The organism is Nocardia altamirensis NBRC 108246, from assembly GCF_001612685.1.
Classification (GTDB): Bacteria; Actinomycetota; Actinomycetes; order Mycobacteriales; family Mycobacteriaceae; genus Nocardia; species Nocardia altamirensis.
Window position 1 is genome coordinate 1 of the sequence record NZ_BDAY01000054.1, and the last position, 57,671, is coordinate 57,671.

Consider the following 57,671-nt stretch of genomic DNA (forward strand, 5'->3'; position numbering starts at 1 on the left):
GCTGACCTCCGCAGTCAGTCACGGGTTCTCTCGTCCCAGCCGGCTCGCTTGGCTGTGCTCTCGTTTCGAGAGCTTTCAAGATTAAATTAGTCCAATTCTCGCTACCGTCCACTGGGATTCCGAGAGAGGCCGACTATCCACAGACCTTCCGTACGGTTCACAGAGGTTCACAGAGGTTCTGGGCTCTGTGAACCGTATAGATGCTCTGTGGATCCGCCGACGCGGTGTAGATGGTGGACGGGGGCGGGAGGGTGGGCTGGTGGGGTCGGAGGTGCGGCCTGGGAGGATGTTCGGGTGTCTGATCCCGCTACCTTTTCGTTCACTGTTGGTAACCGCCTGGAGGGGCGGCATGGGCGGGCGGGTGTGATCAGCACGCCGCACGGGTCGATCGCCACGCCTGCGTTCATTCCGGTGGGGACCAAGGCGACGGTGAAGGCGGTGTTGCCGGAGACGATGCGGGAGATCGGGGCGCAGGCGTTGCTGGCCAATGCCTATCACCTGTATCTGCAGCCTGGGTCCGACATCGTGGACGAGGCGGGCGGGCTCAGCAAGTTCATGAACTGGCCGGGGCCGACGTTCACCGACAGCGGCGGTTTTCAGGTGATGTCGCTGGGGGTCGGGTTCAAGAAGGTGCTTGCGATGGAGGCGGTCGACGTTCGCAGCGACGACGTGATCGCCAAGGGCAAGGAGCGGCTGGCCACCGTCGACGACGACGGCGTCACCTTCCGCTCACACCTCGACGGGTCCAAGCACCGGTTCACCCCCGAGGTGTCGATGGGCATCCAGCATCAGCTCGGCGCCGACATCATGTTCGCCTTCGACGAGCTCACCACCCTGCTCAACACTCGTGGCTACCAGGAGAAGTCGCTGCAGCGCACGCACGAGTGGGCGCAGCGCTGCCTCGACGAGCACGAGCGGCTCACCGCGGCCCGCACGCATCGCCCGTATCAGGCGCTGTTCGGGGTGATCCAGGGTGCGCAGTACGAAGACCTGCGCCGCAAGGCCTGTCGCGGGCTGGAATCGTTGCGTGGCAGCGAGGGAACGAGTTTCGACGGGTACGGCATCGGCGGTGCGCTGGAGAAGCACAACCTCGGCACCATCGTCGGCTGGTGCTGCGACGAGCTGCCTGAGGAAAAGCCGAGGCACATGCTCGGCATCAGCGAGCCGGAGGACATCTTCACCGCGGTGGAAAACGGCGCGGACACTTTCGATTGCGTGAACCCGTCGCGGGTCGCCCGCAACGCGGCGATCTATGTCGCGGAGGGCCGATTCAATATCAACACCAGTCGATTCCGGCGCGACTTCACCCCGATCGACGACACCTGCGACTGCTATACCTGCGCCAACTACACCAGGGCCTACCTGCATCACCTGTTCAAGGCCAAGGAGATCCTGGCCGCGACGCTGTGCACAATCCACAACGAGCGCTACACGATTCGGCTCGTCGATCGGATCAGGGCGAGCATCGAGGGCGGCTATTTCGACGAGCACAAGGCGGAGACACTCGGCCGCTGGAAGGGCCGCGTCGCGACGCCGTAGACCGGCGGCCGAGCTCCACTCGCGCGCCGCCGCCGGTCGTCGGTGTGTGTGGTCAGCTCTGTAGTGCGGGAACCTGGCTCGGCGCGTAGCTCGGCTCGTTCTTCTTGAGCCAGGCGATGACTCGGTAGGTGATCGGCAGCACGATGATCTCCGCGAGCGTCTTCCAGAGGAAGCCGACGACCACGTAGTTCACGAACTGGCCCCAGGAGTCGATGCCGATGGCGGTGGCCGCGATCGAACAGAAGATCAACGTGTCGCCGAACTCGCCGACCACGGTGGAGCCGATCAGCCGCGCCCACAGGTGTTTTTCCTTGGTGCGTTCCTTGATCAGCACCAGCGTCGCCGAGTTGAGCATCTCGCCGACGAAATAGCCTGCCAGGCCTGCGGCGACGAGCTGCGGCGTTGTGCCGATGACGGTGCGGAACGCTTCCTGGTTCTCGTAGAAGCTCGCGGCGGGCAACTCGATTGCGATTTTGAAGCACACCACCATGAGCAGCAGGATGCCGAATCCGTAGTAGATGGCCCTGCGCGCGAGTCGGAAGCCGTAGATCTCGCTCAGCACGTCGCCGATGATGTAGGCGAGGGGAAAGAGGAACCAGGCGCCGTCGGTGCTGATCGGCAGCAGCTCGATCGGTCCGAGCTTGACGGACTGATCGGTGAAGAACTGGACGCCCTTGGTGGCACAGATGTTAGAGATGATGAGCGTCGCGGTGAACAACGCCACGATCGGTGTGTAGTACCCCCGCGCCACCTGGGCGAATGCCGCATGCTTCGGCGCGGGGTGCCCAGGTTCCTGGGCTTCGGTTTCATTGAGCTGACTCACGCGCTTCATCCAACCAGGTTGTGGAATACCCTGTAGCAATGACGAATCCCGGCGATTCCGACGAATGGTGGAAGCAGTACGGCGGACAAGGCGTTTCGCCGGACTCCGGCGCGCAGGGTTCCGGCGCGCAGAGTTCTGTTCCGCAGTACCCGAATGCTGAACAGCCATCGGGATATCCGTCGGCACCGCAATATCCACAGCAGCCCGCCCAGCCGATGACACCGCCGCCGCAACCGCAGCAACAGCCCCAGTACCAGGGCTATCAACAGCCTGCCGCGCCCTACGGGCAGCCGCAGCCCTACGGATATCAGCCTGCCTACCAGCCGTATGGGATGCCGGGGCAGCAGGGCACCAACGGCATGGCGATCGGCGCGCTGATCGCGTCGCTGGCCGGCTTCGTCACCTGTGGCATCGGATCGATCGTCGGGATCATCCTCGGTGTCATCGGCTTGAATCAGGTCAAGCAGACTGGTCAGGAAGGCCGCGGCATGGCGCTGGCCGGCATCTGGATCGGTGCAGGCGCGATCGTGCTCGCCGTCCTGTGGTTCGCCGTCGTCCTCATCGCCGGAGTCTCCGGCGCATAGTCGCCGCCTGGTTCAGCACCTGAGCGCGGCCTCGACAAAAACGTCAGGGGCGCACCCGATAACGGGTGCGCCCCTGCTCGTGTCATCAGCCTGTCGGCGTCAGGCCTTGACGACCTGGGTGCCGCCGGCGAACTTGTCGTGCCAGCCCTGCTTGTTCGGGTCCTGGGAAATGGTGACCATGATGTAGATCGCCAGGCCGAGCGAGATCAGACCGCCAACGCACGGAATGATGTTCGCGGCAAGGAAGATGTTGCGCTTCAGCGAGGTGACCGGATCGATCTTGGCCGCGCCGCCGGGCGCGAGCACCTTCAGCCCGAGGATCTTCTTGCCGAGCGTGGTGCCCTGGGTGACTTCCATGCCGACGAAGTAGCCGAGCTCGACCAGCGTCCACACCGCGCTCAGACCGAGGGTCAGCGTGGTGTTGTTGCCGATCACGACGTACAGGATGAAGTACGGGATCATCAGGATCAGTGCGTCGATGACGCGCGCGCCGATGCGGGTGCCGAGGTCACCCGGCTGCCCGCCGTAGTTGTTGAAGCCACCCTGCTGCTGCGGGTACTGGCCGTACGGATCCTGCGGCTGCTGACCGTACTGGGGCTGCTGGCCGTACTGCGGCGGCTGCTGACCGTACTGCGGCTGCTGACCGTACTGGGGCGGTTGCTGGCCGTATTGCTGGCCGCCCTGGGGGAACTGTTGGCCGCCCTGCGGATACGGCTGCTGGCCGCCGCCTTGCGGGAATTGTTGGCCGCCCTGCGGGTACGGCTGCCCATACGGCTGCCCGCCCTGCGGATACTGGTTGGGGTCGTACCCACCGCTTGTCATAGTTGTTTGTCCTCGTCGAGTGATCAGTAGTTGGACGAATGCGTACGTTACGGACATCGACTGCGTTGCAACAACCCATTCCCGTCGAGTATCCACGGTTCGTGTGGCAGATGTGCCGGGTCGAAGCTGTCGAGCAGCCCTGCCGCCGTGGTCGCGGTGTAGCCGAGCGAGTCGGCGAGCAGGGCAACGATCTGCTCGGGTGTGCTGCCGAGCGCCAGCTGGTCGGCCATGGTCACCGCGCCGTCGCGCTTGGCGAGTCGCTGCCCTTCGGCATTGAGCACGAGCGGAACGTGGGCGTAGCGCGGCACCGGTAGGTCGAGCAAGGTCGCGAGATAGGCCTGGCGTGGCGTGGACGAGAGCAGATCGTCGCCGCGGACCACCTGATCGACGCCCTGTGCCGCGTCGTCGACCACCACGGCGAGGTTGTAGGCGGGGATGCCGTCGCCGCGTCGCAACACCACGTCGTCCACTTGGCCACGGTAATACCCGTGCAGGTAATCGAATATCACGAATTCGGTTGCCGTCGAACGCAAGCGCAGTGCGGCCTGGCGTCCTTGTGCCCGCAGTTCGGCGCGGTCCGATTCGGTCAGCGTGCGGCAGGTGCCGGGATAGGCGCCCATCGGGGCGTGTGGCGCCGTGGCCGCCTGCTGGATTTCCCTACGCGTGCAGAAACATTCGTAGGTGCGGTCGGCGGCGGTGAGCCGGTCGATCGCGGCCTGGTAGTGCGGAAGTCGCTCGGATTGCCGGACCACCGGGCCGTCCCAGTCGAGCCCGATTGCGGCCAGGTCTGCGAGCTGGCGCGCCTCGGCACCGGTCCGCGCTGGGTCGAGGTCGTCCATCCTGAGCAGGAAGCGCCGTCCGGTAGAGCGAGCGAACACCCAGGCGAGCAGGGCGGTGCGCAGGTTCCCCAGGTGCAGGTCTCCGGACGGGGTCGGCGCGTACCGGCCGGCGTCCAGTTCGGTACGGGCCCGGCTCGGGCGCGATGACAGGCGCACGTTGGCCATCGTAGGGGTCAGCCGCGCAGGCGCGGCGTCAGCTCGGCGGCGGGGATCGGTGTCTCGGCGTCGAGTGCGGCGAGCAGTGTTTCGGCGTGTGCGATCAAGCCGGTCCGGTCGATACCGTAGGGCATGTCCCCGTCCGCGTCGGGCTGGAACGTGCGCAGCCGGGTGACCGCGCGGGTGAGTAGGGTGCGCGCGCCGGTCGGATTGCCGCGTTGGATGTGTGTGACACCGACAGCGAGCTGAGCGAGCGCTTGCCACAGCATCCGCTCGGCGAACGGTCCGTTCTTCCACGCGGCCTCTAATACCTCGTGCGCGTTGAATGCTAATCCGTCGTCCAGCAGTTGCTGAGCGAAGGTGAGGGTTTGCTGTGGCGGCAGATCTAGATCATCGGGAATTCGGGCAACTCCGGCACTACCCGGCGGCAGCGGCCGCCCGAGTCGGTCACGCGGACGAGAGTTTCGGGCGCGACCTGCGTCGTCGCGATCGCGGTCAACCATGCTCCCATCATGCCCGGCCCCCGAGATGGCGTCGATGAGACAGTGTCCGATGAATGAAAAATTGACGGATCACGGAGCAATCACATCGGCTGAAATGTTTGCGGGACTGCCATAATGGGAATGGTTTCCGCATGCTGGCAATGTTCCCGCAACATTTCTTCTTCGCAAACTTGGCAGTTCGTATTTTCAAATAAGCTGGAGGCGGGCAAACTTTCGATAGACCTGCTAGTGTTTACCGCGCGGGGGCAACCTCGTGGGGTGTATTCACCCCGACGTACAGTGCGATAACGACGCACCGTGGAGTTGCGCGCTTCTACTAGGCGCACAGGGGATTCGGCGTTCCTGCCGGGTGCCGGTGCTAGTTAGGACGATGTCAGAAGAAATCTCGTTCTCGACGCAGCGAAGGAGCTAGTGCCGTGGAGGTTGATTTGACGGAGGCTGTGTGGCGTAAGAGCACATACAGCGGCCCTGATGGGAACTGTGTGGAAGTCGCCTTTCTAGTCGACGGCAATGTTGCGGTCCGTGACACCAAGGACAACGGATATGGTCCGGTGCTGGCCTTTGCGCCGGGTCAGTGGGACGCGTTCCTAACCGGAGTGGCGCAGGGGGAGTTCGGACGATCCTGACAGCATCAGATCGCCCGAACCAGTTAGCACGGGCCCCGGGTCGGTACGGACTCGGGGCCTTCGCAATATTCGGGCACCGGACGCGCGGGTCTGGCGTCCGAATGCGTACGTTTCACTTTTAGTAGGCGAACGAGCGGGTCCAGCTATCGGCCGGAACCGTTGTCATGGGAGCCATTTCCACTGCCGCTGTCCCGTTCCTGGTAATCGCGCAGCACTGTGAGCTGTTTGCGCTCTTCGGCATGGTCGTCGGCGAGATTGCGTTCGGACTCCTGCCACGGATCGGCGAAGAAGAAGCTGCCGGTTCCCGGCTTGCCTGCCAGGCCGAGCGTGCTCATCTTCTTCGGCACCGGAGCGCCCTGATACTCCAACGGGATCGGATGGCCGTGGTCGTCGACCGGGCCGAGCGGCTGATGCAGTTCGATGTACTCGCCGTGCGGCAGTCGCCGGATCACACCCGTCTCGACACCGTGTTCCAATACCGCCCGGTCGCTGCGCTGCAAGCCGAGGCAGATCCGGTAGGCGGCGAAGTAGGCGAACGGCGGGAGGATCAGGATGCCGATCCGCCCGATCCAGGTGGTCGCGTTGAGCGAGATGTCGAACTTGTAGGCAAGGATGTCGTTCACGCACGACAGGGTGAGCACCACATAGAACGCGATCGCCATCGCGCCGATCGCGGTGCGCACCGGCACGTCACGCGGCCGTTGCAGCAGGTTGTGTCTGGCGGTGTTGTCGCCGGTCAACCGTTTCTCGATCCACGGATACAAGAGCAGCACGGTGAAGACCAAGCCCATGATCAACGCGCCCCATACCGGTGCGGGCACCGTATAACGGCCGAGATACAGCTCCCACGGTGGGATGAGGCGCATCATGCCGTCGGTCCACATCATGTAGAAGTCCGGCTGCGAACCCGCCGACACCTGAGAGGGGTTGTACGGCCCCATGTTCCAGATCGGGTTGATCTGGAAGATGCCGCCCATGATCGCGACGATGCCGAGGGTGAATGCGAAGAACGCGCCCTGATCCAGCGAGAACACCGGGACGATACGGGCGCCTATCACGTTCTTCTCGGTGCGGCCGGGCCCGGGGAACTGGGTGTGCTTCTGGTACCAGACGAGCGCGATGTGCGCGGCGATCAGCGCGAGCATGATGCCGGGGAACAACAGCACGTGCGCGATGAACAGGCGCGGGATGATGATGGTGCCCGGGTAGTCGCCGCCGAACATCAACCAGTGCATCCAGGTGCCGATGATCGGGATGCCGAGGGTGATGGACGAGAACGCCGCCCGCAGGCCGGTGCCGGAGAGCAGATCATCGGGCAGTGAGTAGCCGAAGTAGCCCTCGAACATCGCAAGGATGAGCAGCAGTACGCCGATCACCCAGTTCGCCTCGCGTGGTTTGCGGAACGCGCCGGTGAAGAAGACCCGGAACAGGTGCACGATGATCGACGCCGCGAAAAGCAGTGCGGCCCAATGGTGTACCTGTCGCACGAAGAGGCCGCCGCGCACTTCGAAGGTGATGTTCAGCGACGTCTCGTAGGCGCGCGACATGGTCACGCCACGCAACGGTTGGTAGGAGCCGTTGTAGACGACCTCGGACATCGATGGATCGAAGTACAAGGTCAGGTACACGCCGGAGAGCAGCAGGATGATGAAGCTGTAGAGCGCGATCTCGCCGAGCAGGAACGACCAGTGGGTCGGGAACACCTTGTTGATCGACCGCTTGAGGAATCTCGCGGCCTGATATCGCTCGTCGGCGGAATTCGCCTGCGCGCTGACCTTGCGACCGAGTTGTGTTGCCATGGCCGACACTCCGCCCCTGGAGAGTGGTATGCGTTCTACTACAGACGGTAGCAGGAGCCGGGCGCGGAATCGATAGTTTTTCGCGTATGCCCTTGCGGATCAAGATCATTCAGGCGCTCACGAGGCTGTATATATAGAGCCTCCCGCGGGATGGCCGAGCAGTCGGCGGCCCGAGGAGTGATCCGGGGCCTCGGCGTCGCGGCGGGGTTCGATACTGTCGGTGCGTGAGGCGGATGGCGCCGCAGGACGCGACGATGTACTGGCTGTCGAGGCGGACACGCAACGACCTGTTCCTCGTGTACTGCTTCGCCGACAACGGCCGCCCGACCGAGGAACTGCGCGCGTTCGTCGCCGAACGCGGCGCCCGGATCGCGGATCTGCGGGTCAGGGCACAGGACGTGCCTGGCGATCTCGACTATCCGTCCTGGGTGCCGTGCGATTTCGCGGCCGATCAGTTCGTCGAACACGTATTGCCGGAACCGGATTGGGCGCATGTGCAGTCGGCACTCGGTGAACTGGTCGCCACGGTGCTGGATGCCTCGGCCCGAGCTTGGCGATTGACTGTCTTCCGCGGCATCAGCGACGTGCCGGGGCGATCGGTGGAACCTCAGCTCGAAATGGATGCGGCACCCACGCTCGTTGCTGTTGTCCAGATGTCGCATGCGCTGGCCGATGGGCGCCGTGCCGCTGAGATCGCGCGGGCGTTGTTCTCCGCTGATGAACCGGAGCCCGACGCAGGCTCGGGCGCCTCGCCGATCGAACGAATTCCCGGGGTGCGCACATTATCTGCACTGGTGCGGCCGGTGGTGCGGCGGCTGGCGGAGGTGTCGCCGGTCGACGCGACAGAGCTGCGGCGAGTGGTGCCGACGGTTCCGGTGGCTGCCGTGCTCGCAGTGCCGCAGCTGCCGATTCGATTGGCCAGGACCGCTGTTCGCGGCTACCAAGCCTTCCGGGCCCAGCAACAGCTCACCGAGCTGACCGCCGCCGGACAACTGCCGCCGCCAGGGCCCGGATTCCGGCCGAGCCGAGTGAATGGTGCTGAGACCGCGCAAACTTCGGCCCATCAGGTGCGGATGATCGTGTGCGACTCGGCAGCTCTGCGCGCACCCGGCCACACCCTCACCGTCGTCGTGCTGACTGCGGTATCGGTTGCCCTCACCCGCTACCTGGAACACTGCGGCGATCAAGTGGACCGGCTCGGTGCCCAGGTCCCCATGGCTCTACCGGATGCCGCAATACCCGACGCCCGCAACAACTACCGCAGCCTCAGCGTCGACCTGTGCATCGACGAGCCCGACCTCCGCCGCCGCGCCGACAAGATCGCCGCAACCTTGGCCGACCGCAAACGCCGAGCCAGGCACCCCCTGCTGGCGGCGCAGGATCGAGTTACCGCGGTCGTCCCCGCGCCGCTGCTCCACCGTGACGTCGCTGGCTACCCCCTCGACGCGGTTCCGGACTCCATCGCAGGTCACACCGTCGTCTCCAGCGTCGATCGCGGCCAGGCGGACCTCACCTTCGGCGGCGGTCGAGTCCGCTTCACCGGCGGCTTCCCCGCTATCGGCTCGGTGATGCGCCTGACGCATGGGATCCACGGTCTAGGCGACACCGTGACCCTCTCCCTGCACGCCGACAGCGGGACACTCCCTGATATCGACATCTATACCGACTTGCTCCGCGCCGCTGTGCACGAGGTAGCACAGGTACTGAAGTAGTACCGGGACAACGGATTACGCGCGTATTTCCCGCGACAGCAGGCCGCGAGGTTGGAAGACTGTCGCTATGAAAGAAGTTCATCGGGACGTGCTCGCGGTCGAGGGCGCGAAGACCCTTCTGTGGGTCGGGGGACGACTGTTCGACATTGCCAAAGGCTGGCAGTCGATTCCATTGGACGGGTCGGAGGGCTCGTCGATCTTCACCGGGTACGGCGATCAATTCGACGCTGCGGTGGTGGCACCGCAGGGTGACGTGGTCGCGCTACTGGCGAGCACCGGAACCAAAGGCCTGCTGCTGGCCTCGGATGCGCGATTTCTCCGCGAGATCAACCGGAGCTATTACCACGCGGACGCGTATCGATATCCGTTGGCCCTGTTCACATTGCCGGACGGCCGCACAGGGTTGGTGCACTGTCCGGAGGAGTACAACCGCTTGGAGGTCGAGGACGCGGTGACCGGCGAGCGCCGCACCGTCGGCGCGGACCGCACCCCGACGGACTTCTTCCATTCTCGGCTCGCGGTCTCGCCGAGCGGCCGGTATCTGCTCAGCGCAGGCTGGGTCTGGCACCCGTGGGGATGTATCGCCGTCTACGACCTGCACCAGGCGTTGGCGGATCCCACCGTCCTCGATTCCGACGGCAACGATCTGAACAGGCTCGTGCAACCCGAGGTCGCCGGTGCCTGCTTCGTCGATGACGACGTGGTGCTCAGCACCGCCGAGGACGACCCTGATCCGGAATCGGAGCTCGACCCCGATGAGCTGGCGCCGCTCATGCTGGCGCGCTGGTCGACGAGTACGAAGTCGTTCATCTGGCGCACCCAACTCGAGCTCGCCGCAGGCGATCTCGTGCCGATCGCGGGCCACGTTCTGGCACTCAACAGTCATCCTCGCCTCTTCGACGCGACGACAGGGGAACTCGTGGCGGAATGGCCGGACATCTCCACCGATTCCGCGGAGAGCTCGATCGTGTGGAGCCGGTCGTTCGCCGGACCGGCACGTGTCGCGGTCGATCAGACCACGCCACGGTTCGCCGTGACGGACGGCGAACGGATCACGGTCATCCACCTCGAATGATCGCCGGATTCTTCAGCCGATCGGCTTGTGCCACACCAGGGAATAGCGCCAGTAGACCAGGCGGCGCACCCGTGCACCAGGGAGCAGCGCGCGCACCTGTTGACGAACCTGGCGGGTGGTCAGCGGTGGGTCGAGGACCACTGGCATGTCGGCGTCGTTCGATTCGCGGGCGTGCCAGTCGCCGCGGCCTGCCGCGCGAAGAACCGCGAAGACCGCGCCGAGGGCTCGGTGGCCGAGGGCTGCCAGGAGTTCGATCGGCAGTTCGCGCGGGAGGTCTGTGCGGGGGAGGGCGACGGCGGCGAGGACGCCGCCGGGGCGCAATGCCTTGGCAAGGACCGGCAGGACCTCGTCCAAAGGTAGATGGTGCAGCGTGCTGATCGAGACGATCGCGTCGTAGGTTTCGTCGGGCAGCGGCTGGTCCAGGATGTCGCCGAGGAGGTAGGTGACGTTGCTCGGGGACCGCTGCTCGGCCGCGTCGATCATGACGGGGGAGCGGTCGATGGCGTCGACGTGGTCCGCGTGGTCGGCCAGTTCGGCCGCGAACGCACCTGTGCCGCAGCCGACGTCGAGGACCCGTGCGCACGGGTTCGGCAGGTGGCGCAGCAGAAACCGGTGGTAGAAGGTGTTGTGTTGCCAATCGATGCCAGCCATCGATCCCACTCTGCCACAGGGATTTCGGCGGCGACGCTACCCGAGGTCGAGTGTGGCGGTGACAGTGTCGCCGCTGACGGTCGAGGCCGCGGTGTCGAGCAGTTGGCGTGCCGCCGGATTGTCGAGCGTGGTGACAGCGACCATGCGGCGCGCGCCGACCTGTTCTGCGAGCGCGCGTAGTTGTGCGGCGACGGCGCGGCCGACACCGCGCCCACGATGGGAGCGTCCGATCCAGACGCCCGCTTCGACACCATCTTCGACTGGTTGCAGCCGCGCGGCTCCAACGACCCGGCCGCCTACTGCGATCACATAGGTGTATTCCACCGGCTGGTCCGCCCGCAGTGACCGCCCGCGGTGGAATTCGAGAAATGCCCGCCTGCGTTCGGCGTTCCAGCCTGGCTCTCCGTCCACCGGCGGCATGACCTCCAGCGGATCGGCGTCGCGAACCGCGGCGTCGAGCAGCAACGGGAGGTTGTCCTCCGTCAACAACTCGAGCGTGACCCCGTTCTCCTGCATGAGACCGAGCCTGCTCGACCGCCTGCCCGCCGGTCAACGGAATTCCTGCCGCAGCGATGTCCCCGGTGCCGGGACATTCCCTGGCTACGATGAGCGGGTAGGCGGCCGGTCCATGTCGGGGCCGGTGACAACCCAACAGTTCGGCTCGGGTCGGCAGGTCGTGTCGAAGGCGGGGATCTAGTGATACGTGCCGCTGAGAGGACGGGATGCTGCGCGCTGGTGAGGTTTTCGCCGGGTACGTGATCGAGCGCAGGCTGGGTCGCGGCGGCATGGGGTCGGTGTATCTGGCGCGGCACCCGCGGCTACCACGGCGGATCGCGTTGAAGTTGCTCAGCACGAACCTGCACGCCGACAAGGAGATGCAGGCGCGCTTCGAGCGCGAAGCGGAACTGGTCGCGCGGCTGGACCACCCGAACATCGTGGCGGTGTACGACCGGGGCGTCGACGAAGACGTGCGCTGGATTTCGATGCAGTACGTCGACGGTGTCGACGCAGGCGCGCTCGACCCGCAGTCGCTCGCGCCGGAACGGGCGGTGGAGATCATCGCCGAGACGGCGAAGGCGCTGGACTACGCGCACGCCGTCGGGGTGCTGCACCGCGATGTGAAGCCGGCGAACATCTTGCTCGCGCACGCGACGGCGGGGCAGGGGGAGCGGGTCCTGTTGACGGACTTCGGGATCGCGCGCCTGCGCGACGAGTCCAGGCAGCTGACCAGGACCGGCACCTTCACCGCGACACTGGCGTACGCGGCGCCGGAGCAACTGTCGGCGACGACGGTCGATCATCGAACCGATCAATATGCGTTGGCGTGCAGCCTGTTCTGGCTGTTGACGGGGACGGCGCCGTTCGAGGCGGACAGTCCGGCAGCCACGATCGCCGGGCATCTGCAGCAGCCGCCGCCTTCGGTCCGTGATCGCAGGACCGGTCTGCCCGCCGCGTTGGACGCGGTGTTGGCGAAGGCGCTGGCCAAGCGGCTTGATGAGCGGTTCGAGTCCTGTACCGAATTCGCCACCGCGGCGCGGGAAGCGTTGGCGGCCACCGCTGATTCCGTGGCGGTAACCCGCAGTTTGTCGGAAGACTCTGTGGCGCATCCTGTTTCCGCACCGACGGTGCCACAGTCGTGGGCGCCGCCGCGCACGCCGTCGGCAGGCACGGGCGAGCCCGCGACAGCGACGCTGGTGGCGCGACGTCCGACCGCGCGGTATCTCGGCGTCGGGGTGGCGGCACTGGTCGTCGTCGCGCTGGTGGCGGGAGTCGTCTGGGTCATCGGGCGGTCAGGCCCGGATAAGCCACCGACCGACGCATCACGAACCATCGTCTGGTCCGGCGCCATCGCGCCGGGAACGGCGAGTGCGCCAAGGGCCTTGGCGCCGCTGGCCCAGCTCGACGCCCAGGGCAGAGAACTCACCAGCTCGACTACCGCCGCGACCCCGACAGGCGACGGCAAAGCGACGTGCAAACCCGTAACCATTGCGACGACAGCTGGTCCGGAAGCCGGGGTCGGCGGCGGCGCGCAACTGGCCGTCGACGAATTCACCAAGGCGAACCCGGGCTGCCCTGTTGCGCTGAAGAAGTTCGACATCGATCCGTCGACGGCCGCGAACGTCGCCACCCAGATCGCGAACGACCCATCGATCGTCGCGCTGATCGGGCCGGTGTTCTCTCCTGAAATCCAGGCTGTCGGAACGGTTCTCGACGGCGCAGGGCTGCCCTTCCTCACGCCGTCGGCGACCGATCCCACCCTGTCCGGCAATGGTTGGCGCACCTTCTTCCGCGGTTTGGCTGCCGATGACGTGCAGGGCACCGCATTGGGGAAGTACCTGGCCAGCACCTCCCGCAACGTCTGCGTACTGCGGGACCGGAGCGGCTACGGCAAGAGCGTCGCCGGAAACGTCGTCGCTGCACTGGGTTTCGTGACCGATCCGCGCTGTGCGGCGTTGGATATCGCGAAGGGCGATCGCGACTTCGCCACCGTGGTCGCCACTGTCACAGCCGCCGACCCGGACACGGTGTTCTTTTCCGGTTTCTACGAAGAGGGCGCCGCGCTGCTCGAGCAGCTGAGACGCGCCGGAGTCCGCGCGCGTTTCGTCTCCGCGGAAACCACGCTCACTCCGGACTTCATTGCCCAGGCCGGCAATGCGTCCTCCGGCGCGATCGTGGCCTGCTCGTGCGGACCTGTCGTCAGTCAGTTCGCCAACGACTATCGAACGCGCACCGGACAAGCCCCCGGCCCCGGTGCGGTGGAAGCCTACGACCTCACCACGATCATCCTGAAGGGCATTGCCGCAGGCCGGACCACGCGCGCGGGCCTGGCCGAATACCTACGCGGCTACGACGACCCCGGCCTGGCCCGGACCTATCGGTGGACGGCCACCGGCGATCTCGTGAACCCGCAAACCTGGCTTTACCAGGTCAATTAGCAGCCGTCGGCGGCTAGCGATGAGTTTGGATCTCCTGGGGCGTCTACCTCGGTAAGGGCATGTGGCACCGCTCAGAGTGCTGCCCGAGGAAGGATCGCCATGATCGACTTGAAGCCTGCCTGCGACACGATGATCGGCCTGTTGATCGGCACTGCCAACGACCAGCTGACCAACCCGACGCCCTGCAGTGAGTACAGCGTCGCGTTGCTCATCGATCATGTCGATGCGGTGGCGCGAGGGTTCGTCGCGCTCGCACGCAAGGAGCTGGACGCCACGCCCGAGCCCGTCAAAGGGCCCGACCAGCGCCGCACCATCGCCGAGTGGCTGTGCGAGCTCGGCACGGCGTGGGACGACCCGGCCGTCTGGCAGGGCAGTAGCGCGGCGCCCGGTGGTCCGGAACTGGCGAACGAGGTGTGGGGCAAGATCGCGCTCACCGAGCTGGTCGTGCACGGCTGGGATCTGGCGCAGGCGACCGGCCAATCCTTCGTGCTCCCCGAAGCGACGTTGCGGGCGTGCCTCGATCACGTCGCGGTGTTCGTGCCGAATGCGCCGGTTCCTGAGCTGTGGGGTCCGGCGGTCGAGGTGTCGGGGGAGAGCTTGATCGACCGGATCGTGGGGATCACCGGTCGTGATCCGCACTGGAGTGCTGCCACCACCCGGAGCTGATTCGTCGCTGCCTTCGGCGGTATTCCACAGCAGCCCAACCGGTTTGTCAGCTGTCGGCCATCGGGCAGTCCTCGGAGCGCTGACCTGCAACGTGTTGCCGCATCGAGAGAGATTCTGCCGCAACGCTGCTACCGTGATCGGGTCGCCGAAGCGGGGTGACACGTTGGTCCGGCCGGGGGGTTACGCAGTGCGTTCGTCGAAATCGGCTGGCCTGCATGATCTGTGACATATCACCGGTGAATCCGTGCCTCCCGCAGCATGTTCCGGTCCTCGACGTGCAGCTCTACCGTGGGGTCCCTTATGGTCGGATGGAACCTGATACACCTCCGACCTCTCGAGACGCACGTGACCGAGGCACGTGTCCCGCGCCGCCGACCTCTGGAGCCATGCCTTTGACCACCTCACAGTTCCCCGCGCCCGCGCCCGAAAGCCGCACGTCAGGGGTCTGCCCCGTGGCACACGGATCACCCGTCGACACCGACGGTCCCCGGGTACTCCTGCACACCGAGGAGTTCGCCGCCGACCCGCATCGCGCCTACGCCGACATGCGGCGCCGCTACGGCTCGCTGGTGCCGATCGAGTTGGCCCCTGGCGTGCCTGCCACCCTGGTGGTCGGCTACCAAGCCGCGCTGCGTATTCTCAATGATCCCGAACACTTTCCGGCCGATCCCCGGACCTGGCAGCAGAGTGTGCCCGAGGACTCGCCCATCAAGCCGATGATGGAGTGGTACCCGAACGCGCTGCGCAACAGCGGCGCCGCGCACGTGCGGTATCGACAGGCCTACACCGCCGCCATCGATGGAATCGACCTGCACGCACTGCATTCCACGGTCGAGCAGATCGCGATCCCGCTGATCAACACCTTCTGCGCGACCGGATCGGCAGACCTGGTCACCCAGTACGCGTTTCCGCTCGTCTTCGAGGTGCTCAACCAAATGGTCGGCTGCTCAGCCGAACTGGGGCAGCGGGTGGCGACCGGCATGGCCGCGCTGTTCGACACGGTCAACGCGGCCGAGGGCATGCGGATGCTGAGCGAGGCGCTGCTGGAGTTGATCGCGCTGCGGCGCGCGGAACCCGGCGACGACGTGACATCGCGTCTGGCGCACCACCCGGCGAACCTCGACGACGTGGAGATGCTCTCGCAGCTGATCAGCTTCTACGGCGCAGGCATCGAACCGCAGCAGAACCTGATCATCAACACTCTGCTGCTGATGGTCACCGACGATCGCTTCGGCGGCGATGTGCTCGGCGGCAGCCTGTCGACCAGGGATGCACTCGACGAAGTGCTGTTCAACGACCCGCCCATGGCGAACTTCTGCACGTCCTATCCGCGCCAGCCGATTCTGATCGACAACAACTGGCTGCCCGCGCACCAGCCGGTGCTCATCAGCTTGGCCGGCTGCAACAACGATCCGGAGATCCGCGGCGGTGACCGCACCGGCAACCGCTCGCATCTGGCGTGGAGCGCTGGCCCGCACGCCTGCCCGGCCAAGTCCGTCGCGTATCTGATCGTGCAGGACGCCATCGATCAGCTGCTCGACGCGCTGCCCGAGATGCAGCTCGCCATGCCCGCCGACGAATTGACCTGGCGGCCAGGGCCGTTCCACCGTGCCATCGCGTCGCTGCCGGTCGTTTTCCCCAAATCTCCGCCGTTGAACTTGCTGTAAGGAGCGTCTGATGGAGCATGAACCGCTAGTCCTCGACCTGACCGGTGCCGATATCCAGGGCGAGAACGCACGGATCCGGGCGCGCGGACCCGTTGCCCTTGTCGCGCTGCCCGGCGGCGTTCCTGCCTGGTCGGTGACCGACGCCACGGTGCTCAAGGGCCTCCTCGCCGACCCGCGCGTCTCGAAAGACGCTCGGCAGCATTGGTCTTCGTTCATCAACGGCGAGATCACCGAGGCGTGGCCGTTGCATCCGTGGGTAGCGGTGGACAACATGTTCACCGCCTACGGCGCGGATCATCGGCGGCTGCGCAAGCTGGTGTCGCCTGCGTTCACCCACCGTCGGACGACCGAGTTGCGGCCGCGCATCGAGGCGATCACCGACGGCCTGCTGACCGCGTTGGCCGCCACCCCACCCGGTGAATCGGTAGACCTGCGTGCCCGATTCGCGTATCCGGTGCCGATCCAGGTGATCACCGAGATGATGGGCGTGCCAGATCATCTCGGTCCAGGTCTGCACAAGTGCGTGGACGGGTTCTTCGACACCTCGTTCACGCCGGAACAGGCCCAGGCCAATTACCTCGAAATGTATCGACTGGTCAGCGAACTCGTCGCCTATCGGAGGGCGTCTCCCGGCGACGACGTCACGAGCGTCTTGATCGCCACCCGCGACGAGGACGGCTCGCAGTTGTCCGAGAAGGAACTCGTCGACACCCTGATGCTCGTCATCAACGCCGGGCACGAGACCACCGTCAACCTGCTCGATCAGGCGATCTTCGCGCTGCTGACGCACGAGGAGCAGCGCGCCGATGTCGTCGAGGGCCGGGTGCCGTGGTCCGATCTGGTGGAGGAGACGCTGCGGGTGGAGGCGCCGGTCGCGCACCTGCCGCTGCGCTACGCCGTCGAGGATATCGAGCTCGACGGCTGGCGAATCCCCAAGGGCGAAGCCATTCTCGCCTCGTACGCGGCCGCGGGTCGCGACCCGAAGGTGCACGGCGCCACCGCCGACGACTTCGATGTGCGCCGCACCAACAAGGACCACCTGTCCTTCGGCCACGGCGCCCATCACTGCATCGGTGCACCACTGGCCCGGCTGGAGGCGGCGATCGCACTGCCCGCGATCTTCGAGCGCTTCCCGAAGATGCAATTCGCCGTCGACCCAGCGGAATTGGCGCCGGTGGGTAGCTTCGTCTCCAACGGTCACCGCCAGCTCCCGGTGTACCTGGATCCTTCGGAGTAGTTAATCGAGTGACCCGAATGTCTCACCGCGCCAAGACGGTGCGGTGAGACATCCGGTTTCGGTGTGTGCGACTGCTAGGTGCTCTGGTTCAAGCGCGGCAGCTTGACGGCCTTGATCGCGTTGTCCACCTGGACACAATCGGCGGCCGTTGTGCCAGCGACTCCGTTGCGGACGTTGGTGTTGCACGCTGTCACCAGGGCGCTGGCCAACGATCCGTAGGTGGAGTTGGCCGTCAGCACCGTCTGGGTGGTCCAGTACAGCGCCGCGGTCTTCGGCAGGCCGATTGCGGTGACGGCCTGGCCGTTGAGGCTGCCGCCGTCCACCATCAATTGCGCGGCCTTGTTGCCGACCCCACTGTTGGTGTGCACCAGAACCGACTGGTTACTGCCGGTGTACCAGTTCGGTCCCTTGTAGGTGTCGGGCTGCCGGTGCGCCTTCGGGTTCTGCATATCGCGGATCACGCCGACCGAGCTGCAGGCACCGATCTTCCACCGGTTGGCGGGGATGTTGCACGGATTCGAGGTGTTGGTGAGGAACACCAGCTCGCCGAAGATGTCCGACATCGACTCGTTGATCGCGCCGGGCTCATTGCGATAGACCAACCCGCTGGTGTGCTGGGTGACGCCGTGGCTGAGCTCGTGGCCGGTGATGTCCTCGGTGGCCAGGCCGCTGCCGAAGGCCATGTGATCGCCGGTCCAGAACGCGTTGGCGTAGGGGCACTCGTCGGTCGTGCAGAGGCGGACGGTGCCGCGCAGTGCTTTTCCGTTGCCGTCCCTGGTGTCGGAGCCGATCAGATCGGTCAGGTTCCGCAGCTGGGTGTACTTCGCGTAGAACCCTTCGGTCGTCCCGAAGTAGTCGAAGATGTTGTCGACGTCGGCAACACCGACCGGGCCTTGGCCTTCTTTCCTGGTGGCGGGGAAGCCGCTGATGCTGCCGCACACGGTCGGGTCGTCGGGACTCTCGATGTCGACGCGCGCGCTCTTGGCATCGCAGACAACACGATTGAGGTGCTTGCTGTCGTCCCAGCTGTCGAGCACCTTGCCGGTGTTGGTGGCATCGACGAACACGACCCAGCGACCCGGTTTGTTCTTGTCGCCGTCGCCGTGCACATCGACCTTGAACGCAGGGACCGCCACGCTCTTGGCCTCGGGGACGGAGGCCAGCTGCGCGTCGTACCAGTACGGCGTGACCCCGGCGATGGTGAATTTGTCGGCCGGGAGTTTGGCCTGACCCGCAAGCTTCGCGATGGCCGTCTTGCCAACGGCCTCCGGCGGTTTCGTCGACGTGTACTTGCCCCGTGACTGCTGCGAGAGCGATCCGGTCGCGGCGAGCAGCGATCCGTCCGCGGTCAGTGACTGCGCGACCGTGGCGGCGAAGACCGGGACGGAGTCGATTTCCTGGCGCAGGCGCACCGTTGTTCCGTTGCCGACCGCGAAAGTGCTGTCGACGACCAGGTCACCGACTTTGTTGTTGTTGAACGACTTTGCGACGCCGGCCGCGTGTGCCTGGGCAGCCTTCGGTGCTTCGGCGGGTGTGCCTGCGGGCGCGGGAATCGGCGCCTTGGGGACCACCTGTCGCACGGTGCCTTGGGGATCTTTTGTCACCTCTTTCGGCACGGCGGACAGATCGGATCCCGGCGCCGCAGGCGGCTGCGCGAAAGCGCCGGGACTTGCCGCGAAAACCATTGTGCTGATCGCGAAGACCGCGAGGGCGGAGCCGTATGCTTTCTGTCTTTTTCTTGGATACATGTATTCGATTGGAAGTATGTGAGGTCGGCGAGCGAGGCGTATTGGCCTACGCGGTATCAGATGTTCTTGTTTCGTTAACTAACGATGTTGTGCGGCAATAACTTTCGCCAACTGCCTGGCCTTTTGGGAGAAGATCTCAGGCCGGCGGCCCGTCTATCGAGACAGCGTCGAAAGCCGAGCTCAGGAAGGGAAAACGTACGGGATCAGTAGTCCCGTCCTACCTTTCGCGCCTGTCCATTAATGCCGCGCCGCGCTGCATATACGGCAATTGTTTACATAATCCAGGAAAACCCTTGATATGCAGGCGATTCCGACTGTTAACCTTCCGTTTAACTTCTGTTAATCTTATTTCCGTACCGCGAAAGACGCCGATGGGATGATTGCTGCACCGCGCGGTCCGCACCAAGTTACCTTGCTCTGCTGTTGATTTCAGATTCGATCGGATGAAATTTCTTGGCACCCTCGGGTGTTGTTTCGAAATCTTCAACCAAAAGAGGTTGTCTATCATGCAATTACAGAGTTCATTCTGTGTCACGTCGAAATCGCGGCAGCGGCCGATCCGATTGTCCTCCTTCCTGATCGCGCTCGGCCTCGTCGTCGGCGGTACCTCGATCGCCGTCGCGGCGCCAGGCCAGAGTGCGCCGCCGCCGGATGCGGCGAATGGCGCGGCCGCCGCGGATCCTGGCTCGGACGGGCTCGGTGACCCCTACTACCCGAAGGACGGCAACGGGGGGTACGACGCGCTGCACTACGACGTCGCCCTCGACTACGACCCGCCGAGTCACCGCCTGACGGGCAAGACCACCATCGCGGCACGGGCCACCCAGAACCTGTCGTCGTTCAATCTCGACTACGCCGGTCCTGCGGTGAAAGCTGTTGCCGTCAACGGTCAAACAGCCCGCTTCCAGCGCACCGGCGAACACGAGCTCGTCATCACGCCCTCGGCCGCGCTGACGCAAGGGAAGGCGTTCGCCGTGACCGTCGACTACTCCGGCGTCGCGGCCGACACCAAGGGCAACGGCTGGACGTATTCACCGTCCGGTGGCGCCTTCGCCGCGGGTGAACCGCATTCGGCGACAACGTGGTTCCCGCTCAACGACACACCGCTGGACAAGGCGACCTTGTCCGTGCGTGCCACTGTGCCCAAGGCGTGGGGCGTCGCATCGAACGGGCGACCGGTCTCCGACACGCCCGCGCCCAACGGCAAGCACACCGTTGCCTGGGAGGCCAAGGACCCGATCATCGGCTACCTGGCGACGATCGCGATCGAGAAGTTCACCAAGCTGAGCCAGAAGCGTGCCGACGGAACACCTTTGGAGAGCTACTTCGCGCCGAACGCGACCCAGAAGCAGTCGCTCGAGAAGCAGGTCCCCAAGATCCTCGACTTCGCCGAGCAGCTGTACGGCAGGTACCCGTTCGAATCCGGTGGTGGCATCTACGTCGACACCGACCTCCAGTTCTCGCTGGAGACCCAGACGCGGCCGATCTACGCGCCGTGGGTCGACCTCAACACGGTCATCCACGAGAACGCCCATCAGTGGTGGGGTGATTCGGTATCGATCAAGCAGTGGAAGGACATTTGCTTGAACGAGTGCTTCGCCAGCTACACCGCCGACCTCGTGTGGCCGGAGCGGATCGGCAAGCAGGACCCCGACAAGATCTACCTCAAGGCGCTCAGTACCGCTGACCAGCGCGGCATTTGGGCAACACCGCTCTACGATCCCGGGGTAGGCAAGGAGTTCACCACGGTGTACTCGCGCGGCCCGCTGTTCCTGCACGCGTTGCGCCGCACCGTCGGCGACGCCGTATTCTTCGCCGCTGTCCGCGATTTCGCGCAGAGCCACAAGAACGGCAACGCGTCCATCCCCGAGTTCCGCCAGTTCGTCCAGTCGCGTACCAGCAAGAAGCTGGACGGGTTCTTCGACGCCTGGCTCAACGGAAAGAAGCGCCCCGCCGACGAATACCTGTACCCGGGTGGCATCGGTGACCCCAAGGACCGCGGCCTCGAGGCGCCCCAGTCCGAGGAATGGGCGAATTGGCCCTTCGGACAAGGGGGCCGTCGATAACCCTGCGCTACGCGGAGGCGACCGGATAGCGCAGTAAGGACCCGTTGGTCCAGCTTGCTTCACCGCAGGCTGGGCCAACGGGCTCGTTTGGGCCCGTGAAATGCTGCTGAAAGCCTGGTGAGACGGCCATCTCGGAGAGTTGTGTGCAGGCCGGGGACTCAGCCCCCGGCGTGCTCGAACCCGAGTGAGTAAGAGGAGCTCGACATGGCCGTCGCGGACGCCGAGGTGGATGTTGTGATCGTCGGTGGTGGGCCGGTCGGGCTCACCGCGCGGGCACTGCTGGAACGGTGGGGTGTGCGGGTGCTGCTGGTGGAGAAGCGGCGCGAGTTGTCGCCGTTCCCGCGGTCTCGGCTGGTGAATGTGCGGTCGATGGAGATCTTTCGCCAACTCGGGGTGGCGGACACGATCACGGCAGGCGCGTTCCCGCCGGAATATGGCCGTATTCGGTTCCGCGACACCTTCATTGCCAGCGACTTCGCCAGCGCGGGGATGGTCGGGATCAACGCGCCGATACCGGAGAGCCCGGTGATCGGCGTGGTCACCTCGCAGGATCGGCTGGAACCCGTGCTGCTCAATGCGGGGTCGGCGCCGGTGCGGTTCGGCGTCGAGCTCTGCGAGGTGCGTGAGGAGGGCGAGCAGGTCGTCGGCGTGCTCGTCGACCACGCGAGCGGTGCGCGGACCCGCGTTCGGGCCCGCTATCTGCTCGCGGCCGATGGCGCGAATTCCACTGTCCGGCAACAGCTCGGCATCGGCGCCACCGGGCCGGGGGCGCTGGGGAACACCACCACCGTCGTGTTCGACGCCGACCTGCGCCGCTGGTCCGCCGACCAGCCTGCCGGGGTCTACTTCACCGCCTACGGCACCGTGATTCCGCTCTACCCCGAGGGCGGGTGGGCCTGGTTCGGGCCAACGCCCGAGGATTCCGCACAGACCGATTGGCGCACCGTCGTTCAGCGTGCCCTCGGCGGCGACGTTCCCGTCGACGTGCTCCGGGTGCAGCATTGGGTGCTGAACGCGTTCGTCGCCGACCAATTCGTCAACGGCAGGATCGTGCTGGCGGGCGACGCGGCGCACGGTATGCCGATCGCCGGTGGTCTCGGCATGAACGCGGGCATCGGGGATGTGCACAACCTGTGCTGGAAACTGGCGGGCGTGTGCCAAGGATGGGCCGCGCCAAGCCTTTTGGCGAGTTACGCGACGGAACGGCACCCCGTCGCGCACCGAACGCTCGGCCAAGCGGTGGCCAATACCCAACTCATGATCCAGGTGCAGCACAAGCGCCGCGAGCAGCTACAAACCGGCTCGGCGCAGTCCCAGGTCGAACTGCCTTGGACCGAGGCGTATTTCGCCCAACTCGGTCTGGTGCTCGGCGTCGCGTACGACACCGACGACGTGGCTGCAATGCCCAGCGATTCAACGAAGGGCAGTCCAGCGTCGGCGGGGCCTGAATTGCCGGACACCGGAACGGATTACCGCCCCACCCCGCAGCCAGGCCACCGCATGCCACACCAGTGGCTCACCGCCGGACACTCCACTCTCGACGCTCTCGGCGAATGGTTCACCCTCCTCACCCCGGATCCGGCCTCGTGGCGGCAACCGAGCACCGCCTCCTGGCCGCTGCATGTCGAGACCCTGCCCCGCGAGTGCCTCGACTCCTACGATCTCGGCCCGCACGGAGCGCTGCTCGTCCGCCCCGACGGTCACATCGCCGCGCACTGGAAGGATCACGCGCCCGGCGCTGCCGCGCTCCACGATGCGCTGGTCGCCGCGACCCGGCGCGGGTAATCGGCATGTGGCGAAAGCGCGGGCGGCGGTTTAGCAGGTGGTCGCCGAAAATGCGCTTATGCCTCAGACTTGCCCGTCACAGCAATCTGCTGAATTAAGTACAAATTGCTGCTCATGACTCGCGCTGTTCGAATATCAATTACTGAGCAATTGTCCAGTAACATAATTGATCGGTACCGGATAAATCTGGCACAACGCCCAGTCAGGGCGCTGCTGCCGAAAATCTTGGAGTAACCGATGCGAATCATGCGCACGCGAACCTATTCGACGGCGTTACTCGCCGTCTGCACAGTTGCCGCCACCGTGGTCGCCCTGGCGGCCCCGTCGAACGCGGCTCCCAATGACCCGTTGTTCGGTAAGCAGTGGGGCCTCACTCAGATCAATGCCCCGCAGGCATGGTCGTCGAGCACCGGCGCAGGCGTCGTGATCGCGGTGGTCGACAGCGGCGTCGACCTGCATCACCCCGACCTGCAGGGCAAGCTCGTCCCCGGCGCCACCTTCGTCAATTGTCCCCAGGGCCAGCGCCCATGCGGCGACGGCGACTGGAAGGGCACCGACGGCATCGGCGACGCCGCCGACGTGCACGGGACGCACGTCGCGGGGATCGCGGCCGCGGCGACCAACAACGGGATCGGCATCGCCGGGGTCGCCCCCGACGCGAAGATCATGCCGGTGAAGGTGCTGGAGACAATCGGCTTCTACGAGGACATGGCCGACGGTGTCCGGTGGGCCACCGACCACGGCGCCGACGTCATCAACATGAGCTTCGCCGGTCTGCCTCATGAGCAGCTGCTCGCGCTGCTCGGGCTCGAAACGCGCCTCTCGGACGCGATCGGGTACGCGCTCGGCCATGGCGTCGCGGTGATCGCCGCAGCGGGCAACACTGCGACTCCGCTGTGCCGGGATCCGGCATTCACCCGCGACGTGATCTGCGTGGTCGCCACCGACCGGAACCAGCTGAAGACCTGGTACTCCGAACTCGGCCTCAAGCCCGACCTGAAGGTGGTCGCGGCTCCTGGCGGCGCCGGACTGATCAACTGCGACGACGACGTGTTGTCCTTGGTCCCGACGGGTGCGGGCTCCTGCGGCCAGCAGGATTACGGCACGCTCTCGGGCTCATCGATGTCGAGCCCGCACGTCGCCGGAGTCGCGGCACTACTGGCTGCTCAGGGGCGGAACCGGGCAAGCATCTACAACGCGATCCTTTCGACCGCTCGGACGCCACTGCTCGGCCGTGGGTTCTACACCCCGCTTTACGGCCGCGGCATTGTCGACGCCGCGGCTGCCGTCGCCTCCTAGCGGACGGTGAATTCGGCGGGGGCGCGGGCTGATGCGGTCGGTTGGTCGTGGTGCTGATGCTGATCCACCCACGACCGGTGGCGATGTTCGCCTTACCGGATGCTTCCGGATTGAGCGGGAGCGGGAAGCCTAGCCCGTCCCCTTGCGCCCGGCATGACCGAAACAAGTGTCTGCCGACCTAGTCCCATGGGTAGAAATGCATCCGCCGCGTGACCGCACCGACGAGAGTGCCTGCGGGGTCACGGAGTTCGGCGACACCTTCGCTTCGCGCATCGTGGCCCGCGAAGAACGGCGCGGCGTCGGGGCGGACGTCGATGGGATGCTGGCGCCATCGGTCCTCGCCGTCGCAGGTGACGCTCGTGGTGGTCGAGCCGGTCGCGGTTGGCCGACCGGTCGCGACCGCTGTGAGCCGGACGGTCAACGTCCAGCCTCGCTGCCCGCGTGGACATTGCACGTCGACATAGGAATGCGCAGTACCTTTGGCTACATAGCTGTCGTCGTGCAGCCAGACCGCACCGGTCTGATCCGCCGAAATCGGCGTCGCCGCCAGCAGTACGGCGATGAGTAGTGCTGCAGCAGAAGGCATCTGACCATCCTTCGGGAGAACGTCAGCGCCGAACGCGCCGTCCATCGAGAGCTGTGCTGCATCGATGCACGCGCGTCGTCAGCGCGATTGAATCACGAAAAACGTTGTGCATCTTGATATTACAGCCTGGAAGGGACATCTGGATCGGATCGCGCGAACGCCGGATTTCGGGGTGAACGGGCTATCGCGCTCGGGAACGTCTGGTCGGATAGGCGTCGGAAGTTGTGGATCGAGCTTGACCTCGAGCGAAGTTGAGCTTCTAGCGTCGTTGGTGACGAGAGGAGATCGACGGTGACAACACTGGTTACCGGTGCGACTGGGAACACCGGGCGACAGGTGGTGGCGGAGTTGGTGCGCAGGGGAGAGCGCGTACGAGCGCTGACCCGTGATCCCGCGGCGGCCGCCGCGTTGTTCGCGCCGGAAGTGGAGTTGGTGGCCGGCACGCACAGTGCTCCGGAGACGCTGGGGGCTGCGCTCGACGGTGTCGGCCGGTTGCACATCACCGCTACCGCCGGACTCGCCGAGGTCGGTGCGGAGCTGGTGCGGCAGGCGGTGGCCGCGGGCGTCGGGCGCATCACCATGGTGTGGAGCGGTGGGATCGGGCCGACCGAGCAGGCGGTGGCGGATTCCGGCGTGGAATGGACGCGGCTCGAGCCGCAGGAGTTCATGTCGAATACGTTGACCTGGACGGAATCCGTCCAGGCTGAGGGCGTGGTGCGGGAGCCGTACGACTTCCCCAGCGCGCTTGTGCACGAGCACGACATCGGCGCCGTTGCGGCCGTCGCGCTGCTCGATGACGGTCACGCGGGACGCGCGTACAACCTCACCGGCCCGGAATCGTTGACTACGAGCGAACGGCTCGCGATCCTGTCCCGTGCGGTCGGACGCGATATCGCCTTGGTTCCGATCTCGCACGAGCAGGCGGTCGAGCGCCTGATGGCCACCGGTGTGTCGCGCGCCGATGCCGACTACGTGATCGGCTGGTATGCCGCGCCCGATGCGGCGGCAACGACCGTGGTCGACACCGTCGAACGGATAACCGGCCGTCCGGCAAGGACTTTCGCGCAGTGGGTCGAGGAGCACGCCGAGCGATTCAGGTAGACCGGGAGTAGTCGCCTGAGGGCCGTCAGGCCATGCGGCCGACAGTGCTTTCGCGGATCTCGAGCGTGAACGGGATCTCGATGTCTTGTGCCGCAAAGGTTTCGGTGCCGCGGCGGTGCAGCAGGTCGACGGCGGTGCTGGCGATGGCGGCTTTGTCGGGGGTGATGGTGGTCAGCGACGGGACGCTGAACGCGCTCTCCTCGGTGTTGTCGAACCCGACGATGGCGACGTCCTCGGGAACCCGGACACCGTGCTCGGCACAGGTTCGGATCGCGCCGATGGCGAGCAGGTCGTTGAAACAGAAGACCGCGTCCGGTGGTTGCGGCAGCGCGAGGAGCTGCCGCATCGCCTGTGCGCCTTCGTGTCGGTGGTACTCCAACGCCGTCACGATCAGCTCGCCGCGTTCCGGGAGGCCGGCCGCGGCAAGCGCTTCCCGATAACCGGTGCGCCGCAAGGCCGCGGTACCGCGGCGCGGATTGTCACCGATCGCCGCGATGCGCCGCCTGCCGATCTCGAGCAGATGTCCGACCGCGGTGCGGGCCGCGCGCACGTTGTCGATCGCCACGTGATCGATGGCCACCTCGATGTCGTGCTCGCCGAGCATGACCAGTGGTACGCCGGGGGACAGCTCGGCGAAATCCGCTTGCTCGAGCGCCTGCGGGCTCACGATCGCCCCGTCGATCATGTATGGGCCCATTGACGCGAGAGCGGCGCGTTCCTGGTCCCGCGCGCCCTGTGTCTGCTCGATCAGGACGTCCCAGTCCAGGCGCTGCGCGGCGGTGATGACCAGGCCGGACAGCTCGGCGAAGTACGGGATGCTCAGCTCGGGCAGCATCAGCGCGATGAACCCGGTGCGGCCGCGCCGCAGATTGCGGGCGCCGCGATGCGGCCGATAACCGGTCGCTTCCAGCGCGGCGAGCACCCTGCGCCGATTCTCCGGTTTGACGAAGTCATAGCCGTTGACCACGTTCGACACGGTCTTGATGGAGACACCCGCCAGTGCTGCGACGTCCTTGAGTGTGGCGGCCACCGTCTTGCTCCTCTGGGCTATTGCGTTCGGGGGAACCAAATTCGAACGATTTTCCCAATCTACTTACAACGTTGTTCCAACGTTGTAAGTAAGTATCAAGCGCCTCGTGTGCGCCGGAGCAGAGATCGACTCGGCGTTGCTGCCCGTGCCGCGCAGGCGGCCTGTCGAAGGAGTTACCCATGCCTGTGAACCCATCCCTGTCCGGTGGCGTCGCGCTCACCGCCGTCTGCGTGCTCGTGCTCTGCGGGTGTTCGAAGTCGGAGACCGAAACCGCGAAGCCGAGCGGGGCGGGGCCTGCGGCATCGGCGGCCGCCGTGCAGCCGAGCGGCCAGTCCACCTGCTCGCTCGCGCAGACCGGGTATCCGAAGATCGACCTGAAGACGGCGAAAATCGGCTTCTCCCAATCGGAGAAGGAGGCCAATCCGTTCCGGATCACCGAAACCGGTTCGATCAAGGATCAGGCAGCCAAGCTCGGCATCCCGTCGGGCAACCTGCTGGTCACCAACGCACAGAGCGATCTCAACAAGCAGATCAGCGACATCAAGTCGCTGCTCGACCAGGGCGCACAGGCATTGATCGTTGCGCCGCTGAATTCCGATGGGCTGCAACCGGCTTTGGATGCGGCCAAGGCCAAGAAGGTTCCGGTCGTCACGGTCGACCGCAAGGTCACCTCGCTGCCGTGCACCGACTACCTGACCTTCATCGGATCCGATTTCGTGCAGCAGGGCGCTCGCGCGGCCGATCAGATGATCCGGGTGACCGGCGGCACCGGCAAGGTCGCGATCCTGCTCGGGTCGTCCGGCAACAACGTGACCACCGACCGCACAAAGGGTTTCAAGGACAAGCTGGCAGGCGCACCCGGGTTGAGCGTGGTCGCCGAGCAGACCGGCGACTTCGACCGGTCCAAGGGGCAGGCGGTGATGGAGCAACTGCTGCAGAGCCATCCGGACATCACCGCGGTCTACGCGGAGAACGACGAGATGGGCATCGGCGCGGTCAACGCGATCAAGGGCGCAGGCAAGCAGCCAGGCAAAGACATCAAGATCGTCTCGGTGGACGGCACCCGCAACGCGGTCAAACTCATCGTCGACGGGCAGTACAACGCGGTCATCGAATCCAACCCGCGCTTCGGCTCGTTGGCCTTCGGCACCTTGCAGCAGTTCCAGGACGGCCAGCCGATTCCCGCCACCGTGATCATCTCCGACGACGAATACGACGAGACCAATGCCGAGTCGAAAGTCGCCAATGCGTATTGATCGAGCCGGCGCAACGCCGAGCGGGATCACTCGATGACCGAGCCGGTCCTCGAAATCATCGACGCGCACAAGAGTTTCGGCGGTACCAGGGCGCTCGACGGAGTGTCGTTCACCCTGCGCTCCGGCGAGGTCCATGCGGTGGTCGGCGAGAACGGCGCCGGAAAGTCCACGCTCATCAAGGTTTTGACCGGCGTCTATCAGCTCGACGGCGGCGAGCTGCGGTATCGCGGCGCGCCGACCGTCTTTACGACACCGTTGCGCGCCCAACAGGCGGGGATCTCCACCATCTACCAAGAGGTCGATCTCATCCCGATGATGAGCATCGCGCACAACGTCTTCCTCGGTCGTGAGCCGCGAAATCGCTGGGGGCTCATCGACAAACGGGTGATGTGCCAGCGGGCCGCCGAACTGCTCGCCGGTTACGGGGTCGAGGCCGATGTGCGCAGGCCGCTGCGCAGCCTCGGCGTCGGCGCGCAGCAGATGGTGGCGCTGGCGCGGGCCGTCTCGATCGAGGCGCAGGTGGTGATCATGGACGAGCCGACCTCGTCGTTGGAGCCGCGCGAGGTCGAGACGCTGTTCGCGGTGATCGAGCGGCTGCACGAGCGCGGCATCGCGGTCATCTACGTCAGCCACCGGCTCGACGAGCTCTATCGAATCTGCGACCGCGTCAGCGTGTTACGCGACGGCAAGCTGGTGCACAGTGGTCCGCTCGCCGAACTCGGCAGGCTCCCGCTGATCGCCATGATGCTCGGCCGCGATGTCGGCGAGGTCAAGGCACACGGCGCCACCAGCTTCAGCGAGGATCAGCACGACGCGGCCGAACAGGTGCTGCGCGCCGACGATCTCGTCAGCAAGCATCGGATCGCGGGGGTCTCGGTCACGGCGCGGGCAGGCGAAATCGTCGGCCTGGCCGGGCTGTTGGGTTCGGGGCGCAGCGAGACCGCGCGGGCGATCTTCGGTGCGCTGCCGCTGGATCGAGGCACCGTCGTCGTCGGCGGCAAGACCGTCCGGTCCGGCAGCACGGCCGCCGCGATCGCGGCCGGTATCGCCATGCTCGCCGAGGACCGCCGAGCGGACGGGATCATCCCCGAGCTGTCGGTGCGGGAGAACATCGTGCTGGCCGCGTTGCCACGGCTGTCTCGATACGGGATGGTGAGCCGGGCACAGCAGGACCGGATCGTGCGCACCTTCATCACCCGATTGCGGATCAAGGTGTCCAGTCCGGAGCAGAAGGTGTCCGAGCTGTCCGGCGGCAACCAGCAGAAGGTGATGCTCGCCCGCTGGCTGTGCCTGAACCCCAAGGTGTTGCTGCTGGACGAGCCGACGCGCGGGATCGACGTCGGCGCCAAAGCCGAAGTGCAAGAGCTGATCGACGAACTCGCCGACGCAGGCCTCGCCGTCGTGCTCATCTCCTCCGACATGGACGAATTGATCGACGGCGCCGACCGGCTGCTCATCCTGCGTGACGGCGCGGTGGTCGGCGAACTGGCCGCCGACCACGTCACCGAGAGCGAGATACTCGCCGCACTCGCCGAAGGGACGCCCGATGACTGACCAGGTACGGACGGCGACCCGGCGCCGGACCACGGTATGGCTGCAGGAGTACGGCGTGTACGCTGCGATCGGCGGGCTGCTGCTGTTCAACCTCGTGGCCACGTCGAACTTCTTGTCGGTGGCCAACTTTCGTACCCAGCTGCTGCAGGCGGCGCCGGTGATCATCGTTGCGCTCGGGATGGCGCTGGTGATCGGGACCGAGGGCATCGACCTGTCGGTCGGTGCGGTGATGGCACTGGCCGCCGCCGTTGTTCCGCTCTACCTCGGCTACGGGCCGCTGATCGCGGTGGCCGCGGCGCTGGCAGTCGGCCTCTTCGCCGGGGTATTCAACGGAATCATGGTGGCACGCATAGGCATTCAACCGATCGTGGCAACACTGGCGGTGCTGGTCGGCGGGCGCGGGCTCGCGCTGGTGATCGCGGACGGTCAGCTCGTCGACATCCAGAACTCGGCGTTCCTCGCGCTCGGCTCGGCAGAGCTGTTCGGCCTGCCGATCAGTGTGCTCATCGCGGCAGTGCTCGCGGTGCTCACCGGAGTGCTGGTCCGGCGCACCACCTTCGGGCGGCAACTGGTGGCGATCGGCGGCAATCGGCCGGCGAGTGCGCTGGCCGGGCTGCCGGTGCGGCGCGTGCTCATCACCGTCTACGCCCTCTGCGGACTGTTCGCGGCGCTGGCAGGCGTGCTGGCCACCGCAAGGCTGCGCGCCAGCGATCCCGCGGATATCGGTCTGCTGATGGAACTTTCGGCCATCACCGCGGTGGTCGTCGGCGGGACGCCGTTGACCGGAGGAAAGGTTCGCGTCGTCGGCACCGTGGCGGGTGCGCTGCTCATGCAGCTGGTGCGCGCCACCCTGATCAAACACGATCTGCCGGATTCGGCCGCGCAGATGGTCCAGGCGGCCATCATCGTCGTGGCCGTGTATGTCACACGGGAGCGCGGTACGCGATGAGCACCACCACCGAACCAGCAGAGATCGAGCGCGGCACACCGCACGCGTCCCGCTCGGGTGCGGCCAAGGGTGCGCGCAGATTCCTGGACGTCCTCCAGAAGCAGCCTGCTGCCGCGGTTTTCGTCGCGGTGAGCGTGACAGCGCTGGTGTTGGTGCCGAGTTTCGGCACCGTCGGCAACATGCGCGATCTCGCGTTGCAGAGTTCGTTCCTCGCGGTGATCGCGCTCGGCATGACCTTCGTGATCATCTCCGGCGGCATCGACCTGTCCGCCGGGTCGGTGTACGCGCTCGGCGGTGTGCTCGCCGCGTACGGTTCGCAGTGGGGTTTCGTTGCGGCGCTGGCACTACCGCTGCTCGTGTGCGGTGCCATCGGTGCGCTCAACGGCATTCTGGTGGCGCGGACCGGCATGGCGCCGTTCATCGTCACCTTGGCAACCCTGCTGTTCGCCAGAGGGCTGCTTCTGGCCATCACCGACGAGGGCGCCACCACCTACAAAATCGAGAGCGGTCACCCATTCCTGGAGATCGGCCGCGGCACCCTGCTCGGCATCGGTTATCCGGTCTACCTGACCGTGATCCTCTTCATCGCCGGTGCTGTCATGTTGCGCCGCACCGGATTCGGTCAGGCATTGTTCGCGACCGGCGGCTCGGAGTCCTCGGCGATTCTGATGGGCGTCCCCGTCGCCCGCACCAAAATCATCGTCTACACCCTCAGCGGTCTGCTCGCGGGTTTCGCGGGCGCCATGACCGCCGCCTACCTGCAATCGGGTGTCACGGTCCTCGGCGTCGGCACCGAACTGGACGCGATCGCCGCCGTAGTAATCGGCGGCACTCTGCTCACCGGAGGCGTCGGCACCGTACTCGGCACCCTGTTCGGCGTCCTGCTGCGCAACGTCATTCAGAACATCATCAACGGAATAGGCACCCTGGACAGCAATTTCCAGTCCGTCGTAAGCGGCGCCTTCCTCCTGACCGTCGTCGTCCTCCAACGTCTGCTAGCCCGCAGCCCCACCAACCACTGACGGGGTGGAGACGAAATACGCCCGCCCCCACCGGAAGTGGTGGGGGCGGGCGTACTTCCGACCGGCGCGTTGACCGGTCAGGTGATCATCAGGGGAGCATCTGCGGGATGATCTGCGGGGCGACCGCGCCAAGGATCGCGCCGATCACGGCAGCGAACACCACGTAGCTGATTCCGCTCGCGATGATGCAGGCGAAGTAGCCGACGATGAAGACCAGGATCGCGGGGATGCACAGGACGGCAGCGACGGCGAGGCCGACTGTGGCGCCGGCCGCGAGGCCGTTGGCAACCGGGTCGTGGTTCTGTGCGTCCGGGTTGGTCGCGATGGGCTTGAGATCAGCGGCGGCGACGGGCTTGATGTCGGCGGCAGCGGTCTTCGCCTCGGCGGCAACCTCGGCGCTCACCTGCGGGTTGAGGGTCAGGGTCTTCCCGTCCAGGGAAACCTGCGGAGCCAGCGCAATGGTGTTGCCCGCAACCGTCTTCAGCGACAGCGGGAACTCGCTGACCTTCGCGCCGGTGGCCGATTCCACCTTCACTGCCGAGGCATCGGCGGTCAGGGTGAACTTGCCGTTGTCGAGCGTGGTGGTGATGGTCTTCAGATCCGGCGCCGTCGTGGTCTTGTAGTTGACACCCTGGTCGCTAGCCGAGGCCACCAGGCCACCGGCCAAACGTGCCTGCTCTGCGGCGAAGTCGGTCGCGGACGAGGTGCCCGCGCTGGCGACGGTAGCCACGACAGCGAAGGGCAACACTGCTGCGGTCAGCACGTTGCGGCCCACGCGCAGGACAGTCTTACGAATCATATCGGTTTCCTCCCGAACCCCCGACCCGATGGAACGCCTTGTCCCCCAGCCGAATCAAAGGGTTGATGTTGATAGCAGGGCTAATTCATATCCGACGGCCCACGGAAAACCGAATCGTTGTGACGAGCGTCATATTTGGTACGGCGATGCCCAAATGTTGCACAAGCCCGCCGCGGTTCGCGGCATTGTCAGACCGTCCAGGATGGTGACTGTTCACCGGCGATCGGCGTGCCGATCCGCGGCCGGATAATCGATCCAAACGGCCTGGTTGTGCGCTCGATGCCCATAGTTTCAGGGGCAGAGTGGCGCAGGTGCGTTGCACCCAGATAGCCAGCGCTCGAACGGAACCGAAAAATCACCCCGAGCCTGGATTCACTCGCGGTGCCCCGGGGTACTCACGAGGAGTTCATCGCATTCGAGAACGTCGGCTCATGGTGTGTGAACCGCCCTGAAACTAGCATCATTATTTCCTCAGCGCGACATCACCATTCTGAATGCCACGCGCTCAGCGAACCGCGATCTCCTCGGAGTTATACCCAGCGTGCAGCTGCACGCTCCACGAGTGGCACATGGTGGAGGCGACACGCCGTAAACGCCCTCAGCCATGTACCACTCGTGCCGTACTCGGCTATCGAGTGGGCCATCACAGCCTTGGGGGACGTCTTTCCCTGGAATCCGGCTCTGCCGGGATTGTGGATTGCTCAGGGGGGCACTGTGTTCAGCACTTCTCGTACTGATCTGCGAGCGTCTGCTCGACGGGGTTCAGTGGGTATCTACGCTTGGTGCAGCCGCCGACAGTGATGGTGACCGGACGGGCCGACGGAACGGAGGTGGCGCCAATGATGTCGAATCCCGCGACGTAGGTGATCGGTACGCCGAGCTCGGCGATGATCGGAAGATGCTTCTGCGCAAGAGATTCCGCGTCTTTGAGGTAGGGCGAGTCGAGCTTCTCCGACACGGACCTGGGGGCCATCACGACGACATGGGAGTGTTCCTGGTCGGCGTTCAGCCGGTTCCAGACCGAGATCTCGAGCTCGTTCGGGTATCGACCGACGCTGTGCAGGCTGCCGACTCGGTCGGATTTCGCGCTGATTTTCCACCGGGCCGTCGACAGATCGGGGAAGTCCTGCGCCAGGCGCCGATAGGTCTCGGTGAGCGCGGTGTGGTCGGCGGCGGTCTCCAGCCGCACCGAGATATCGCCGAGGACGTCGTCGGTGTGTCCGAAGTCGTACTTGCGGTGATCCCATTTCACCTCGTCGGCGGCGAAGGCGCGCTGCAGGGCGAGCCAGCGCTCGACCAGATCCGGCGCGGTGTCCAGGCCGCTGGCCTGCGAGGCGAATGTCGATGTGCCGCTGGTGTTTCGGACCTCGATGACGAACTTCCGCTGCTGGAATTCGGGCCGGGTGGTCTCGTTCCGGAAGGACTGAATCACCGCCTTCGTCTGACCCGCCGTCGCGTCCGCGGTGAGAACGACAGAGGCGAACACATCCTCAACGGCATTGACGGAGACGCGCTGGACGCCGGGCAGCTGTCCGAGGCTCGCCTGCACCTCGCCCACCTGTCTGCTCACGTCCGGTCGAGGAATGGGGGTGACAGCCACTTTCATCAGTACCAGCCCACCGCAGGACGACGCGAAAACGCCGACGATCGCGATCAGCGCCCACTTGAACTGAGACCGACCACGCCGCCCGGCGGATCCGATCTTCATGCCCGTTATGAGCAGCGTGACCGCGACCCCACCCACCGTCAGCCCTAAGGACCAGGTCCCCAGGCCTGTTCGACAGGTGTTGGCGGTACAGCTGGCGGCGAACATGATGGTGAACGGCGCGAACATGATGGCGAGCAGACCGATTCCGATTGCAATGAGGTACACGATCCTCGCCGCGCTGGAGTCTGCGCGCGACTGCCGAGGCGTCTCCTTCACGCCCACCCCCCGGGTTCGGCCGACAGCCCCGCCGACCAGTTGTTATCGTCCCGGCCCACTATAGGCCGCGCCCTGCCCGGCTGTAGCGAGCAGCAGCCGTCCGGTGCGAGCCGAATGTGCCGGGCCCGTCAGTTGTTTCGGGGCACGTATGGGCCGGTCGATGCGAACTGGACGTGGTGGTCCGCGCCGCAGTGCGGTGAACTCGAGAGATGACGATCAGAACCGGGACTCGGCAGGACGTCGAATCCGTCGCGGCACTGCACACGGAAAGCTGGCGGACCGCATACGCGGGCATCATGCCGGACGACTATCTGAACGGATCGTTGTTCGAAGAGCGATACGAGCTCTGGCAGAGCAGGCTTGCCGCCGATGCACCGGAAGGACAGCTGTTCACCGCCGACGAAGCAGGCGAAATGCTCGGATTCGTCTACCTCGTACCGCGTTCCGATGACCGCGTCCTCGTCGACAATCTGCACGTCCGGCCACACCTGAAACGCTCCGGAATCGGTAGCCGCCTGCTACACCACGCTCTGCGCTGGTCCGCACACGAACACCCAGGAAGCTCCGTCTACCTCGAAGTCCTGCAAGCCAACACCTCCGCGATCGCCTTCTACGAGCGCCACGGCGCCCGCCGCACAGCCGAACGAGTCGCCCACTTCGAGCAAGGCTTCGACCTACCCGAACTGGAATACACCTGGACCCCCGCCGCGATCGCACTCCTGCCGTAGCCGGCTGCGCGATGATTTCCCGGTTCTCGGCCCGTCGTATGTCCAGGAGAGGTGTCACCGAGTAACGAGGAGCGACGATGAGCGAGGTCCGCAAGGCGATCGAAGCGGAGCGGGGTGATCTGGCCGATCTGCTGGCTGGGCTCGACGAAGCCGAGTGGGACATGCCGTCACTGTGCGCGGGGTGGCGCGTGCGCGAGGTGGTCGCCCACATCACCATGCCCTTCCGGATGTCGCTGCCAAGGTTCGCGCTCGACATGGCCAAGGCGCGCGGCAATTTCAACCGGATGGCGGACCGCGTTGCCTGTCGGGAAGCGGCCGAGATTTCCGCCGCGGAGTTTGTGAAGTGCTTGCGCGACAACATCACACATCCGTGGAAGCCGCCGGGCGGCAAGTTCGAGGACACGCTGGGACATGACGTCATTCACGGCCTCGACATCACGGTGGCACTCGGGCTCGATCGCGTTGTCCCGCTAGACCGCCTGGCGTACCTGCTGCGCGATCAATCACCGAAAAGCATCAAGTTCTTCGGTGCCGACCTCGACGGCATCGAACTGCGCGCCGATGACATGGACTGGACCTACGGCTCCGGCGCACCGTTGACCGGCCGCGCCCAGGACCTGCTGCTCGTCCAGTGCGGCCGCAAACTGCCACCGGGTCACTTGCACGGCGCGGCAGCCGACCGGTTCACCTCCATAGACGACGAAAAACGCCCCTGATCAGCCGGTTCGGCTGGATCAGAGGCGTTTGCCGTGGCGGAGGATAGGGGATTTGAACCCACCCATTTCCGCAGGAGAACTCCGCGACCAGCCAGTTTCGTTGCAGTTCAGGCTGTTTCGGTGCCGCTGACAATGCAAACGTTAGGCTCAGGCGTTGACGCGGTCAACGGTGTCACCGAGTTATTCGTCCTCGCCCGTGAGATGAGTCGCGCACGGCAGTGACAGCCGCCATCGGGCGGCGATACTGCTTTTGCCCACTGGCGTAGTTGAAGTCGGCCATCTTGGTTGCCGGTTTAGACCGTGACTGTCACGAAGGCGACCCGTCAGGCCGTTCTTCGCACGAACGGTCCCTCGAGTTTAGATCGTAGTCATGCGTCCCGACCAGGGCGTTTGCGTTGTGGGCAGTGTCCTTGTCGCAGCTATTCGAGCGTCCCTGGCGGTGTTTATCGTGTTACGGTTGCTACCGCAAATGTGCAGCAATTATTGCGACGAGGAGGCATCGAATGACTACCGTTATCGAACGCGCCATCCCAGTGCAAGACTTCTCCGGCATCGTGGGCCAGCACATTATTTACACCTACGCCAACGGTTGGATCTACGAGGTGTACGTCAAGAACGAGTCGACCATCGACTACCGAGTCCATGGGGGCGATGTCGCCGGGCGTTGGGTGAAGGATCAGCCCGTCGAGCTTGCCAGGGTGGCGACGTCGATGTTCACGGTGTCGTGGACCGAACCTACGGGCAATACCGTCAGTTTGTTGATCAACATGGCGGAGCGCTGGTTGCACTGCGCGACCTGGTTTGCGAAGTGGGTTCACGACAATCCCAAACTGACAGTCATGTTCCAGAACGACCACCTTGACGAGATACGCGCATTGCGTGACAAAGGACCGGTCAGCCCGCAATTCATGCTGCATGAGTTCGCCACCATCACATTCGCCGAGAACAGCGGCATCGACAACGAAGATGTCATCGACTGCGCCCCAGGCGATCTGCCCAAGGGGTACATCACCCGCACCAACTGAGCATCGATCGCGCGGCCGTTCGAACCAACGGACGCGCAGTCCGCGCTACCGGAGTCGATTCAATTGACGAATCAACCGTGAACGGGTTCGTCAGCCGCCACCACCCCGACCACGCCTCTTCATTTGAGATTGTCGGTGTCGATTCCGGTCCAATACTGAACTGGTAGTTCGGGCGAACCTTGACTCACCCCGTGACGAATCATTAGGTGATCAACGTGGAGAACCAGGCGGAGATCCACAGGTCGGATCGGGCCGAGGGGTATGGATTGTTCAATCGGCGCGGATGCCGCGGGCGATCACGTCCAGGGCGGTGTGGCGGGTGTGATCATCGGGGTGGTGGATTGTGGCGGTGATCATGCCGGTGATCAAGGGCTGGATTGCTTCCAGGGTGATTTCGGGGCGGATCTGCCCGTTCCGTTGGGCCCTGGTGAACAGGTTCTGCAGCGTGGTGTACATCTCGCTGTCGGGGGTGATGCCGGACGCCGCTGGATACGGGGTGCCGGCTTGCGCGATGAGTAGGTAGCGGTCGCGTGCGGCCAGGTCGAGCAGCATGGTGATCGTGTCCAGCAGACCTTGCAGGGCGTCGGATGAATCGGCGTAGGGGCGGGCCTGCTGGTCCATATTTCGGAGGGTGTCGGCGACCAGCGCCGCCAGCAGACCCTGTTTGCTGCCGAAGCGCCGGTAGATGGTGGCGACGCCCACCCCGGCGTGTTGGGCGATGTCTTCCATCTGTGCGTCCGCGCCGTCCCTGGCGACGACGTATCTACCGGCTTCGAGGACCCTGGTGAGGTTACGCGCCGCGTCTGCCCGCAACGTCGGTTCGGCGGCAGGGTTCAGGCCCCGGTCGGCATGTGTATCGGCCACATTGTTCAGGGTGGCATAGCACACAGCTAATTGACAAGCGGAATTCCGGTTCCACATACTGAATGAATAAGCGAAACCGTGATTCCGGTTAGTGCGAGATGCGGAACCCCGACACCAGGAGGTATTGCCATGACGACATCACAGGTATCCACGCCACTTCCCCAGGACAATCAGGACCTCTGCGGCCTGCTGGGCAAGCATCTGATCTACACCTACTCCAACGGCTGGAAGTACGAGCTGTACATCAAGAACGCCAGTACGGTCGAATACCGAGTCCACCCCAGCAAAGGCGAACCGAACCCCCTGACCGGGCGCTGGGTGAAGGATCTGAAGGCGGTGACCGCGCGGCTCGGCGACGGGCTCTACTCGGTCGCCTGGGTCCAGGTCGCGGGCACGTGCGCCAGCCTGGTGATCAACACCCAGCAGCGGTGGCTGCACTTTGCCGGGTTCCTCGCCAAATGGGCCAACGACAACCCGGCACCGCTCGCCGGGTTCCAGAACGACCACCTCGACGAGATACTCCGTTACCGCGACATCGGGCCGATCGCCCCCCAGATGCAGGAGGACCTGTTCGCCACGATCACCTTCCTCGAAGACCGCGGCGTCGACAACGAGGATGTCATCGCCTACCCGCCCGAGCAGGTGCCCGACGGCTTCCTCGACCGCACCAACTGACCCCATCCACCCGCTCGGCAGAAAGGATTTGTCATGGTGACATCACAGTTCGCCACCCAACTTCCGCAGGACAACCAGGATCTCAGCGGCCTGCTGGGACAACATCTGATCTACACCTACTCCAACGGCTGGCGCTACGAGCTGTACATCAAGAACAGCAATCACGTCGAATACCGAGTCCATGCCAGCGTCAAAGACGTGAACCCGCTGGCAGGCCGCTGGGTGAAAGACCAGAAAGCGGTGATCGCCCGGCTCGGCAACGGGATGTACTCGATCGCCTGGAACGAGCCGACGGGCACCTGCGTCAACCTCGTCATGGATACCGAGCAGCGGTGGGTGCATTTCACCGGCTTCCTGGCCAAGTGGGTCAGCGACCATCCCGAGTTGACTGTCGTATTCCAGAACGAGCACCTGGCAGAAATTCAGGCTCTCCGCGATGCCGGACCGATAGCACCCCAGGTGCAGGCCGACCTGTTCGGCACCATCAGTTTCGCCGAATACTCCGGCACCGACAACGAGCAGGTCATCGCCTCCCCTCCCGGCGACGTGCCCGACGGCTTCCTCGACCGCACCAACTGAAACACCGACGCCCCAGCCAATCCAGAGCCGATGTCCGGCAACCGTTTTCACCACATCCGAACAACGAGGAGTTTCCGATGACCACGATATTCCAGAACACCCACACCGGCACCACGCTTGCCCAGCCGGCCGAGCCAGGCGCAACACCATGAGGACCGCGACCGCGCCCGACACCGAACAGGTGGTGGCAAAGTTGTCGGCCCGCCTGCAACGACTCGAAGACATCGAGCAGATCCAGGCGATGCACCGAACCTACGTCCGCCACCTCGTGAATCAGCAGTGGGACCAGATGGTGGCACTGTTCACCGCCACCGCAGTCGTCGACCTGGGGCACGACGGCGTCCGCCGAGGCCACGAAGACATCGCCGCCCTGTTCGGCCTGTTCGACGCCTTCTACGCGAACGGCAACCCCCGCGCGGGCTACGTGCTGAGCTCCCCCGTCATCGAAGCCACCGGACACGACGCCACCGGCACATGGACCCTGCATCGGTTCGCAGTCGATGGTTCCTGGACCGAGGACCGCTACCACTGCGAATACCGAAAAACCACCGAGGGCTGGCGATTCAGCCACTTACAGCTCCGAGCTGTGGTATCCGCCACGCAGCCCGAGCCGGGCCCCTGAGACGACACACCACTCAACCAGAGCCGCCCGGACCTCACAAATTTCACCACTTGGCTGGCGGTCGGCGTTCAGCGCGTCAAAGCGCGATACGCCGCCGCCATGGCAAACTTCTAGCATGCGCATCGACAAGGGGGATCGCACGCGAACGACCGCATCGGTGCTTGTCCTTTCGTTGGGCGCTTTGTGCACTAATTTGACCGGTTGTGCGGCCGAAAGTCCGCCGGAGGTCCAGTCCACCAATGTCAGAGTCGGCGCGCCAGCCGAGCATGAATCGCCCGATGGCGATCATCCGGCAATCGAATATGTTCCGACTGGGCCGCTGCTGGCCGACAACGGATTTCGGCCCACTCGCAACGGCTTCAAGTTCCAGAACTAGGGCAACGAGGCACAGCCCGCCAACCTGACCCCGCAGTCGATGAACGGGGTGTTCGGGGACGGGGTTTGTGCCAACATCGAAGAGGGGCAGTGCCACCTCATCCCCCAGGCCCAAGCGTGGATGGACGAGGAGAACAAGGGCATGGATGGTGGCCACTGCTTCGGTATGTCGGCCACCAGCCTGGCGCTCTACAAAAAAGCGCTCGACCCAGCGAGTTTCGATGTTTCGGACGCGGCCCACCTGGAGTTCACCAGTAACAGCCAACTCCAAGAAGCGATTGCCGAGCCGCAGGCAACGCAGCTGCTGCCTATGGCGACCAGCGGCCACATCAAGGGAACGCCGAAGCAGATAGTCGATAAACTGATCGAGGTTCTACGACCGGACAACCCCGAGACCTATGCCGTGGCGTTCTTTATGCCCGACGGGAGCAAAGGGCATGCGGTGACCCCCTATGCGGTCGAGGACAAGGGTGACGGCAAGGTCGATATTCTCATCTACGACAACAACTTTCCGATGTCAACCCGCGTGATCGAGGTCGACCGCAGTGCCGACACCTGGCGATATGAGACGGCGGCCAACCCTGCCGAGCCCGCTGAACCGTATTTCGGTGACGCCGCTACCCAGACGCTGGACATCCGTCCCACCAAGCCGACCGAGCCCTGGTCGCAGCAACACGAGTTCCCCTACTACGGCAACCAGCACAAGGGCGGCACCGGCGCCGCAGCGGCTCAGGGCGCACCGGCGGTGCTGGTGTACCTCGATGGCGACCGCACCGATCACGGCCACCTGCTGATCACCGACGACGCGGGGCGCCGGACCGGATTTGTAGACGGCAAGCGAGTCAATGAAATTCCGGGCGCGACAATGCAGAGCAGCCTGGCGGACAAACCCAAGACCGACCTGGAACCGGAATACAGCATTCCGGCGGGCATCCACTTCACCGTCACCGTAGACGGATCCGGACTGAAGAAGAAAAAAGAGGACGAAACCTCCGTCACGATCTTGGCCGATACCTACAGTGTCTCGGTCGACGGCATCAAACTCCGACCCGACACCAAGGCGGTCATCGACCCCGCGCCGAACGGCGAACGACTCGACTTCACCTCGTCCGACAGCCAGGCGCCGCAACTCGAGTTCGGCATGTCCTACGACCATGCCGACTACATCTTCACTGTGGCACGAGCGGCAGTGAACGCCGGCGGAACCATCTCCGCCGCACTGCCGCTGGACCGCTGGGACTTCACCCTCGACGCCACCAAGGCCGGCGCTCCGGGCGATTACGGCCTCGCTATCGAGCGATTGGACAACCAAGACGTCCGAAAGTTCCAGCGCAACAATGTCAAGATCGCCTCGGGCGCGACCGGCACCCTCGATTACCAAGCCTGGGACACCGGCCAGAAGGCGTTACCGTTCACCGTCACGAACCAGGGCCAGCAAACCACCCAGGACCTGGGCGAAAGTTAGGTATCCAACCAGTAGATCGAAGAACGAAATCAGCTGACTGTTCGCCAGTGGGGGGCTGCTGTGACGCAAAACGCCCCTGACCATATGGTATGGCTTGGTCAGAGGCGCTTGCCGTGGCGGAGGATAGGGGATTTGAAACCACCCGTTTCCGCAGGTCGGAGATTCTTTCAGTGCGTTTTCGCAGCATTTCGGGACCGTTCAGGACAATTCACGACACAAACGTTCGCTCCAGGACGTGACGCGGTCAACACGGTCGGCCGAGTCATTTCGTCGCGGAAACTCGAGTTGGCCAGTGCATTTCACGACAGTTCGGTGCAATCGGGGATACTTCCGCTTCCTTGTCACTGCCGCGGTCAACTTGTGCCGGTGGTGGTTGTTCCTGAGGACTGACCAGAAGTTGCGGGGGTGGTGTCTTCGCCGCTTCGGCCAGATCTGCGAGGTTTTCGAGCAGACTTTCTGGCATGTCGTTCGGAGACCTCCTGGTGGGGCCTGGTTATCGCCGCGGAAGGCGTTGGTATGCGGGGGTGAGGTCGACGCCAGGTGGTGGACGGAAGCGGCGGACGGTGCCGTCGAAACCGGTGGTGTAGAGCGCCCAGCTCGTTCCGTCGGGTGCGATACGGACCGAGGTCGGTCCGGCGGGCGGGAGACCGGCCGGGCCGGTGGTGATGGCGCATGAGGATCCGGTGTCCGGGTCGACCTGATGGACTGCGGCGGAGACGTTGCCGGCGACGAACAGGGTTCCCACTTGGGTGGCTTCCATGTCGTCGGTCCCGGCCAGCAGGCCGGGGATCCTCGCGACCACGATCGGCGCGTCGGGGGTGTCGAGCGGGACCCGGATGATCTGGGAAGCGATGGTGTTCTCGGTGTAGATGGCCGCGTGGTCGGGTGTGAGCGCCAGGCCGTTGGGGTCGGCGACGTGAGACCACATCGGTGTGAACTCGCCTGTGGCGGGCCGGAAGCGTGCGATACCGCCGGGCGGGCTGAAGTAGGAGAGGCCGCCGATGAGCAGGTCGCCGTCGGGAAGTGCCAGTAACCCGTTCGGGGCGTTGAGGCCGGTGAGCAGGGTTGTCGTCGCGCCGGTTGCGGTGTCGAGTCGTTGTAGTGTTCCGGTCGGCGGGCCTACCCGTAAGGAGTTGTTGGTGAGGAAGTACAGGAATTGGCCGATGAGCCGGATTCCCGCCGGGCGGTCCAGATTGGTCAGTACCGTCTCGACGTGCCCTGCGGCATCGATGTGGTAGATGATGCCGTTCTGAATTCCGGAGCCGTAGAAGCCGTCTTCGCCGTCGGGTTCGAGGTTTTCCAGGAGACCGAGTCCGGTGGCGAGTGTGGTGGATTCCCAACCGGCAGAACATGACTCCGGAGCGGCGCTGGCATCGACGGTCGGCTCCGAGGCAATGATTCCTGCGGCGATGACGACGGTGACGGCAGCCGCCCGAAGTCGACGGCTGCCGATCGTGCTCCGCAGCGGCAATTGTCGTCGACAAGAGGGTTCTGTCATTCTCGACTCCTTTACAGGGTTGAATACCGATACCTGCTTGCCCGACCTCTTTCGCTGCTGATCATTATCTGTTCAAAGGCAGTTTCGACCATAAACAGCACCACAGCCCGCACTGCCGATCGCGGCCGGTTCGAACATGTGAACACACCTCATTCCTGGGGAGGTTGTTTGCTGGCGTGGAGTTCGACGGCATCGAGGACCAGGTCGAGTCCGAGTTCGAAGCGGTCCTCGGTGGCGGCGTCGGCGAAGTAGGGCGCGGCCGCGGCGAGATGGGGGTACCGGGAAGGGGGCGCGGCCAGATACTCCCGGGCAGATGCCGCCACGTCCTCGGTGCGGGTTTGCTCGTCGAGGCCGACGGTGATGGCTTCAAGCGCGGTCGTGCCGAGCATCAGGTGTGTCAGGACCAGGTAGTAGCGTGCCGCCTCGCGGTCGTCCATCCCGGCGGCTTTGAGGGCGCCCAGGCCCAGCTCGACGGCCCGGAATTCGGCGGCGCCGCGGGTGTCGCGTGACGCGGCCAGGACGGCGAGGCGGGGATGAGTCAGATACGCGCGCCGGATTCCGAGGCTGAGCTCACGCAGGGTGGTCCGCCAGTCCGGACCGGGCTCGAAATCGGCCACGGCGGTGCCCAGCAATCGGTCGGCCAGGGCGAGTAGCAGTTCGTCCATGCTGCGGAAGTGCCGATAGATCGCGGTGTGATCGACACCGAGCTCGGCACCCAGCGCGCGGATGGTGAGTTTGTCCGGCCCGTCGCGCTCGACCAATGCCAAGGCGGCGTCGAGGAGCACTTCCCGGGACAGGAACCGCGTCTTCTCGCTGCCTGCTGCCTCAGCAGCGGGCTTCTTCCGGGGGCGTCCGGCGCTTGTCTTTTTCGTGGTCACGACCTCAGTGTGCCAGATTCTGTCGCCGTTGTCACCATTGGTGACTCCAGTGTTGACACCGAGTTGGGTGAAGGGTTAGCTTCGGTGGCGAGGTGATCGTGACCTCGTGAACAGGAAGTACCGGTCTCGAGCCGAGACGTAGCACAGACGAAAACCCAGGAGCGGTCCACGACCGAACGACCTCGAGGAGCCTCATGACCAGCACGGGTAGCGGTGACGTGATCATCCGCAATGTTCGAGTGTTCGACAGCCGGGCGGGACGATTGTCGGAGACCCCGCAGGTGGTGGTGGTGCGCGGCACCACGATCGACGCGATCCATCCGCTCGGCGTGACACCGGCAGAGGCCGAGACGGGCGCCACCGTGATCGAGGGGGGAGGCCGCACGCTGATCCCGGGGCTGATCGACGCGCACTGGCACGCGACCATGGCGACGGTCCCGATGCCGGACCTCATGACCGCGGATCTCGGATACATCCACCTCTCGGCCGGTGCCGCCGCGACGCAGACCGTGTTGCGCGGGTTCACGACCGTGCGGGATATGGGCGGGCCCGCGTTCGGACTCAAGCGCGCCATCGATACCGGCGTCATCACGGGGCCACGGATCTTCCCCTCCGGGGCGATGATCTCGCAAACCTCCGGTCATGGCGACTTCCGCTCTGTCCATGAGCTCCCGCGGGGCCGGACCGGCGAGCACAGCTACCCCGAAATGGCCGGAGTCACCAGCATCGCCGACGGCGCCGACGAGGTGCTGCGCGCGGCGCGTGAACAACTCATGCAAGGAGCCAGCCAACTGAAAGTATTGGCGGGCGGCGGGGTCGCGTCCGCCTACGACCCGCTCGAGGCCACCCAGTACACCGAGGCCGAGATTCATGCGGCCGTGGCGGCCGCGCAGAACTGGGGGACCTACGTCGCGGTGCATGCCTACACCCCGCACGCGGTGCGGCAAGCCATCCGGGCGGGGGTCAAGTCCATCGAACACGGGCATCTGCTCGATGAGGCCACCGTGGAACTCATGGCCGCGCAAGGCATCTGGTGGAGCATGCAACCGTTCCTCGACGACGAGGACACGCCCCCGCAGTCGCCGGCCAGCCGCGTGAAGAACGCCCTGGTGGCGCGCGGCACCGACAATGCCTACGCGCTGGCCAGGAAGTACGGAATCCCGGTCGCGTGGGGCACCGACACGCTGTTCTCCCCCGAACTCGCTGCCCGGCAAGGTCACCGGTTGGCCGGAATGACCCGCTGGTTCACCCCTGCCGAGATCTTGACCATGGCCACCGCCACCAACGCGGATCTGCTGGCCCTGTCCGGACCCCGCAACCCCTATCCCGGTCGGCTCGGTGTGATCGAACCCGGCGCCCTGGCCGATCTGCTCGTGTTCGACGGCAATCCACTCGACGACATCACGATGCTCGGACGCCCCGACGAGGCGCTGGCGCTCATCGTCAAAGACGGTGCGGTCGTCAAGAACACCCTCGCTGCGACGGCGGCTCGGTTCGACAATCCGGACCTGATCGCCAGTATGTAGCCACGACCCCCGGAAATTGCACGCACCGGATTCCTATTCCATAGATGCGCATACTCTACCGCTGCTTCGTTAAGGATTTGATATGCAATATCGAGTCAAGGTGGCGATCGTCTATCTGCTGGGCTTTTTCATCGGCCTGCTCAATATGTTCATCGTGAATATCGCGTATCCGGATATCGGAGCGACATTTCACGCCGGTGTGAGTGAACTGACCTGGATCGGCACCTCCTACATGCTGGGCCTGACCGTCGTCATGCCGTTGAGCGTGTGGCTTGCGCAGCGCTTCGGCGAGAAACGCCTGATCGCCGCGTCCCTGTTGCTGTTCGGAATCGCCTCCTACGGAGCCGGTTCGGCGGGGTCGATCGATGTTCTCATCGGCATCCGCTTCGTTCAGGGCGCGGCGGCCGGATTGTTGATTCCGGTGGGCCAGGCGATGACCTACCGAAATTACCGGCCGGCCGAACGCGCCCGTCTGACGTCGATCATGATGGTCGTCGCTTTGATGGCCCCGGCGGTGTCGCCGAGCGTGGGTGGCATCCTGGTCGATCATATTTCCTGGCGGTGGATCTTCTGGCTGGATATTCCGCTGGCGGCGGTAAACCTCCTCCTGACGGTGCTGTGGCTGCAGCGCGACCCAGTCCGAGAGCCGCAACGATTCGACGTCAGAGGCTTCGCCTTGGGCAGCCTGTCGATCATCACCCTGCTCGTCGGGCTGTCGGAACTCGGCGAGCCCGGCGGTCGACCCCTCGGCGCCACACTGCTCGGTGTGGCCGTCGCGAGCGGCTACTTCTTCGTTCGCGCTTTGCGGAATGCTCCCGCACCGCTGTTGAAGCTGAGCCTGTTGAAGGGGAAGATGCTGGCCACGTCGATGGTCGTCTATCAGTCTGTTTCAGGAATATTCACGGGCGCGAACGTCATTCTGATGTTATATCTGCAGCAGCAGCTGTCAGTGTCCGCGACTTCGACCGGACTGCTGATGGTCCCCTGGGCCGCGGCCGCCGCGCTGGCGATCGGGGTGACCCGGACGGCCTTTAATAGAATTGGTCCCAAGGTATTGTTCACGGTGGGGATTTTCTTGCAGAGCCTCGGTCTGATGTTGCTGTTCTTCCTCGCTCACCCGATGAATCCGGTGCTCCTGATCGTCGCGTACGTTCTCATGGGGTTCGGCGGCAGCTTGTCCAGCAGCACGGCCCAAAGTGCTGCTTTCCTCGATACGCCCTCCGCTGAACTCGGGCAGGCGAGTGCGCTCTGGAATATCAATCGTCAGGCAAGTTTCGCAGTCGGTGTCGCCGTGGTCGGACTGGTCCTGGGCGTCTTCTCGTCGATGTTCTCTTCGGTCTCTGATGCCGGTGCCGGTGATCCGAGTATCGCGTTCCGCTGGAGTTTCGTTGTCGCCGCGGTCATCACGTTACTGCCGCTACCGCTGGTACTACGGCTGACCAGTTCATCGTCGTCCGCGCTTCGAGGCAGGAATGGTCGCCGGTGGTTGCCTGGGTACGCGCCGAAGAGGCGAATCCCCTCGTCCCCGCACGCATCATCCACGGCGGAGAAGACGGCGAGTGCATGTCGCTAGGAATTCCTGATCCCTCGGGGTCCCGCGCATCTACTTGCGAAGCCCGCTACCAATCGCGATGGAAAGAGTGCATCCACCATGAACACACCGAATGTCCATACCACTCGCCCGACCTCGTTCGGCCTGATCTTCCCGCCGGACGAGCCTTGGCTCGCGCGACAGGCCCGGGAGGAGATCTTGCTGCCCGACCTGCCCATCATCGACGCGCACCACCACCTGTGGGACCGACCCGGATACCGTTATCTGTCCGAGGAATTCGCCGCAGACACCGGCAGCGGCCACAACGTGATCGGCACGGTCCACGCCGAATGTCACACCGCCTACCGCACCGACGGACCCCCGGAGTTGGCACCGGTCGGCGAAACCGAGTACATCGCGGCGCTCGCCGCGGCCAGCGACGCCGCCGGTGGTCCGACCCGGTTGGCCGCGGGGATCGTCGGGGCCGCCGACCTCAGCCTGGGCGCCGCCGTCGACGACGTCATCGGGCAGCACATCGCCGCTGGTCAGGGCCGGTTCCGCGGCATCCGATACGACACTATTTGGTACGACCACGAAGCCGTCGAGTTCACCCACCCCGGTCACCGCCCGCAAATGCTCGCCGAGCCAGCCGTCCGGGCAGGCGCCCGCGTACTCGCGGACCACGATCTGCCCCTCGACGTCCAGCTGTTGTTCCCCCAGCTCGCTGATGCCGCCGAACTGGCCGATGGACTCCCCGAGCTACGACTGGTTCTCAACCACTGCGGCGCGCCCCTGGGCTTCGGCCCCTGGGCCGACAACCGTGCCGAACACTTCGCCCACTGGCAACGCGGCATCCGGGAACTGGCCGAGCGCCCGAACGTCGTCTGCAAGCTCGGTGGCATCCTCGCAAGCGGCCTCGGCTACGACTACCTCCACGCACCGGTCCCGGCGACCTCGACCGAACTCGCCGCCCTCTGGCGGCCCTGGTTCGACACCTGCATCGACGCCTTCGGCCCGCAGCGGTGCATGTTCGAAAGCAACTTCCCCATGGACAAGATGGGCACCGGATACGCCACCCTGTGGAACACCTACAAACGACTCGCCTCCGGTGGCTCGGACACCGAACTGACCTCCCTGTTCGCCGAGACCGCCCGCCGCACATATCGGCTGGACCTGCCTGCCGCGCCCCTGGCATGAATAAGAGCTCCGAACGTACCGGGGTGGTGACATGATCATCCGGAATGTCCGGTAGTACGTGCGTCTGCAGTACGAACGCTTCTCCTGCCACATTGACCATGGGAGATGGGTTGCCCGACAACTTTTTCCACGCACGGCTGATGGAGTTTGATCCCCGCGTACAGCAGTAGCGAGATTGTTTGAGCGAATCGAGTTTTCGACTCTGCGGATACGTTGTTCTTGTAACGCCACAGCAGCGCTGCCGACTGCTTCCCATCGATTCCGTAGACAAGTGGCGCGACAACGGATGTCACTCCATCAACAGACTTTCGCCCGTTGCACTGATAGCACAGCGCGAACCCCTCGGTCGGCTCCGCGCAGATCTGACAGGTTGCCATCGGATCTTTCATAGTGTTCCGGAGATAACCACCGGCCGTGCGGACGAGCTGATCGATCGGATCGGCTGCGCTCAATCGCGATCCAGCGCGACGGCGGGATCGGTAAGTGCCGGAACAGAGGCGTCGGTAGCGACAAGATCCTCAACCAGATGCAGTACTTCGGCAACGTTGGCGGCCACGTATACGCCTGGCCTGCCGACCAGATCGCGAGCCCAGGCTGTTGCTGCGACGACCAGATCGGTCATGATCACCGGTCGGCCGTGCTCCACCGATAGCCGGGCCTGGAGCCGTGCACCGCTGTGCTCGCCGGCCTCGATGACCACCGAGGCCAGCCCGAGCCCCGACATCGTTGCATTGCGTATCGGGAAATTGTGCTTCTGCGGCGGGGCATCGGGAAGGAACTGAGAGACGAGTGCACCCGTCGCGGAAACGCGGGCGTGCAGTTCACGATTGGCCGCGGGATAGATCTGGTTGATGCCGGTTCCGATCACACCGATCGGCCGCCCGCCCGCCGCGATCGTCGCAGTGTGCGCGGCGGTGTCGATACCTGCGGCCAGCCCGGACAGTACGGCGATGCCTCGGTCCACCAGGCCGCGGGCCACCTCCGCTGCGATAGTCAGACCACGTTCGCTCGCGGCTCGGGAACCAACGACCGATACGCCGATCTCGTCGGGCACGAGTTTGCCCTTGACGAACAGCATCGGCGGCAATTGATGAATGTCGCGCAGTGCCACCGGATATTCGGGATCGAGGACCGTCACCAGGTCGAAGTCCTGATCGCGCCACGCTTCCAGTGTGCTGCGGGCAGCGCCGAGCCGGTCGATCTCGGTGTCCATCCCATCCAGCAGCGGCGGGTGGAAGTCGTTCCAAATGTCGATCGCCGACCCTCGAATGACGACCTCGGAGGCGAGTGACGCCCAAGTCATACCCTTCGGGCGTTCGTCCATGAGGGCCAGCAGTGCCACACGTTCGCTGTCCCGGCCGCCCGTCATACCCGACAGCCTAGGGTCGTACGGCGAGCTCTGCGCGTCTGCGCGTATGTGTTTGATGCTGTGTGTCGTCACAAACCCTCCGCGCAGTAGTTCGAACTTACGTTCGATCCTAGCAATTCGGGTGCAAATTCGCACCCGAATTCACGGCCGTGAGTGGCTGGTAGCAGTAAAGAAAACGCTGGCCAGGCCCGTCGTAACGGACCTGGCCAGCGAATCAGCGCGGAGGATAGGGGATTTGAACCCATCCGTTTCCCCAGGTCAACTCTGCGACCAGCCAGTTTCGTTGCAGTTCAGGCTGTTTCGGCCCAATTGGCAATGCAAACGTTAGGCTCAGATGTTGACGCGGTCAACACGATCGGGGAGACGATTTGAAGTCGGTTCTTGAGGGGATCTCCCGGTGTGAAGACGGGCCGTGTGGTGTATGGATCCGTTTCCGGGTGTCGGCCGACTTCCTCTGACACTGCGGCGGCCTTTCCGCCGGTCATCGGCTGTCAATGTCGGTGGCGTCCGTTAGCCTCCCTGGAGGACTCTGCCGGTCACAGGTCGCCAGTGCACCGTCCAATCACCAGGGCCTTCGGGTCACCACCCTCTGACGAGCAAGGACACCCCGACTGATGGCAGTGACTCAGCAGGAGATCGAGACCCGGTTGTGGGACGCCGCCGATGAGCTGCGCGTGGCGATACCTGAAGCGCAGTACTCCTCAGTCGTCTTCCCGCTGATGTTCTGGAAGTACCTGTCGGATACCTGGGAGCACCACCATCAGGAATTCCTGGACGAGAACGAGGGCTTGGACGGCCTGTCAGCTGAGGAAGCTCGGGAGATCGAGTACCGCGACTACCAGTCGTTCGAAATCCCGAATATCCACCCTGGCACTGTCCAGGAGCGCCGCGCCTCGTGGTCGTCCATTCTCGCCACCGTCACCCAGCCGGGCCTCGGCCAGCGGGTCCGCGCCTCACTGCGGGCCATCGAGACGGCCAACCCTGACAAGTTCTCCCGCCTGTTCGGATCCATGACCTGGACCTCTGAAGAGGTGCTGCCGAGCGAGGTGTTGGCGGCGGTTATACGGGCGATGGATCGCACCCCGAAGATGCACGAGGGCAACATGTCCCACGACGTGCTCGGCGGCGCGTACGAGTACCTGCTGAAGCGGTTCTCCGACGGGTCCGGCACCCGTGCCGGCCAGTTCTTCACCCCGCGCGAAGTCGTGGAGTTGATCGTCGAGCTCTTGGACCCCAAGGGGTTCGAATCGGTGTATGACCCGACCTGCGGGTCGGGCGGCATGCTCATCGCCTCCGCGAACCTCCTGAAATCCCACGGCGGGCGGGGCTACACGCTCCGCCTGTACGGGCAGGAGTCCGTTCTGGACACAGCGGGTGTGGCACGCATGAACCTCTTCATGCACAACCTCACCCAGTTCCAGGTCGAGGTTGGTGACACCCTGAAGGAGCCTCGTTTCAAGAAGTCGGACGGGTCCGTCGCGCAATTCGACGTAATCCTCGCCAACCCGCCTTACTCGCTAAAATGGAAGCCCTGGAACAACGACCCACGCGCCATCGGCGGTATCGCACCGACGAAGTCGGCTGACTGGGCGTTCGTGCAGCACATGATCGCCAGCATGGATCCAGTAAAGGGCCGCGCTGGTGTCGTCCTTCCCCACGGTGTCCTCTTCCGGGGCGGGCAAGAAGCAGCCATCCGTCAGCGAGTCTTGAATGATGACCTCCTCGAAGCCGTCATCGGGCTGCCTGCCAACCTCTTCTACAACACCACCATTCCGACCTGCGTCCTGATTTTCCGTGCTCCCGGCACCAAGGCGCCAGAGCGGAAGGATGGTGTGCTATTCATCGACGCTTCCACGCGGTTCGTAAAGGCCACCAACCGAAACATCCTCACCGGCGCTGACGTCGCCGACGTGGTGACCGCCTACCATTCCACGTTCGATGCCGACGGCAATCCGGTAGATCTCGACGGCGGCATGGCTGCACGATTTGCTCCACTGTCGGAGATCGAGGGGAACGGGTACGACCTCAACATCGGCAGATACATCAAACATGTCGCTGCCGAGCAGGAGGATCTCGGCAGCCTCATCACGGCTTACAACATCGCCCGCGCTGAACGCCAGAAGGCCGAGCAGCGCATGCTCGCAGTGCTCGCGTCCGCGGGAATCGAGGGCTTCGATGAATGAGCAGTCGGAGTGGCCCCGGAAGCCGCTCTCCGACGTTGGAGAATTGATCCGCGGCCGTCGTTTTACGAAGAACGACTACGTGGAATCCGGGCTTGGCTGTGTGCACTACGCACAGATTCACACTGACTTTGGGGCCATTGCCAGGGATCCACTTGCGTTTCTGGCCGAAGATTCCCGTGCGCGAATGCGCCTCGCTCACCCTGGAGATTTGATCATCGCCGCGACTAGCGAGAACGTCGATGACGTCGGGAAGGCCGTCGCATGGCTCGGCGACGACGACGTCGCGGTTCACGATGACTGCTACATCCTCCGTCACGGACTCGATCCTGCATACGTCTCGTACTTCTTCACATCGTCTCTGTTCCATTCGCAGAAGATCAAGTACCTGTCCGAGACGAAAGTCGTTCGGATCTCGGGTACGAATCTCAGCCTAATCGAGATTCTCGTGCCCCCTCAGCGTGTGCAAGAACGGATCGTCCAGGTTGTCGGCGCGGTCGACGACCAGATCACCGCACTCAACGACGAAGCAAAGGCACTGGAGGGGGTGTACCGGTCGGCCACGTCTTTGCTCTGGTGCACCTGTGAGGGTGACGAAGCGGACTACCGATTACTCAGAGACGTGATGCACCTCGACATCGCACGGACCCCTATGGACGCGGGAACGATTTACCACCTCGCTGGAGTGCTCAATGCGGGCAAGGGCCTTGTTGATAGAGGTGTGCTCGATGGGGCCGATACCGAGTACACCGGGATGAATGTCCTTCGGGAGAACCAGGTGGTGATGCGGAAGCTGACTGCTTGGGAGGGGCCGATCACCGTAGTCACTGCCGAGTTCGACGCCTTCGTGGCGAGTAACGAGTTTCCGACCTTCACTCTCGCCGATGACATCGACCCAGGGTGGATGAAGCATGTCTGCCGGACACCTCGACTGTGGGCGGAGATGCAGAGCAGGGTAACCGGGACGGTGCAGCGCCGTAAGAGACTCAACCCCGACCAGCTCCTGTCGGTGGCGCTTCCGGTCCCTTTCCGACCTGAGCAGGAGCAGGCAGCAGAGGCCCTGGATGCAATCGAGGGGCAGATCGCTGTGATCCGCGCCGAGGCCACCAGGCTCCGTCAGGCTCGTGCAGGGCTGCTGACGAGCCTGCTGGACCGCACTGTCGATATCGAGTCCGCGTAGTTGGAGATCTGAGCAGTGGCTAAAGGCGTTAGAGAGCGTGAATTCCAGAACCTGATGATCCAGTGGTCCCTCCCGATGGGCTGGAACTTCACGGCCGGGCGGGCGTTGCCGCGTGAGACGACGCAGACGGTGGTCACCACCCAACTACGAGACGCCATCGTCAGGCTCAATGCTGGCGTGATCGACGGGTTCGACGTGGACGCCGTGGTCGCGGAGATCGTCGCTACGGTCAACGCTGTCGAGGGCGGGCTGGTGCGGGCCAACGAGCAGGTACTGCACATCCTGCGCGGACTGAAGGAATTCCGGGACGACGAGGGCGTGTGGCATGCGTTAAAGGTCATCGACTTCGAGCATCCGACCGACCCGACTGCGAACACGCTGGTCGTGTCGGACGAGGTGACAATCACCGTGCCCGGCAAGACTTCCCGCAGGTTCGACCTCGTGTACTGGGTCAACGGGCTGCCCCTGGTCGTCGTCGAGGTGAAGTCCCCGACCGCGAAGTCGGGGTGGGCGGGCGCAGCCCGGGAGATAAACAACGTGTACGCCACCGAGTACCCGTGGTTCTTCACCCCCAATGTCTTCGCCGTTGCCTCCGACGGGCTGAAGCTGCGCTTCGGCGCGGCCGGTGCACCGACGAACCTGTGGCATCCGTTCCGGTCCACCGCCGACGACGAGAACTTGTCTGGACAGGCCGATGTGCAGCGCTCGGTCGAGCTGCTGATGAACCCGGCCACCGTCCTGGACATGCTGGCGAACTTCGCGTTGTTCGACACATCCGGGGGTGGGGTGGACAAGAAATACCTGCCCCGCTACCCGCAGATGGAAGCCGCACACCTGATCCACGATCGGGTCCTGGAAGGCGGGTCGAAGGGCCTGATCTGGCACCACCAAGGCAGCGGGAAAACGTGGCTGATGGTGTTCGCTGCTTCGTTGCTGCTGGCCGACACCCGCACCGAGTCTCCTACGATCATCCTGCTGTCGGACCGGACCCAGCTGGTCCGGCAGACATCAGGGGTCTTCACCTCGGCGATGGGGGACGACTATTTCGAGCAGCCAACGACCAGTCAAGAGTTGCGTTCTTTGCTGGCCGACGACGTGCGTGGCGTCATCTCCACTACCGTGCACAAGTTCGCCGATGCCGGTAAGAACCTGTCGACTCGCAGCAACATCATCGTGATGGTCGACGAGGCACACCGCACCCAGTCCAAACGGTCGACGTCTCTGGCCGGGCAGATGCGTGCAGCATTGCCGCACGCGAAGTTCTTCGGCATGACCGGCACCCCTGTTAGGAACCTCGCTACCGATACCTTCGCCCTCTTCGGCGAGGAGAAAGACCCGGGCAGGGTGCTGCACCGATACTCGGTGTCCCGGTCTCTGCTGGATGGGGCCACCGTCCCGGTCATGCTGGATCCACACCCGGTGTCCTTCGAAATGAACGACGAGGAATTGCAGGCCGAATTCGACCAGTTCGCTGACGAATTCGACCTTGATGACCCCGACCGGGAGGCCCTGTCCCGTAAGTTCGGACGGCTCACCTCGGTGTTCACCAATCCCGACCGTATTCACGCGGTCTGCGAGGACATCGTTGACCACTACCTGTCCGGCGCCTATCGCAACGGCTTGAAGGCCCAGGTCGTCACCTATAACCGTGAGCTGGCCGTGGCGTACACCGACAAGATCAACGAACTGCTCGCCGGCTTCGAGACGTCACAGGTACTCGCCGCGGTCGGTAAGCACGACCGGATTACTGCCGAGGTGAACATCTCCGTCTCGGACGCCAAGGACGAAGACCCCGCGATGAAGCCGTTCAAGCTCTCGGAGACCGAGGAGGAGGATCAGAAGCGGCGATTCCTGACCCCGGATGACCCGCTGTGCTTCCTGGTGGTGACCGCGAAGCTGATGACCGGGTTCGACGCACCCAACGAGGGCGTCCTCTACCTGGACAAGCCGCTCAAGGCCCACAGCTTGTTCCAGACGATCAGCCGCCCGAACCGTACGTGGGTCTCCCCGACCGGGTTCGTGAAGACTACCGGCGTGGTCGTCGACTACATCGGCTTGGCCGGAGAGGTTCAGCGAGCCGTCGCCGACCCCACCGCAGCGGAGGCCGACCACGGCGGCGGGTTCGTCACCGACGTGTCCGAGCTGGTCACCGAGTTCCGCACCACCTTCGCTCGCATCGAAGATCTCCTCGCAGACGTGGACGGCCTGGACCTCACGGTCCATGGATACGAGTCCGTGCGAGCTATCAACGGCTTCCTCGACGTCAATCCTGGTGCGGCCGAGGTATTTACGAAGGATTACCGGCTTCTGAGCCGCCTGTATCCGTACATCAACACCGACAATCGGGTTGCCAAGTACCAGGACGGCTTCGGGCTGTTCGGGTCCGTGTACACAACCCTGCTCAAGAAGTCCTCCGACGAGGAACGGAAGGAACGGCTGAGCGAGCTGGGGCCGATGGTCTTGGAGATCATCAATGCCCACGTCCACTCATTCTCCGTGGTCGCTTCCCAGGAGGAAGCCCTCGTGCTGGACGCCCAGGGCATTGCAATCCTCAAGGAATTGCTGGCCTTGGTCCGCCTCAAGCCCGGCAAGGGCGCGGATAAGACGCCGCCGTCCGCAGCAGAGATCCTGCACGACATCAAGGCCGCCCTCGATAAGGGCGTCGAACCGGGGTCTGCGAAGTACACCGCCCTCGCTGAGCGGATCAGGCTGCTGCGGGACCGGATCATCCAGAACTCTCACGACGCCCTGGAGTTCCTGGCCGAAGCGCTTCGGATCGCTCGCGCCATCGTGAACGCCCAGAAGCACCCCGACGAAGCCATCGTGCTGGACGAGGACCGCGTGGGAGTCCTGACACGGATCATCCACGACCACGCACCCTCCGGCCTCACAATTACCGAGAGGAACCTGGCCGAGGAGATCGACCGGGTGGTCACCAACACCCTCGCCCGGTCATGGGACAACGCCGATGCCCGAAACCGAGGAGCCCGTCGCGCCACCGCCGCCGTCTTCCGCCGGTACATGTTGAAGCCGGTGGGGGAACCGTACGACTCCACCGTCGCCTACATCGAAGCGCATTACCTGGTCGACTGATCGGAAGAGCGGTGAGATTCGCGGCGTCGGCGAAGTGATCATTGGGCTCGAAATGGTGAAGCGCCGGACATTCACATAGCCGGAGGATCCTCGGGCAGTTCCTCGCCGTCGAAGCCTGTATGGACTCTGACGAACGCGATGCGCTCCGCGAAATGGGCGTCGACCCAGACGACCCACAGGTACAGGCCGGACAAGAGTGGGTGTCGGACCTGTTGAGGTGCTGCGGCATGTGGCTTCGCAATTGGCCATAGCGCAGACAGCTCCGCAACCGGACGCGGAGCGAGCGTCAGAGCGGGCACGATCTGACTGGTCGCGCGGCGGGTGGATTTGTCCCCGACAACGACACAGCCGTCGCCTGCGGGCGACGGCTGTGGTCTCAGTCAGCGAGCTTCACGACCGTGGGCCAGTACACGATTTGCGTTGAGCCCGCGGGTGCGCAGGCCGACCCGCCGCCGTTCCACGCGCCGAGGGCAAGGTCGTGGACCTCGCTGGAAATCGCGAGGTAGGTCTTCTCGGCGTCGGTCGCTGCGCTCATGGTGGTTGCCCTCCTACGGACTGTCGGTTAACGCTTGATGTATATACACATCTCCTCTGGATAGTCAACGAGTCAAGGTGTCGCGCTGCGATGAAAAGTGCTGTTAAGCACTGTTTTTGATGAAACTCTGACTTCAGAAGAGCAGGCAATCGAGCTATGGTTTGTATATACAAAGGCAACGGCAAACCTAGGAAAGGCGAAGACATGACCGTCGGCGAACTGATCAACCTCCTTCAGGACTTCGACCCCGAAACCCCCGTACGGCTGGCATCCCAGCCGAACTACCCCATGGAGTACAACATCCGACGCGTAGCCGAAACGGAGGATGCGGATGACGAGGGCCTCGGCATCGCCTGGATCGTCGAAGGCCGCCAGCTCGGCTACATGAGCCGCGAGGCGGCCGAAAACTGCTGGCAGTAAAGGGGCGACCTGGCGCGCCCAGCCGCTTCTGGCTTTCCGGCGGGGCGCGCCTTCAACTCAACTCTCGGAACGGAACCGGCGGGCATTCACGCCCTCCGTACCGACCAACTCGATCCTTGGCGCGTGCGGGCCGGGGTTGATGCTGCGTTACCGCAGGCGGGTGTGGGCACCGGCCGCCCAGGCGGTCGCCGATCGCTTGGGCACCCGGCGGCTTGCCCTGGCGATCTTGCGCATCACCTGCGCGGACTGGCTACTCAGCGCCGGGGTGCCCGTGGCGGAGGTCGCCGCCCAGCTCGGGTACGTCTCGGTGGTGCCGTTCCTGGACCGGCACCACGACCGCGTCACCGAGCTGGCGATCACGCCCCGCCGGTGATGTAAGGGATTGGGAGGCGCTCGCGCGCAGTGAGATTCGCGCGAGCGCCTCCCTTGTCCCCGGATCTGGCGCAGGCCGCTCCGGTCAG

General features: G+C 64.6%; 50 protein-coding genes. 33 read left to right on the forward strand and 17 right to left on the reverse strand.

The window, feature by feature from the left end:
- Positions 1-294: 294 nt before the first annotated feature.
- Positions 295-1,539 carry a tRNA guanosine(34) transglycosylase Tgt gene (gene tgt / locus NA11_RS27080; RefSeq protein WP_069164838.1) on the forward strand — a complete coding sequence of 415 codons (1,245 nt, stop codon included), beginning with the start codon at positions 295-297 and terminating at the stop codon, positions 1,537-1,539.
- 52 nt (positions 1,540-1,591) lie between these two features.
- On the opposite strand, the gene NA11_RS27085 is transcribed toward tgt, so the two are convergent.
- Complete coding sequence (locus tag NA11_RS27085) at positions 1,592-2,371, reverse strand: queuosine precursor transporter (RefSeq protein WP_245746204.1); 780 nt, start codon at positions 2,369-2,371, stop codon at positions 1,592-1,594.
- A 29-nt stretch (positions 2,372-2,400) separates the two neighbouring features.
- Between NA11_RS27085 and NA11_RS27090 the strand changes: the two genes are divergently transcribed.
- A complete protein-coding gene (locus NA11_RS27090) occupies positions 2,401-2,946 on the forward strand; it encodes a DUF4190 domain-containing protein (RefSeq protein ID WP_069164839.1) in 546 nt (181 codons plus the stop codon).
- Positions 2,947-3,045: 99 nt separating this feature from the next.
- Here the strand turns inward: NA11_RS27090 and NA11_RS27095 are convergent, their stop codons facing one another.
- Genes NA11_RS27095 through NA11_RS27105 form a run of 3 tightly spaced genes read right to left on the reverse strand, consistent with a single transcriptional unit; the run spans position 3,046 to position 5,266 of the window.
- Complete coding sequence (locus NA11_RS27095; protein WP_069164840.1) at positions 3,046-3,768, reverse strand: RDD family protein; 723 nt, start codon at positions 3,766-3,768, stop codon at positions 3,046-3,048.
- 47 nt (positions 3,769-3,815) lie between these two features.
- Positions 3,816-4,763, reverse strand: a complete 948-nt coding sequence (gene gluQRS, locus NA11_RS27100; RefSeq protein WP_245746205.1) for a tRNA glutamyl-Q(34) synthetase GluQRS — start codon at positions 4,761-4,763, stop codon at positions 3,816-3,818.
- Between the two features lie 17 nt (positions 4,764-4,780).
- Positions 4,781-5,266: a DUF309 domain-containing protein gene (locus NA11_RS27105; protein ID WP_069164842.1), complete on the reverse strand. Its 486-nt coding sequence runs from the start codon at positions 5,264-5,266 to the stop codon at positions 4,781-4,783.
- Between the two features lie 440 nt (positions 5,267-5,706).
- Here NA11_RS27105 and NA11_RS44155 point away from each other — a divergent pair, with 440 nt between their 5' ends.
- On the forward strand, positions 5,707-5,892 hold the full coding sequence (locus tag NA11_RS44155; RefSeq protein ID WP_439957102.1) for a DUF397 domain-containing protein: 186 nt from the start codon (positions 5,707-5,709) through the stop codon (positions 5,890-5,892).
- A 143-nt stretch (positions 5,893-6,035) separates the two neighbouring features.
- Here the strand turns inward: NA11_RS44155 and qcrB are convergent, their stop codons facing one another.
- The gene (gene qcrB, locus NA11_RS27110) at positions 6,036-7,691 is read right to left on the reverse strand and encodes a cytochrome bc1 complex cytochrome b subunit (protein ID WP_069164843.1); all 1,656 of its coding nucleotides are present in this window, start codon (positions 7,689-7,691) and stop codon (positions 6,036-6,038) included.
- Positions 7,692-7,924: 233 nt separating this feature from the next.
- Here qcrB and NA11_RS27115 point away from each other — a divergent pair, with 233 nt between their 5' ends.
- Positions 7,925-9,403, forward strand: a complete 1,479-nt coding sequence (locus NA11_RS27115; RefSeq protein WP_069164844.1) for a WS/DGAT domain-containing protein — start codon at positions 7,925-7,927, stop codon at positions 9,401-9,403.
- Between the two features lie 67 nt (positions 9,404-9,470).
- Positions 9,471-10,478 (forward strand): hypothetical protein, encoded by a 1,008-nt coding sequence (locus NA11_RS27120; RefSeq protein WP_069164845.1) that lies wholly within the window; start codon positions 9,471-9,473, stop codon positions 10,476-10,478.
- Positions 10,479-10,490: 12 nt separating this feature from the next.
- Here NA11_RS27120 and NA11_RS27125 read toward each other — a convergent pair whose 3' ends face one another.
- Both NA11_RS27125 and NA11_RS27130 read right to left on the reverse strand, forming a co-directional pair.
- Positions 10,491-11,129, reverse strand: coding sequence for a class I SAM-dependent methyltransferase (locus NA11_RS27125; RefSeq protein WP_069164846.1), 639 nt, complete (start codon positions 11,127-11,129; stop codon positions 10,491-10,493).
- 36 nt (positions 11,130-11,165) lie between these two features.
- Entirely contained in the window at positions 11,166-11,645 is a 480-nt protein-coding gene (locus NA11_RS27130) for a GNAT family N-acetyltransferase (protein WP_069164847.1), read from the reverse strand.
- A gap of 206 nt (positions 11,646-11,851) precedes the next feature.
- Here NA11_RS27130 and NA11_RS46735 point away from each other — a divergent pair, with 206 nt between their 5' ends.
- The 4 genes from NA11_RS46735 to NA11_RS27155 all read left to right on the forward strand — a co-directional run bounded on the left by NA11_RS46735 (position 11,852) and on the right by NA11_RS27155 (position 17,635).
- Positions 11,852-14,065: a bifunctional serine/threonine-protein kinase/ABC transporter substrate-binding protein gene (locus NA11_RS46735; RefSeq protein WP_245746206.1), complete on the forward strand. Its 2,214-nt coding sequence runs from the start codon at positions 11,852-11,854 to the stop codon at positions 14,063-14,065.
- 99 nt (positions 14,066-14,164) lie between these two features.
- The gene (locus NA11_RS27145; RefSeq protein ID WP_069164848.1) at positions 14,165-14,731 is read left to right on the forward strand and encodes a TIGR03086 family metal-binding protein; all 567 of its coding nucleotides are present in this window, start codon (positions 14,165-14,167) and stop codon (positions 14,729-14,731) included.
- Positions 14,732-15,117: 386 nt separating this feature from the next.
- Positions 15,118-16,398, forward strand: coding sequence for a cytochrome P450 (locus NA11_RS27150; RefSeq protein WP_069164849.1), 1,281 nt, complete (start codon positions 15,118-15,120; stop codon positions 16,396-16,398).
- Positions 16,399-16,408: 10 nt separating this feature from the next.
- Positions 16,409-17,635, forward strand: a complete 1,227-nt coding sequence (locus NA11_RS27155; RefSeq protein ID WP_069164850.1) for a cytochrome P450 family protein — start codon at positions 16,409-16,411, stop codon at positions 17,633-17,635.
- A gap of 74 nt (positions 17,636-17,709) precedes the next feature.
- Here NA11_RS27155 and NA11_RS27160 read toward each other — a convergent pair whose 3' ends face one another.
- Positions 17,710-19,383 (reverse strand): M4 family metallopeptidase, encoded by a 1,674-nt coding sequence (locus NA11_RS27160; protein WP_069164851.1) that lies wholly within the window; start codon positions 19,381-19,383, stop codon positions 17,710-17,712.
- Positions 19,384-19,889: 506 nt separating this feature from the next.
- Between NA11_RS27160 and NA11_RS27165 the strand changes: the two genes are divergently transcribed.
- From NA11_RS27165 to NA11_RS27175, 3 genes are all read left to right on the forward strand, one after another.
- Positions 19,890-21,449: a M1 family metallopeptidase gene (locus tag NA11_RS27165; RefSeq protein ID WP_084655106.1), complete on the forward strand. Its 1,560-nt coding sequence runs from the start codon at positions 19,890-19,892 to the stop codon at positions 21,447-21,449.
- 204 nt (positions 21,450-21,653) lie between these two features.
- Positions 21,654-23,234 carry an FAD-dependent monooxygenase gene (locus NA11_RS27170; protein ID WP_069164852.1) on the forward strand — a complete coding sequence of 527 codons (1,581 nt, stop codon included), beginning with the start codon at positions 21,654-21,656 and terminating at the stop codon, positions 23,232-23,234.
- Between the two features lie 246 nt (positions 23,235-23,480).
- Positions 23,481-24,533, forward strand: coding sequence for a S8 family serine peptidase (locus NA11_RS27175; RefSeq protein ID WP_069164914.1), 1,053 nt, complete (start codon positions 23,481-23,483; stop codon positions 24,531-24,533).
- Between the two features lie 178 nt (positions 24,534-24,711).
- Here NA11_RS27175 and NA11_RS27180 read toward each other — a convergent pair whose 3' ends face one another.
- Positions 24,712-25,119: a hypothetical protein gene (locus tag NA11_RS27180; protein WP_141717865.1), complete on the reverse strand. Its 408-nt coding sequence runs from the start codon at positions 25,117-25,119 to the stop codon at positions 24,712-24,714.
- Positions 25,120-25,410: 291 nt separating this feature from the next.
- Between NA11_RS27180 and NA11_RS27185 the strand changes: the two genes are divergently transcribed.
- Positions 25,411-26,220 (forward strand): NmrA family NAD(P)-binding protein, encoded by an 810-nt coding sequence (locus tag NA11_RS27185; protein ID WP_069164854.1) that lies wholly within the window; start codon positions 25,411-25,413, stop codon positions 26,218-26,220.
- A 25-nt stretch (positions 26,221-26,245) separates the two neighbouring features.
- Here the strand turns inward: NA11_RS27185 and NA11_RS27190 are convergent, their stop codons facing one another.
- Positions 26,246-27,250 (reverse strand): LacI family DNA-binding transcriptional regulator, encoded by a 1,005-nt coding sequence (locus tag NA11_RS27190; RefSeq protein WP_069164855.1) that lies wholly within the window; start codon positions 27,248-27,250, stop codon positions 26,246-26,248.
- A gap of 179 nt (positions 27,251-27,429) precedes the next feature.
- Here NA11_RS27190 and NA11_RS27195 point away from each other — a divergent pair, with 179 nt between their 5' ends.
- Genes NA11_RS27195 through NA11_RS27210 form a run of 4 tightly spaced genes read left to right on the forward strand, consistent with a single transcriptional unit; the run spans position 27,430 to position 32,031 of the window.
- Positions 27,430-28,506, forward strand: a complete 1,077-nt coding sequence (locus NA11_RS27195) for an ABC transporter substrate-binding protein (protein ID WP_084655107.1) — start codon at positions 27,430-27,432, stop codon at positions 28,504-28,506.
- Between the two features lie 33 nt (positions 28,507-28,539).
- On the forward strand, positions 28,540-30,060 hold the full coding sequence (locus NA11_RS27200) for a sugar ABC transporter ATP-binding protein (protein ID WP_069164856.1): 1,521 nt from the start codon (positions 28,540-28,542) through the stop codon (positions 30,058-30,060).
- The gene (locus NA11_RS27205) at positions 30,053-31,009 is read left to right on the forward strand and encodes an ABC transporter permease (RefSeq protein WP_069164857.1); all 957 of its coding nucleotides are present in this window, start codon (positions 30,053-30,055) and stop codon (positions 31,007-31,009) included. The genes NA11_RS27200 and NA11_RS27205 overlap by 8 nt, the downstream gene beginning before the upstream one ends.
- Positions 31,006-32,031, forward strand: a complete 1,026-nt coding sequence (locus NA11_RS27210; RefSeq protein ID WP_084655108.1) for an ABC transporter permease — start codon at positions 31,006-31,008, stop codon at positions 32,029-32,031. The genes NA11_RS27205 and NA11_RS27210 overlap by 4 nt, the downstream gene beginning before the upstream one ends.
- Before the next feature lie 88 nt (positions 32,032-32,119).
- Here the strand turns inward: NA11_RS27210 and NA11_RS27215 are convergent, their stop codons facing one another.
- Positions 32,120-32,830 (reverse strand): DUF8020 domain-containing protein, encoded by a 711-nt coding sequence (locus tag NA11_RS27215; RefSeq protein WP_141717866.1) that lies wholly within the window; start codon positions 32,828-32,830, stop codon positions 32,120-32,122.
- A gap of 718 nt (positions 32,831-33,548) precedes the next feature.
- Positions 33,549-34,703, reverse strand: a complete 1,155-nt coding sequence (locus NA11_RS27220; RefSeq protein WP_141717867.1) for a hypothetical protein — start codon at positions 34,701-34,703, stop codon at positions 33,549-33,551.
- Positions 34,704-34,963: 260 nt separating this feature from the next.
- Here NA11_RS27220 and NA11_RS27225 point away from each other — a divergent pair, with 260 nt between their 5' ends.
- From NA11_RS27225 to NA11_RS27235, 3 genes are all read left to right on the forward strand, one after another.
- Positions 34,964-35,482, forward strand: coding sequence for a GNAT family N-acetyltransferase (locus tag NA11_RS27225; RefSeq protein WP_069164860.1), 519 nt, complete (start codon positions 34,964-34,966; stop codon positions 35,480-35,482).
- A 77-nt stretch (positions 35,483-35,559) separates the two neighbouring features.
- Positions 35,560-36,198 (forward strand): maleylpyruvate isomerase family mycothiol-dependent enzyme, encoded by a 639-nt coding sequence (locus NA11_RS27230; RefSeq protein ID WP_069164861.1) that lies wholly within the window; start codon positions 35,560-35,562, stop codon positions 36,196-36,198.
- A gap of 503 nt (positions 36,199-36,701) precedes the next feature.
- Positions 36,702-37,223 (forward strand): phenolic acid decarboxylase, encoded by a 522-nt coding sequence (locus NA11_RS27235; protein WP_069164862.1) that lies wholly within the window; start codon positions 36,702-36,704, stop codon positions 37,221-37,223.
- Between the two features lie 270 nt (positions 37,224-37,493).
- Here the strand turns inward: NA11_RS27235 and NA11_RS27240 are convergent, their stop codons facing one another.
- Positions 37,494-38,087, reverse strand: a complete 594-nt coding sequence (locus tag NA11_RS27240) for a TetR/AcrR family transcriptional regulator (protein WP_167837742.1) — start codon at positions 38,085-38,087, stop codon at positions 37,494-37,496.
- A gap of 129 nt (positions 38,088-38,216) precedes the next feature.
- Here NA11_RS27240 and NA11_RS27245 point away from each other — a divergent pair, with 129 nt between their 5' ends.
- The 5 genes from NA11_RS27245 to NA11_RS27265 all read left to right on the forward strand — a co-directional run bounded on the left by NA11_RS27245 (position 38,217) and on the right by NA11_RS27265 (position 41,803).
- Positions 38,217-38,762 carry a phenolic acid decarboxylase gene (locus tag NA11_RS27245; protein WP_069164864.1) on the forward strand — a complete coding sequence of 182 codons (546 nt, stop codon included), beginning with the start codon at positions 38,217-38,219 and terminating at the stop codon, positions 38,760-38,762.
- 33 nt (positions 38,763-38,795) lie between these two features.
- Positions 38,796-39,341 (forward strand): phenolic acid decarboxylase, encoded by a 546-nt coding sequence (locus NA11_RS27250; protein ID WP_069164865.1) that lies wholly within the window; start codon positions 38,796-38,798, stop codon positions 39,339-39,341.
- Positions 39,342-39,489: 148 nt separating this feature from the next.
- Positions 39,490-39,963 carry a nuclear transport factor 2 family protein gene (locus tag NA11_RS27255; protein ID WP_069164866.1) on the forward strand — a complete coding sequence of 158 codons (474 nt, stop codon included), beginning with the start codon at positions 39,490-39,492 and terminating at the stop codon, positions 39,961-39,963.
- Positions 39,964-40,078: 115 nt separating this feature from the next.
- Complete coding sequence (locus NA11_RS27260; RefSeq protein WP_141717868.1) at positions 40,079-40,339, forward strand: hypothetical protein; 261 nt, start codon at positions 40,079-40,081, stop codon at positions 40,337-40,339.
- Positions 40,340-40,378: 39 nt separating this feature from the next.
- Positions 40,379-41,803 (forward strand): hypothetical protein, encoded by a 1,425-nt coding sequence (locus NA11_RS27265; protein ID WP_141717869.1) that lies wholly within the window; start codon positions 40,379-40,381, stop codon positions 41,801-41,803.
- Positions 41,804-42,296: 493 nt separating this feature from the next.
- Here NA11_RS27265 and NA11_RS27270 read toward each other — a convergent pair whose 3' ends face one another.
- Positions 42,297-43,301, reverse strand: coding sequence for an SMP-30/gluconolactonase/LRE family protein (locus NA11_RS27270; protein ID WP_084655110.1), 1,005 nt, complete (start codon positions 43,299-43,301; stop codon positions 42,297-42,299).
- 149 nt (positions 43,302-43,450) lie between these two features.
- Entirely contained in the window at positions 43,451-44,179 is a 729-nt protein-coding gene (locus NA11_RS27275) for a TetR/AcrR family transcriptional regulator (RefSeq protein WP_084655111.1), read from the reverse strand.
- Between the two features lie 194 nt (positions 44,180-44,373).
- On the opposite strand from NA11_RS27275, the gene NA11_RS27280 reads away from it, so the two are divergent.
- From NA11_RS27280 to NA11_RS27290, 3 genes are all read left to right on the forward strand, one after another.
- On the forward strand, positions 44,374-45,705 hold the full coding sequence (locus NA11_RS27280) for a metal-dependent hydrolase family protein (protein ID WP_069164869.1): 1,332 nt from the start codon (positions 44,374-44,376) through the stop codon (positions 45,703-45,705).
- 100 nt (positions 45,706-45,805) lie between these two features.
- Positions 45,806-47,278 (forward strand): MFS transporter, encoded by a 1,473-nt coding sequence (locus tag NA11_RS27285; RefSeq protein ID WP_218023387.1) that lies wholly within the window; start codon positions 45,806-45,808, stop codon positions 47,276-47,278.
- Positions 47,279-47,356: 78 nt separating this feature from the next.
- Positions 47,357-48,433, forward strand: coding sequence for an amidohydrolase family protein (locus NA11_RS27290; RefSeq protein ID WP_069164871.1), 1,077 nt, complete (start codon positions 47,357-47,359; stop codon positions 48,431-48,433).
- 448 nt (positions 48,434-48,881) lie between these two features.
- Here the strand turns inward: NA11_RS27290 and NA11_RS27295 are convergent, their stop codons facing one another.
- A complete protein-coding gene (locus tag NA11_RS27295; protein WP_069164872.1) occupies positions 48,882-49,802 on the reverse strand; it encodes a DNA-processing protein DprA in 921 nt (306 codons plus the stop codon).
- A 614-nt stretch (positions 49,803-50,416) separates the two neighbouring features.
- On the opposite strand from NA11_RS27295, the gene NA11_RS27300 reads away from it, so the two are divergent.
- Genes NA11_RS27300 through NA11_RS27310 form a run of 3 tightly spaced genes read left to right on the forward strand, consistent with a single transcriptional unit; the run spans position 50,417 to position 56,255 of the window.
- On the forward strand, positions 50,417-51,985 hold the full coding sequence (locus tag NA11_RS27300; protein ID WP_069164873.1) for a type I restriction-modification system subunit M: 1,569 nt from the start codon (positions 50,417-50,419) through the stop codon (positions 51,983-51,985).
- Positions 51,978-53,162: a restriction endonuclease subunit S gene (locus NA11_RS27305; RefSeq protein WP_069164874.1), complete on the forward strand. Its 1,185-nt coding sequence runs from the start codon at positions 51,978-51,980 to the stop codon at positions 53,160-53,162. Before NA11_RS27300 ends, NA11_RS27305 begins: the two co-directional genes overlap by 8 nt.
- Positions 53,163-53,177: 15 nt before the next feature.
- Positions 53,178-56,255 (forward strand): type I restriction endonuclease subunit R, encoded by a 3,078-nt coding sequence (locus NA11_RS27310; protein ID WP_069164875.1) that lies wholly within the window; start codon positions 53,178-53,180, stop codon positions 56,253-56,255.
- Between the two features lie 376 nt (positions 56,256-56,631).
- Here NA11_RS27310 and NA11_RS45855 read toward each other — a convergent pair whose 3' ends face one another.
- Entirely contained in the window at positions 56,632-56,790 is a 159-nt protein-coding gene (locus NA11_RS45855) for a hypothetical protein (RefSeq protein WP_167837743.1), read from the reverse strand.
- 204 nt (positions 56,791-56,994) lie between these two features.
- Between NA11_RS45855 and NA11_RS27315 the strand changes: the two genes are divergently transcribed.
- Positions 56,995-57,210, forward strand: coding sequence for a hypothetical protein (locus NA11_RS27315; RefSeq protein ID WP_069164876.1), 216 nt, complete (start codon positions 56,995-56,997; stop codon positions 57,208-57,210).
- Positions 57,211-57,349: 139 nt separating this feature from the next.
- Complete coding sequence (locus NA11_RS27320) at positions 57,350-57,583, forward strand: site-specific integrase (protein WP_069164877.1); 234 nt, start codon at positions 57,350-57,352, stop codon at positions 57,581-57,583.
- Positions 57,584-57,671: the final 88 nt, after the last annotated feature.

Coding starts and splice junctions, on each gene's coding strand:
- NA11_RS27155 (WP_069164850.1), top strand. CDS start 16,409: ATGGAGCATGAACCGCTAGTCCTCGACCTGACCGGTGCCGATATCCAG.
- NA11_RS27090 (WP_069164839.1), top strand. CDS start 2,401: ATGACGAATCCCGGCGATTCCGACGAATGGTGGAAGCAGTACGGCGGA.
- NA11_RS46735 (WP_245746206.1), top strand. CDS start 11,852: ATGCTGCGCGCTGGTGAGGTTTTCGCCGGGTACGTGATCGAGCGCAGG.
- NA11_RS27205 (WP_069164857.1), top strand. CDS start 30,053: ATGACTGACCAGGTACGGACGGCGACCCGGCGCCGGACCACGGTATGG.
- NA11_RS27150 (WP_069164849.1), top strand. CDS start 15,118: ATGCCTTTGACCACCTCACAGTTCCCCGCGCCCGCGCCCGAAAGCCGC.
- NA11_RS27105 (WP_069164842.1), bottom strand. CDS start 5,266: ATGGTTGACCGCGATCGCGACGACGCAGGTCGCGCCCGAAACTCTCGT.
- NA11_RS27250 (WP_069164865.1), top strand. CDS start 38,796: ATGGTGACATCACAGTTCGCCACCCAACTTCCGCAGGACAACCAGGAT.
- NA11_RS27255 (WP_069164866.1), top strand. CDS start 39,490: ATGAGGACCGCGACCGCGCCCGACACCGAACAGGTGGTGGCAAAGTTG.
- NA11_RS27095 (WP_069164840.1), bottom strand. CDS start 3,768: ATGACAAGCGGTGGGTACGACCCCAACCAGTATCCGCAGGGCGGGCAG.
- NA11_RS27245 (WP_069164864.1), top strand. CDS start 38,217: ATGACGACATCACAGGTATCCACGCCACTTCCCCAGGACAATCAGGAC.
- NA11_RS27180 (WP_141717865.1), bottom strand. CDS start 25,119: ATGCCTTCTGCTGCAGCACTACTCATCGCCGTACTGCTGGCGGCGACG.
- NA11_RS27085 (WP_245746204.1), bottom strand. CDS start 2,371: ATGAAGCGCGTGAGTCAGCTCAATGAAACCGAAGCCCAGGAACCTGGG.
- NA11_RS27300 (WP_069164873.1), top strand. CDS start 50,417: ATGGCAGTGACTCAGCAGGAGATCGAGACCCGGTTGTGGGACGCCGCC.
- NA11_RS27115 (WP_069164844.1), top strand. CDS start 7,925: ATGGCGCCGCAGGACGCGACGATGTACTGGCTGTCGAGGCGGACACGC.
- NA11_RS27290 (WP_069164871.1), top strand. CDS start 47,357: ATGAACACACCGAATGTCCATACCACTCGCCCGACCTCGTTCGGCCTG.
- NA11_RS27315 (WP_069164876.1), top strand. CDS start 56,995: ATGACCGTCGGCGAACTGATCAACCTCCTTCAGGACTTCGACCCCGAA.
- NA11_RS27235 (WP_069164862.1), top strand. CDS start 36,702: ATGACTACCGTTATCGAACGCGCCATCCCAGTGCAAGACTTCTCCGGC.
- NA11_RS27210 (WP_084655108.1), top strand. CDS start 31,006: ATGAGCACCACCACCGAACCAGCAGAGATCGAGCGCGGCACACCGCAC.
- NA11_RS27320 (WP_069164877.1), top strand. CDS start 57,350: ATGCTGCGTTACCGCAGGCGGGTGTGGGCACCGGCCGCCCAGGCGGTC.
- NA11_RS27200 (WP_069164856.1), top strand. CDS start 28,540: ATGACCGAGCCGGTCCTCGAAATCATCGACGCGCACAAGAGTTTCGGC.
- NA11_RS27130 (WP_069164847.1), bottom strand. CDS start 11,645: ATGCAGGAGAACGGGGTCACGCTCGAGTTGTTGACGGAGGACAACCTC.
- NA11_RS27160 (WP_069164851.1), bottom strand. CDS start 19,383: ATGTATCCAAGAAAAAGACAGAAAGCATACGGCTCCGCCCTCGCGGTC.
- NA11_RS27265 (WP_141717869.1), top strand. CDS start 40,379: ATGAACGGGGTGTTCGGGGACGGGGTTTGTGCCAACATCGAAGAGGGG.
- NA11_RS27225 (WP_069164860.1), top strand. CDS start 34,964: ATGACGATCAGAACCGGGACTCGGCAGGACGTCGAATCCGTCGCGGCA.
- NA11_RS27295 (WP_069164872.1), bottom strand. CDS start 49,802: ATGACGGGCGGCCGGGACAGCGAACGTGTGGCACTGCTGGCCCTCATG.
- NA11_RS27145 (WP_069164848.1), top strand. CDS start 14,165: ATGATCGACTTGAAGCCTGCCTGCGACACGATGATCGGCCTGTTGATC.
- NA11_RS27175 (WP_069164914.1), top strand. CDS start 23,481: ATGCGCACGCGAACCTATTCGACGGCGTTACTCGCCGTCTGCACAGTT.
- NA11_RS27170 (WP_069164852.1), top strand. CDS start 21,654: ATGGCCGTCGCGGACGCCGAGGTGGATGTTGTGATCGTCGGTGGTGGG.
- NA11_RS27280 (WP_069164869.1), top strand. CDS start 44,374: ATGACCAGCACGGGTAGCGGTGACGTGATCATCCGCAATGTTCGAGTG.
- NA11_RS27270 (WP_084655110.1), bottom strand. CDS start 43,301: ATGACAGAACCCTCTTGTCGACGACAATTGCCGCTGCGGAGCACGATC.
- NA11_RS27120 (WP_069164845.1), top strand. CDS start 9,471: ATGAAAGAAGTTCATCGGGACGTGCTCGCGGTCGAGGGCGCGAAGACC.
- qcrB (WP_069164843.1), bottom strand. CDS start 7,691: ATGGCAACACAACTCGGTCGCAAGGTCAGCGCGCAGGCGAATTCCGCC.
- NA11_RS27215 (WP_141717866.1), bottom strand. CDS start 32,830: ATGATTCGTAAGACTGTCCTGCGCGTGGGCCGCAACGTGCTGACCGCA.
- NA11_RS27260 (WP_141717868.1), top strand. CDS start 40,079: ATGCGCATCGACAAGGGGGATCGCACGCGAACGACCGCATCGGTGCTT.
- NA11_RS27165 (WP_084655106.1), top strand. CDS start 19,890: ATGCAATTACAGAGTTCATTCTGTGTCACGTCGAAATCGCGGCAGCGG.
- NA11_RS27195 (WP_084655107.1), top strand. CDS start 27,430: ATGCCTGTGAACCCATCCCTGTCCGGTGGCGTCGCGCTCACCGCCGTC.
- NA11_RS27305 (WP_069164874.1), top strand. CDS start 51,978: ATGAATGAGCAGTCGGAGTGGCCCCGGAAGCCGCTCTCCGACGTTGGA.
- NA11_RS27125 (WP_069164846.1), bottom strand. CDS start 11,129: ATGGCTGGCATCGATTGGCAACACAACACCTTCTACCACCGGTTTCTG.
- NA11_RS45855 (WP_167837743.1), bottom strand. CDS start 56,790: ATGAGCGCAGCGACCGACGCCGAGAAGACCTACCTCGCGATTTCCAGC.
- NA11_RS27230 (WP_069164861.1), top strand. CDS start 35,560: ATGAGCGAGGTCCGCAAGGCGATCGAAGCGGAGCGGGGTGATCTGGCC.